Origin of the sequence: Acinetobacter lwoffii, assembly GCF_024129355.1 — a bacterium.
Taxonomy (GTDB): domain Bacteria; phylum Pseudomonadota; class Gammaproteobacteria; order Pseudomonadales; family Moraxellaceae; genus Acinetobacter; species Acinetobacter lwoffii_I.
Window position 1 is genome coordinate 1 of record NZ_JAMXXP010000014.1, and the last position, 57,671, is coordinate 57,671.

Annotated in this window: 54 protein-coding genes; 18 read left to right on the forward strand and 36 right to left on the reverse strand. The window is 45.0% G+C overall.

Features of this window, described 5'->3' with window-relative positions; translation table 11 throughout:
• From NI468_RS08625 to NI468_RS08645, 5 genes are all read right to left on the reverse strand, one after another.
• The coding region (locus tag NI468_RS08625; protein WP_072292276.1) for a GTP-binding protein at positions 1-90 on the reverse strand (90 nt) is incomplete at its 3' end.
• A 92-nt stretch (positions 91-182) separates the two neighbouring features.
• Positions 183-2,318 (reverse strand): elongation factor G, encoded by a 2,136-nt coding sequence (gene fusA / locus NI468_RS08630; RefSeq protein WP_180181093.1) that lies wholly within the window; start codon positions 2,316-2,318, stop codon positions 183-185.
• 128 nt (positions 2,319-2,446) lie between these two features.
• Entirely contained in the window at positions 2,447-2,917 is a 471-nt protein-coding gene (gene rpsG, locus NI468_RS08635; protein WP_004279240.1) for a 30S ribosomal protein S7, read from the reverse strand.
• A 180-nt stretch (positions 2,918-3,097) separates the two neighbouring features.
• A complete protein-coding gene (gene rpsL, locus NI468_RS08640; protein WP_002050319.1) occupies positions 3,098-3,472 on the reverse strand; it encodes a 30S ribosomal protein S12 in 375 nt (124 codons plus the stop codon).
• A 156-nt stretch (positions 3,473-3,628) separates the two neighbouring features.
• Positions 3,629-5,113, reverse strand: a complete 1,485-nt coding sequence (locus tag NI468_RS08645; RefSeq protein WP_253101382.1) for an EcsC family protein — start codon at positions 5,111-5,113, stop codon at positions 3,629-3,631.
• Positions 5,114-5,386: 273 nt separating this feature from the next.
• Here NI468_RS08645 and NI468_RS08650 point away from each other — a divergent pair, with 273 nt between their 5' ends.
• Both NI468_RS08650 and NI468_RS08655 read left to right on the forward strand, forming a co-directional pair.
• On the forward strand, positions 5,387-6,616 hold the full coding sequence (locus NI468_RS08650) for a beta-ketoacyl synthase N-terminal-like domain-containing protein (protein ID WP_004730606.1): 1,230 nt from the start codon (positions 5,387-5,389) through the stop codon (positions 6,614-6,616).
• A gap of 23 nt (positions 6,617-6,639) precedes the next feature.
• Entirely contained in the window at positions 6,640-7,092 is a 453-nt protein-coding gene (locus NI468_RS08655; RefSeq protein WP_004279237.1) for a CopD family protein, read from the forward strand.
• 56 nt (positions 7,093-7,148) lie between these two features.
• Here NI468_RS08655 and NI468_RS08660 read toward each other — a convergent pair whose 3' ends face one another.
• From NI468_RS08660 to NI468_RS08675, 4 genes are all read right to left on the reverse strand, one after another.
• A complete protein-coding gene (locus tag NI468_RS08660; RefSeq protein WP_004646106.1) occupies positions 7,149-8,576 on the reverse strand; it encodes an amino acid permease in 1,428 nt (475 codons plus the stop codon).
• A gap of 169 nt (positions 8,577-8,745) precedes the next feature.
• Positions 8,746-9,111: a RidA family protein gene (locus NI468_RS08665; RefSeq protein WP_216986585.1), complete on the reverse strand. Its 366-nt coding sequence runs from the start codon at positions 9,109-9,111 to the stop codon at positions 8,746-8,748.
• A gap of 48 nt (positions 9,112-9,159) precedes the next feature.
• Positions 9,160-10,272 (reverse strand): alanine racemase, encoded by a 1,113-nt coding sequence (gene alr / locus NI468_RS08670; protein ID WP_216986584.1) that lies wholly within the window; start codon positions 10,270-10,272, stop codon positions 9,160-9,162.
• 34 nt (positions 10,273-10,306) lie between these two features.
• Positions 10,307-11,566, reverse strand: a complete 1,260-nt coding sequence (locus tag NI468_RS08675) for a D-amino acid dehydrogenase (protein ID WP_004646103.1) — start codon at positions 11,564-11,566, stop codon at positions 10,307-10,309.
• Positions 11,567-11,707: 141 nt separating this feature from the next.
• Here NI468_RS08675 and NI468_RS08680 point away from each other — a divergent pair, with 141 nt between their 5' ends.
• A complete protein-coding gene (locus NI468_RS08680; RefSeq protein WP_004646102.1) occupies positions 11,708-12,175 on the forward strand; it encodes an Lrp/AsnC ligand binding domain-containing protein in 468 nt (155 codons plus the stop codon).
• Positions 12,176-12,262: 87 nt separating this feature from the next.
• Here the strand turns inward: NI468_RS08680 and lysM are convergent, their stop codons facing one another.
• The 6 genes from lysM to NI468_RS08710 all read right to left on the reverse strand — a co-directional run bounded on the left by lysM (position 12,263) and on the right by NI468_RS08710 (position 16,021).
• Positions 12,263-12,757 (reverse strand): peptidoglycan-binding protein LysM, encoded by a 495-nt coding sequence (gene lysM / locus NI468_RS08685; RefSeq protein WP_191112326.1) that lies wholly within the window; start codon positions 12,755-12,757, stop codon positions 12,263-12,265.
• Positions 12,758-12,942: 185 nt separating this feature from the next.
• Entirely contained in the window at positions 12,943-13,179 is a 237-nt protein-coding gene (gene acpP, locus NI468_RS08690) for an acyl carrier protein (protein WP_004646101.1), read from the reverse strand.
• Positions 13,180-13,262: 83 nt separating this feature from the next.
• Positions 13,263-13,997 carry a 3-oxoacyl-ACP reductase FabG gene (gene fabG / locus NI468_RS08695; RefSeq protein WP_004279229.1) on the reverse strand — a complete coding sequence of 245 codons (735 nt, stop codon included), beginning with the start codon at positions 13,995-13,997 and terminating at the stop codon, positions 13,263-13,265.
• Positions 13,994-14,980 (reverse strand): ACP S-malonyltransferase, encoded by a 987-nt coding sequence (gene fabD / locus NI468_RS08700; RefSeq protein WP_216986583.1) that lies wholly within the window; start codon positions 14,978-14,980, stop codon positions 13,994-13,996. Before fabD ends, fabG begins: the two co-directional genes overlap by 4 nt.
• A 223-nt stretch (positions 14,981-15,203) precedes the next feature.
• Positions 15,204-15,386, reverse strand: a complete 183-nt coding sequence (rpmF, locus tag NI468_RS08705; protein WP_004279227.1) for a 50S ribosomal protein L32 — start codon at positions 15,384-15,386, stop codon at positions 15,204-15,206.
• A gap of 77 nt (positions 15,387-15,463) precedes the next feature.
• A complete protein-coding gene (locus tag NI468_RS08710) occupies positions 15,464-16,021 on the reverse strand; it encodes a YceD family protein (RefSeq protein ID WP_004279226.1) in 558 nt (185 codons plus the stop codon).
• A gap of 97 nt (positions 16,022-16,118) precedes the next feature.
• Between NI468_RS08710 and NI468_RS08715 the strand changes: the two genes are divergently transcribed.
• From NI468_RS08715 to NI468_RS08725, 3 genes are all read left to right on the forward strand, one after another.
• On the forward strand, positions 16,119-16,781 hold the full coding sequence (locus NI468_RS08715) for an elongation factor P hydroxylase (protein ID WP_253101389.1): 663 nt from the start codon (positions 16,119-16,121) through the stop codon (positions 16,779-16,781).
• A gap of 87 nt (positions 16,782-16,868) precedes the next feature.
• Positions 16,869-17,486, forward strand: coding sequence for an L-threonylcarbamoyladenylate synthase (locus NI468_RS08720; RefSeq protein WP_004646095.1), 618 nt, complete (start codon positions 16,869-16,871; stop codon positions 17,484-17,486).
• Between the two features lie 45 nt (positions 17,487-17,531).
• Positions 17,532-17,816 carry a hypothetical protein gene (locus tag NI468_RS08725; RefSeq protein ID WP_004279223.1) on the forward strand — a complete coding sequence of 95 codons (285 nt, stop codon included), beginning with the start codon at positions 17,532-17,534 and terminating at the stop codon, positions 17,814-17,816.
• Positions 17,817-17,897: 81 nt separating this feature from the next.
• On the opposite strand, the gene NI468_RS08730 is transcribed toward NI468_RS08725, so the two are convergent.
• Positions 17,898-18,377, reverse strand: coding sequence for a hypothetical protein (locus NI468_RS08730; protein WP_004279222.1), 480 nt, complete (start codon positions 18,375-18,377; stop codon positions 17,898-17,900).
• A 504-nt stretch (positions 18,378-18,881) separates the two neighbouring features.
• On the opposite strand from NI468_RS08730, the gene NI468_RS08735 reads away from it, so the two are divergent.
• From NI468_RS08735 to rluB, 3 genes are read left to right on the forward strand one after another with little or no spacing between them, the layout of a single operon-like run.
• Complete coding sequence (locus tag NI468_RS08735) at positions 18,882-19,676, forward strand: segregation and condensation protein A (protein WP_004279221.1); 795 nt, start codon at positions 18,882-18,884, stop codon at positions 19,674-19,676.
• Complete coding sequence (scpB, locus tag NI468_RS08740) at positions 19,673-20,263, forward strand: SMC-Scp complex subunit ScpB (RefSeq protein WP_005104832.1); 591 nt, start codon at positions 19,673-19,675, stop codon at positions 20,261-20,263. The genes NI468_RS08735 and scpB overlap by 4 nt, the downstream gene beginning before the upstream one ends.
• Positions 20,264-20,304: 41 nt before the next feature.
• Positions 20,305-21,357 carry a 23S rRNA pseudouridine(2605) synthase RluB gene (gene rluB, locus NI468_RS08745; protein WP_005107723.1) on the forward strand — a complete coding sequence of 351 codons (1,053 nt, stop codon included), beginning with the start codon at positions 20,305-20,307 and terminating at the stop codon, positions 21,355-21,357.
• Positions 21,358-21,411: 54 nt separating this feature from the next.
• On the opposite strand, the gene NI468_RS08750 is transcribed toward rluB, so the two are convergent.
• The 6 genes from NI468_RS08750 to NI468_RS08775 are packed head-to-tail and all read right to left on the reverse strand — an operon-like array spanning position 21,412 to position 30,878.
• A complete protein-coding gene (locus tag NI468_RS08750; protein ID WP_138742768.1) occupies positions 21,412-23,148 on the reverse strand; it encodes an ABC transporter ATP-binding protein in 1,737 nt (578 codons plus the stop codon).
• 10 nt (positions 23,149-23,158) lie between these two features.
• Positions 23,159-24,310, reverse strand: a complete 1,152-nt coding sequence (locus NI468_RS08755) for an ABC transporter permease (protein WP_004646090.1) — start codon at positions 24,308-24,310, stop codon at positions 23,159-23,161.
• Positions 24,311-24,317: 7 nt separating this feature from the next.
• On the reverse strand, positions 24,318-25,256 hold the full coding sequence (locus tag NI468_RS08760) for an ABC transporter permease (RefSeq protein WP_004279216.1): 939 nt from the start codon (positions 25,254-25,256) through the stop codon (positions 24,318-24,320).
• 12 nt (positions 25,257-25,268) lie between these two features.
• Entirely contained in the window at positions 25,269-27,275 is a 2,007-nt protein-coding gene (locus NI468_RS08765) for a M3 family metallopeptidase (RefSeq protein ID WP_164542807.1), read from the reverse strand.
• 20 nt (positions 27,276-27,295) lie between these two features.
• On the reverse strand, positions 27,296-29,098 hold the full coding sequence (locus NI468_RS08770) for an ABC transporter substrate-binding protein (protein WP_253101386.1): 1,803 nt from the start codon (positions 29,096-29,098) through the stop codon (positions 27,296-27,298).
• A 22-nt stretch (positions 29,099-29,120) separates the two neighbouring features.
• Positions 29,121-30,878 (reverse strand): ABC transporter substrate-binding protein, encoded by a 1,758-nt coding sequence (locus tag NI468_RS08775; protein WP_253101392.1) that lies wholly within the window; start codon positions 30,876-30,878, stop codon positions 29,121-29,123.
• Between the two features lie 724 nt (positions 30,879-31,602).
• On the opposite strand from NI468_RS08775, the gene NI468_RS08780 reads away from it, so the two are divergent.
• From NI468_RS08780 to NI468_RS08800, 5 genes are all read left to right on the forward strand, one after another.
• The gene (locus NI468_RS08780; RefSeq protein ID WP_071851445.1) at positions 31,603-34,266 is read left to right on the forward strand and encodes a TonB-dependent receptor; all 2,664 of its coding nucleotides are present in this window, start codon (positions 31,603-31,605) and stop codon (positions 34,264-34,266) included.
• Between the two features lie 147 nt (positions 34,267-34,413).
• Positions 34,414-35,115: an energy transducer TonB gene (locus NI468_RS08785; protein WP_005107731.1), complete on the forward strand. Its 702-nt coding sequence runs from the start codon at positions 34,414-34,416 to the stop codon at positions 35,113-35,115.
• Positions 35,116-35,151: 36 nt separating this feature from the next.
• The gene (locus NI468_RS08790) at positions 35,152-36,036 is read left to right on the forward strand and encodes a MotA/TolQ/ExbB proton channel family protein (RefSeq protein WP_171260784.1); all 885 of its coding nucleotides are present in this window, start codon (positions 35,152-35,154) and stop codon (positions 36,034-36,036) included.
• A 16-nt stretch (positions 36,037-36,052) separates the two neighbouring features.
• Positions 36,053-36,478: an ExbD/TolR family protein gene (locus NI468_RS08795; RefSeq protein WP_004730650.1), complete on the forward strand. Its 426-nt coding sequence runs from the start codon at positions 36,053-36,055 to the stop codon at positions 36,476-36,478.
• 21 nt (positions 36,479-36,499) lie between these two features.
• Positions 36,500-36,916, forward strand: coding sequence for an ExbD/TolR family protein (locus NI468_RS08800; RefSeq protein ID WP_153566852.1), 417 nt, complete (start codon positions 36,500-36,502; stop codon positions 36,914-36,916).
• Between the two features lie 55 nt (positions 36,917-36,971).
• Here NI468_RS08800 and ftn read toward each other — a convergent pair whose 3' ends face one another.
• Complete coding sequence (gene ftn / locus NI468_RS08805; protein ID WP_004646080.1) at positions 36,972-37,436, reverse strand: heteropolymeric bacterioferritin subunit Ftn; 465 nt, start codon at positions 37,434-37,436, stop codon at positions 36,972-36,974.
• Between the two features lie 342 nt (positions 37,437-37,778).
• Between ftn and NI468_RS08810 the strand changes: the two genes are divergently transcribed.
• Positions 37,779-38,846: an SDR family oxidoreductase gene (locus NI468_RS08810; RefSeq protein WP_153566851.1), complete on the forward strand. Its 1,068-nt coding sequence runs from the start codon at positions 37,779-37,781 to the stop codon at positions 38,844-38,846.
• A 70-nt stretch (positions 38,847-38,916) separates the two neighbouring features.
• Here the strand turns inward: NI468_RS08810 and ligA are convergent, their stop codons facing one another.
• The 5 genes from ligA to NI468_RS08835 all read right to left on the reverse strand — a co-directional run bounded on the left by ligA (position 38,917) and on the right by NI468_RS08835 (position 47,196).
• Positions 38,917-40,956, reverse strand: coding sequence for an NAD-dependent DNA ligase LigA (gene ligA / locus NI468_RS08815; RefSeq protein ID WP_071851490.1), 2,040 nt, complete (start codon positions 40,954-40,956; stop codon positions 38,917-38,919).
• A 109-nt stretch (positions 40,957-41,065) separates the two neighbouring features.
• Entirely contained in the window at positions 41,066-42,031 is a 966-nt protein-coding gene (locus tag NI468_RS08820; RefSeq protein ID WP_071851439.1) for a cell division protein ZipA C-terminal FtsZ-binding domain-containing protein, read from the reverse strand.
• A 1-nt stretch (position 42,032) separates the two neighbouring features.
• Positions 42,033-45,485, reverse strand: coding sequence for a chromosome segregation protein SMC (gene smc / locus NI468_RS08825; RefSeq protein ID WP_216986620.1), 3,453 nt, complete (start codon positions 45,483-45,485; stop codon positions 42,033-42,035).
• An 11-nt stretch (positions 45,486-45,496) separates the two neighbouring features.
• Positions 45,497-46,192: a GntR family transcriptional regulator gene (locus NI468_RS08830; RefSeq protein ID WP_004730660.1), complete on the reverse strand. Its 696-nt coding sequence runs from the start codon at positions 46,190-46,192 to the stop codon at positions 45,497-45,499.
• A 200-nt stretch (positions 46,193-46,392) separates the two neighbouring features.
• A complete protein-coding gene (locus NI468_RS08835; protein WP_004730663.1) occupies positions 46,393-47,196 on the reverse strand; it encodes a sulfite exporter TauE/SafE family protein in 804 nt (267 codons plus the stop codon).
• Positions 47,197-47,223: 27 nt separating this feature from the next.
• Here NI468_RS08835 and NI468_RS08840 point away from each other — a divergent pair, with 27 nt between their 5' ends.
• Positions 47,224-47,979: a biotin--[acetyl-CoA-carboxylase] ligase gene (locus tag NI468_RS08840; RefSeq protein WP_004730665.1), complete on the forward strand. Its 756-nt coding sequence runs from the start codon at positions 47,224-47,226 to the stop codon at positions 47,977-47,979.
• A gap of 14 nt (positions 47,980-47,993) precedes the next feature.
• Positions 47,994-48,734 (forward strand): type III pantothenate kinase, encoded by a 741-nt coding sequence (locus NI468_RS08845; RefSeq protein ID WP_004730667.1) that lies wholly within the window; start codon positions 47,994-47,996, stop codon positions 48,732-48,734.
• On the opposite strand, the gene NI468_RS08850 is transcribed toward NI468_RS08845, so the two are convergent.
• From NI468_RS08850 to ffh, 3 genes are all read right to left on the reverse strand, one after another.
• A complete protein-coding gene (locus tag NI468_RS08850; protein ID WP_004730669.1) occupies positions 48,688-49,293 on the reverse strand; it encodes an RBBP9/YdeN family alpha/beta hydrolase in 606 nt (201 codons plus the stop codon). The genes NI468_RS08845 and NI468_RS08850 overlap by 47 nt on opposite strands.
• Before the next feature lie 144 nt (positions 49,294-49,437).
• A complete protein-coding gene (locus NI468_RS08855; protein WP_216986576.1) occupies positions 49,438-50,004 on the reverse strand; it encodes an RBBP9/YdeN family alpha/beta hydrolase in 567 nt (188 codons plus the stop codon).
• 151 nt (positions 50,005-50,155) lie between these two features.
• Positions 50,156-51,562: a signal recognition particle protein gene (gene ffh, locus NI468_RS08860; protein ID WP_216986575.1), complete on the reverse strand. Its 1,407-nt coding sequence runs from the start codon at positions 51,560-51,562 to the stop codon at positions 50,156-50,158.
• 138 nt (positions 51,563-51,700) lie between these two features.
• On the opposite strand from ffh, the gene NI468_RS08865 reads away from it, so the two are divergent.
• A complete protein-coding gene (locus NI468_RS08865; RefSeq protein WP_004730673.1) occupies positions 51,701-52,510 on the forward strand; it encodes a cytochrome C assembly family protein in 810 nt (269 codons plus the stop codon).
• A gap of 60 nt (positions 52,511-52,570) precedes the next feature.
• On the opposite strand, the gene NI468_RS08870 is transcribed toward NI468_RS08865, so the two are convergent.
• The 5 genes from NI468_RS08870 to pcaF all read right to left on the reverse strand — a co-directional run bounded on the left by NI468_RS08870 (position 52,571) and on the right by pcaF (position 57,670).
• On the reverse strand, positions 52,571-53,332 hold the full coding sequence (locus NI468_RS08870) for a class I SAM-dependent methyltransferase (RefSeq protein ID WP_004279194.1): 762 nt from the start codon (positions 53,330-53,332) through the stop codon (positions 52,571-52,573).
• A gap of 131 nt (positions 53,333-53,463) precedes the next feature.
• Complete coding sequence (locus NI468_RS08875) at positions 53,464-54,072, reverse strand: DapH/DapD/GlmU-related protein (protein WP_004730677.1); 609 nt, start codon at positions 54,070-54,072, stop codon at positions 53,464-53,466.
• Positions 54,073-54,103: 31 nt separating this feature from the next.
• On the reverse strand, positions 54,104-55,042 hold the full coding sequence (gene paaX, locus NI468_RS08880) for a phenylacetic acid degradation operon negative regulatory protein PaaX (RefSeq protein WP_004279192.1): 939 nt from the start codon (positions 55,040-55,042) through the stop codon (positions 54,104-54,106).
• 63 nt (positions 55,043-55,105) lie between these two features.
• Positions 55,106-56,398 (reverse strand): phenylacetate--CoA ligase PaaK, encoded by a 1,293-nt coding sequence (gene paaK, locus NI468_RS08885; RefSeq protein ID WP_004279191.1) that lies wholly within the window; start codon positions 56,396-56,398, stop codon positions 55,106-55,108.
• 60 nt (positions 56,399-56,458) lie between these two features.
• Positions 56,459-57,670, reverse strand: coding sequence for a 3-oxoadipyl-CoA thiolase (gene pcaF / locus NI468_RS08890; RefSeq protein ID WP_216986574.1), 1,212 nt, complete (start codon positions 57,668-57,670; stop codon positions 56,459-56,461).
• Position 57,671: the final 1 nt, after the last annotated feature.

Here is a 57,671-nt window from a genome sequence, read left to right on the forward strand (position 1 = left end):
AGCTGTTAAAGTTGTTTTACCATGGTCAACGTGACCAATTGTGCCCACGTTAACGTGTGGCTTATTACGTTCAAACTTAGCCTTAGCCATGAGATCTTCCTTTTTAAACTACTCATGCAGGATCACTGCATGAGCACTTGGGTTTAACTATGAATTAGTTTGGGCTTATAGTAATCGAAAGATTACTCGTCGTCACCTTTTTTACCGCCAGATTGGAACTTAGAAATGATGCCTTCAGCCACGTTACGTGGAGTTTCAGCATATTTAGCAAATTCCATAGAGTAAGTCGCACGACCTTGAGACATAGAACGCATATGAGTTGCGTAACCAAACATCTCAGCCAATGGAACTTCAGCACGAATGGCTTTAGTACCACCAGGAAGATCGTCCATACCCTGAACCATACCACGACGACGGTTTAAGTCACCCATGATATCGCCCATGTAGTCTTCTGGAGTTTCTACTTCAACTTTCATGATCGGTTCAAGAAGGATAGGATCCGCTTTCATGAAACCATCACGGAAGGCATAAGAACCCGCCATTTTGAACGACAATTCATCAGAGTCGACGTCATGGTAAGAACCATCAAACAATGTCGCTTTAATGCCAACTACTGGGTAGCCAGCCAAAACGCCATTCTTCATACGTTCTTGAATACCTTTGTCAACCGCGCCGAAGAATTCTTTAGGTACAACACCACCTACAACTTCTTCAACGAATTCGTAATCTTTTTCAGATTCAGGATCCATCGGTTCTAAACGTACGTATACGTGACCGAATTTACCTTTACCACCTGTTTGACGTACGAATTTACCTTCTTGCTCAACAGACTTTTTGATCGTTTCACGGTAAGAAACCATTGGCTTACCAATGTTCGCTTCAACACCGAATTCACGCTTCATACGGTCAACAATGATGTCAAGGTGAAGCTCACCCATACCAGCAATAATCGTTTGACCAGATTCTTCGTCTGTACGAACGCGGAATGATGGATCTTCTTTCGCCAAGCGACCTAAAGCAACTGACATTTTTTCTTGGTCAGCTTTAGTTTTAGGCTCAACTGCAAGTGCAATTACTGGCTCTGGGAATTCCATACGCTCTAGTGTAATTACGTGGTTTTCATCACATAATGTATCACCAGTAGTCGTGTCTTTAAGACCTACACATGCCGCGATGTCGCCCGCACGAATTTCTTCGATGTCATGACGGTCATTTGCGTGCATCTGTACGATACGGCCAACACGCTCACGCTTCATTTTTACTGGGTTATAACACGGGCTACCCGCTTTAAGAACACCAGAATAAACACGTACGAACGTTAAGTTACCAACGAATTTGTCGTTCATGATTTTGAACGCTAACGCAGCAAACGGTGCTTCGTCAGATGCTTCACGAGAACCTTCAGTCTCAGCTTTGTCATCAAGGATACCCTTGATCGCTTCAACGTCAGTCGGTGCTGGCAAGAATTCAATTACTGCGTCCAACATACGTTGAACACCTTTGTTCTTGAATGCAGAACCACAAAGCATTGGTTGGATTTCGTTCGCTAATGTACGCTTACGGATACCACCAACGATTTCTTCTTTAGTCAGCTCTTCGCCTTCTAGGTACTTGTCCATGAGTTCTTCTGATGCTTCTGCAGCAGCTTCAACCATGTTAGTACGCCATTCTTGAGCTAGCTCAAGCAATTCAGCAGGGATTTCGCCATATTCGAACTTCATACCTTGAGATGCTTCATCCCAGATAATCGCTTTCATTTCGATTAGGTCAACAACACCCTGGAAGTTTTCTTCTGCACCAATTGGAACAACGATTGGCACTGGATTACCGCCAAGACGTGTTTTAACTTGTTCAACTGCACGGAAGAAGTTCGCGCCAGTACGGTCCATTTTGTTAACGAACGCAATACGTGGAACTTTATATTTATTTGCTTGACGCCATACAGTTTCTGACTGCGGCTGAACACCACCTACAGCACAGTAAACCATGCACGCACCGTCAAGAACACGCATAGAACGCTCAACTTCGATCGTGAAGTCAACGTGTCCCGGGGTGTCAATTACGTTAATACGGTGTTGTTCGAACTGGTTGCCCATACCTTTCCAGAAGCATGTTACAGCTGCTGAGGTAATGGTAATACCGCGTTCTTGCTCTTGTTCCATCCAGTCCGTAGTTGCCGAACCTTCGTGAGTTTCACCAAGCTTATGGCTCTCACCTGTGTAGAACAAAATACGTTCAGAAGTGGTTGTCTTACCTGCGTCGATGTGCGCAGAAATACCAATGTTACGGTAACGAGAAATTGGGGTTTGACGTGCCATGATTTCTAGCATTCCTAAATTTTGTTGTTTAAAACAGGACGCTTTAAGCTGCATAGCAACTTAAAGCGCTTTGGTGACAAAACCATGACGGTCTTGTCACCCTCCTGAATAGGGCCTGTTTTATCTGCTTAGAAACGGTAGTGAGAGAAGGCTTTGTTGGCTTCAGCCATACGGTGCACATCTTCACGTTTCTTAACCGCAGCGCCTTTGCCTTCAGATGCATCAAGCAACTCGCCAGCAAGACGTAAAGCCATAGTTTTTTCAGAACGCTTAGCAGCAGCATCTACTAACCAACGCATCGCTAGAGCAGTACGACGGGATGGGCGTACTTCCATAGGAACTTGGTATGTAGCACCACCAACACGGCGTGCTTTTACTTCGACCATAGGACGAACTTTTTCAAGAGTAGTCTCGAAAAATTCAACTGGGTCTACTTTAGATTTTTCTTGAACGCGGTCTAAAGCACCGTAAACGATACTTTCAGCAATAGATTTTTTACCATCTTGCATTACGTGGTTCATGAATTTAGCGATTGTTTGGCTGCTGAACTTAGGATCCGGAAGGATTTCACGAGCAGCGACTACGCGACGTCTTGGCATTTTAAACTACCTATAAAGATGACACTTCAGGTTTATCCAGCATGAGTACAAAGTGTCATGTACTACTCGCTGGCCTTACTATACGTCGCTTGGAATTTTCACAAAATTAATGCAGAAATCAGACAAGCGAGACGATAAAGGATTGCGGTTCTACCTTCTTAAAATTTAATTCTTAATGAATTATTTCTTAGGACGTTTAGTACCGTATTTAGAACGAGACTGGTTACGATCTTTAACACCAGCACAGTCTAAAGAACCACGAACGGTATGGTAACGTACACCTGGTAAGTCTTTAACACGACCACCACGGATAAGAACAACACTGTGCTCTTGTAGGTTATGGCCTTCACCACCGATGTAGCTAGAAACTTCGAAACCTGAAGTTAAGCGAACACGGCAAACTTTACGCATTGCTGAGTTAGGTTTTTTAGGTGTAGTTGTGTAAACACGTGTACAAACACCACGGCGCTGTGGACAAGCCTTCAACGCAGGAACTTTAGATTTTTCAACTAAAGTCGTACGACCCTTGCGGATCAACTGATTTGTTGTTGCCATTTGGCAATTCTCCCGTTAATAAAAAGCCCCAAAAAACTACTACTTTTTGAGGGCATGCAATTGTAATTCAAGATGCAAAATTGGTCAACCTACTCAAGCCAAGCAAATACCGTTTCTCACGACATTTGCCTGCTTTTATTTACCTTCAAAATTCGCTTATTTTTTTGAATTTTTACTGACTTTTTTAGTCACATCTTGAGCTTCAGATTCAGTTTTCGAATTTTCTTGATCGTCTACGCCCTGCTGTGAAGTCTCTGTAGCAGCTTCTGCCTCGTCAGCAGCTTCTGGATGCAGTTCAGCTTCGATTTCCGGATCAAATGAAGTTTTGGTTAAAGCGGGTTGTTGCGACTGCTTATCTACCGCAGGTTCAACCAACTCATCGTTAAGCGCCTCCAGCCCTTCACTCACCTTTTCATCTTTCTTCACTTCTGCTTCTTCAGAGCTTAGATCATTCTGCTCTTTTTTGACCAGCTTGACTTGGGTAATCGTGTTATTGCCCTCAATCGCAATATCTTTATCCATGATCGGCTTATCTTTCGGAAGCTCAACTTCGTGAGAGGCACCATTTAGGAGTTTCGGAGTTGCCTGTTGTAACAAACTGACTGCTTTTTCATAGGCAGCATAAGGAGACAATTGCGAATCCTGATGCTGAACTAGGTATTGGCGTGCATGTGAGAATGCTTCTTGAGCTTTCTGATTTACATCCTCGACAAAACGGTGGCTATATACTGCACCAATACCTGCACTTGCCAGAGGCGTTAGTTTGGTTAATCGCTCCAGAATCGAAATTTTTGGCAGATGATTCATCCATTCCCATTTAGCCTCTCCCTCATGACGACTTAGCCATTGTTTGATAGCGCTGACATCATTATCAGAACCTAGCATGGCTTGTAGCTGGGAGATATCATGAGTTTTAAGGGTATTACTTAACGCTTTTAAACCCAATAACAAGGTTTGCTTTTCTGCAATCAGGCTCAGGTCGATCTGTCTAAAGATATGCTGGACGATTTCCTGATCATCTTCTTTGCTCAGGTCAAAACCATAAGAGCGACCGACTTGATAAATGGTACGCAACGCCATCAGTAAAGAAGCGGGAATATCAATCGCGGTGCCAAGCATCCCTGAAGCACCACTCACTGCACCCTGAACCGTCGCAATCCATTTGTTTTGTTCACCTAAAGCCTGTGAAATTCGCTTGGATCGGTCAACGTCCTGAGTCAATTCCTCTAAATCTTTCGCTCCAGCTTCATTCAGAATGGCATCAACCGAACTGGTTTGATTACTAAATTGATTCAGACGCTCATAAAAGTAGTTAGACACTTTTTCGGTTAAGTCTGGAGAAACAAAATGCGCGACATTATTCACGGTATTAAAGCGGCGCCCGAGAAGTTGACGAGAGACATTTGGAAGATGCTCGCGAAGCATTTGCTGAGGATTATCATATTTTTTAGCTGAAAAAGCGCTTTTCGTCTTCGCCGAACCGTCAATCACCTGATCGGAGCTGGAAGGCTTCAGCGCTTTAGTCACCGAATCCGGCGCAACATGATTCAACAAATCCAATCCGGTTGAACTGAACTTTTTCGCCACTCCAAAGGCATTCGAAATCAGACCATTAGATTGTTTATTATTAGCATTTACCATTTTTTACCTCAGCATTCATGTGCTTGTATTTGGTATAAATACTAGGTGTAGTCAGCGTTTATCTCAACTTTATTCTGTTTCATTTAGTAAAACCCCTACACGCCGACTCACAAACTCAACCGACTGTCACACGGCATAACATTTGCCATAAGATTTCAAAAGTCTTTCTGCTATCATGTTCCCCATCATGAAATAAGGCTAGGCGCTGGATTGGGCGATTTTAAAACCCAGATATCTGCCGCTGAGCATAGAGCAAACTATAAGGATCTGTAGATGAAACGTGTTGTCATCACTGGCATGGGTATCAACTCATGTATTGGTAATACATTAGAGGATGTAAACCATTCTTTACAAAACGGGATTTCAGGAACACGTTTTAATCCGACTTATGCTGAACTCAATTTCAAAAGTCATGTCAGTGCTGCAGCCGAGCAGGATTTCGATGGGATCGACCGCAAACTGAAACGCTTTATGGGTGTATGTGCGATGTATGCATATAACTCAGCTCTTGCTGCGGTTGAACATGCAGGTTTAAAGGTTGAAGACTTAGCTGGCAACCCACGTTATGGTATCGCGGGTGGTTCAGGTGGCGGTTCAACTGCTTCCGTTATTGAAATGAACGAATTATTGCAAACCAAAGGTGCGCGTAAAGTCGGTCCTTTCTTTGTACCACGTAATATGACCAACACCATTACGGCTAACGTTGGCGTTGCATTCAAATTACAAGGTGTAGCACATACCATTACTAGTGCATGTGCAACTTCTGCGGATGCGATTGGTTATGCCTACAACCTGATTCAACTCGGCAAACAAGATTTAATGCTGGCGGGTGGCGGTGAAGAAGATCACTGGTCACAAAGCTTGTTGTTTGATGCGATGGGCGCACTTTGCTCTAAATACAACGACAGCCCTGAAACAGCATCACGCCCTTATTCTGCAGACCGTGACGGTTTCGTGATTGCCGGTGGTGGTGGTTTTGTAATCCTTGAGTCTTTGGAACATGCGCAAGCGCGTGGTGCCAACATTCTTGCCGAAGTCGTAGGCTATGCAGCTAACTCGGATGGTGCCGACATGGTTGCACCATCTGGTGAAGGTGCAACGCGTTGTGTACTGATGGCTTTAGAAGAAGCAAAACAACACGGTGTCGATAAAATTGACTATGTAAATACACATGGTACTTCTACTCCAGCGGGTGACATCACAGAACTTAAAGCAATGGAACGTGCTTTCGGTGAAGGTCAGGTTCCGCCACTAAGCTCAACCAAGTCAATGACAGGTCACAGTCTGGGTGCTGCTGGTGTTCAGGAAGCGATTTATTCAGTTCTGATGATGCAAAATGACTTTATTGCGCCAAACATCAACGTGACCGAGCTGGATGAAGGCGCAAAACCGTTTGATATCGTGCTTGAAAAACGTGACGCAAAATTGAATACTGTGATGAGTAACAGTTTCGGTTTCGGCGGCGTAAATGCTTGTCTCATTTTCAAAAAATGGGAAGGCTAAGCTGCCCAGTTTAGGGTGACTTGATGGATGCTCCTTCTGATGCTTTCTTGTGGGTAAAAGCATTACATATTATTGCGGTGGTTTGCTGGTTCGCGGCTTTGTTCTACTTGCCACGGTTATATGTTTATCATGCCATGAGCGAAGATGCCGTCAGTCATCAACGCTTTGAAGTCATGGAACGCAAGCTGTACCGTGGCATCATGTGGCCGGCCATGTTGGCTACCTTGATTACGGCGCACTTTCTGGTGGATTGGGGTGATGCAACGCGTCACTATCATGAAGCCTTATGGTTTTACCTTAAAGTCGGCCTGGTCGGCTTATTGGTGATTTACCATCTGGTGTGTGGTTATTACCGCAAGAAGCTGATTGATAATGCACATTACAAGTCACACAAGTTTTGGCGTTATTTTAATGAGATGCCAACCCTGATCTTATTTGCAGTGGTGATTTTAGTCGTGGTTAAACCTACTTTCTAATTCACCTGCTAAATAAAAAATCCCCGATCAGTCGGGGATTTTTTATGTCTGAATATTTAAGGATTACCACGCTGACGCATACGCGGCTTATACAGCAAACGATAGGTCACTGCCAGAATAATTAACCATAAAGGACTGATCATAAGAGCCTTTAAGGTATCGGGTTCCAGACTTAAAATAATCAAGGCGAATAACAGGAATGCCAATACCACATAAGACATCCACACTCCACCCGGCATTTTAAAGGTCGAAGCCACATGTTTTTGCGGTTGCTGCTTACGGTAACGGATGTAGCACACCATGATGATGCTCCAGATACTAATAAACAGGATCACACACAGCGAACTTGCCAGAGTAAAAGCTTCCATGGTGTTTGGTACAAAATACTGAAATGCTGCCCCCAACATAATAAAAGCACAGGAGAAAAATAACCCTGTGGCTGGTACAGCTCTGCTAGATAACCGCGCCAAAGCTTGAGGTGCTTGTCCGTCACGTGCCAGACCAAACAACATACGGCTGGTCGAGAATACGCCACTGTTCATAGAGGACATCACTGACGACAACACCACCAGGTTCATGATAATGGCTGAAGTTGGAATACCGGCATACAGAAACAAACTCACAAAAGGACTTTGATCCGCAGGAATCAGATGCCACGGTGTGACCGACATGATCATCAGCAATGACAATACATAGAACAGAATGATCCGTGTAGGAATGGCGTTGACCGCTTTGGGTAAATTCTTTTCCGGATCTTTTGTTTCTGCCGCCATGGTGCCGAGCAGTTCCACCCCGACAAAGGCAAACATGGCAATCTGGAAGCCTGCCAGAAAACCGGTAAAGCCTTTGGGAAATAAACCACCATGTGCCCAGACATTACTAAAGCTGGCGACGGCGCCACTCGGTGCCTGAAAACCGCTAAACACCATATAACCACCGACAAAGATCAAACCGAGAATAGCTAAAATCTTGATCAGTGCAAACCAGAATTCAATCTCACCAAACAGTTTTACCGTGACTAGGTTAATCGCGAGAATAAACAGCACACAGCCAATACTAATCATCGCCTGCCCCATCGGGGTAAAGGCCATGCCTTCGGGCAGCCAGAAACTCAAATAGTTAATAATCGCCGCGAGATCGGCAATCCCTACCAGCACCCAACCCAGCCAGTACGACCAGCCAATATAATAGCCAGCACCCGGCCCGATCAGGTCATGGGCCATATCAATAAAAGATTTGTAATGCAGATTGGACAACAGCATTTCACCCAACGCACGCATCAGGAAGAAGAACATGCCACCAATGATCATATAAATGATCAAAATTGAAGGGCCTGCCAGGGAGATGGTTTTTCCCGATCCCATAAACAGGCCAGTACCGATACAGCCACCAATGGCGATTAACTGCAAATGTCGGTTAGAGAGTTTTCGTTGCAACTCATGCGGCGACGATTTTACGTCTTCTGTGCCCGGGGTGGTTTTCATTTTTACATCCTTTTTAATCTTTACAACAGCATCAAGCTGAATTTACAACGTTCAGTCCTCGAACGCTTATTATGACATTTTCATACTTTTTACTGCGCTGTTCAGTGAGATTTACTGCACTAAAACGACTTAAATCATTGCATGGGAGATTTCAACATTAAAAATTAAATTAAGCTTGAGCTGCAATGACTGCAATTTCAATCAGCCAGTCCGGATTAACCAAATCTGCCTGAATCGTGGCACGTGCCGGCGTGCCATGACCTTGTAACCATTCCACCCAAAGCTGATTCACAGTTTGAAAATCATCCAGATTTTTCACGAACAGTTGTGCAGAAAGCAGCTGGCTTTTATCAGTATTGGCCAATGCAAGCAATTCCTCAATTTTTGCAAAGACTTCCAGTGTTTGGCCGCGTACATCCATATCCGTGCTATTCGGCACCTGACCCGATAGATACACGGTTTGCTGATGAATCGTCACCGCACTCATGATTTGATTGCTGTTGAGTCGCTGAATGGCTGTATTTGCCTGTGTCATGCTGATATTCCTTGTTTGGGATATTTAAATAAAATTTAAATTAAAAATTTAAGCGTCAATCTGGAAATGAACCCGAGCGGTCACCGCACACATCAGCTCATAGCCGATGGTGCCTGAACTGGCCGCCACTTCATCAATCGGCAAAACCACACCTTGGGAAGATTGGCCCCAAAGTACCACTTCACTACCGACATTCGTCTGCGGCAGTGCAGTCAGATCTACGGCCAGCATATCCATACTGACCCGACCCAATGTGTGTGTTTTCATTGAATCGACCAGCACAGGCGTACCGGTCGCCGATAGACGTTGATAGCCATCGGCATAGCCACAGGCCACAATGCCGATCCGCATATCCTGTGTGGCAATAAATTTGGAACCATAGCCAATGCTCTGACCTGTCTGGATCGTTTGAATGGCGATAATTTCACTGCGTAAGCTCATGCTCGGTTGCAGATTCCAGTCTAGAATCGTGTGTGTTGGATAATCCGGTGAACTGCCATACAGCATGATGCCGCTACGTACGATATCGGAATGAAGGGTTTGATGATGCCGCAGAATGGCTGCACTGTTACTGAGCGAGATTTTACCTTCAAGCCCCTGAATGGACTGGCTAAAAATCAGGTTTTGATACTGAATCCCGTCCACGCCAAAACGCTGACCATCCGCATCGGAGAAATGGGTCATATGGGTAATGGAACGGACAGTGTTCAGCTGTTGCAGCTCCTGCCAGATATCTGCATATTGCTGCGGCTCGAAACCCAGACGGTTCATGCCGCTGTTCATTTTCAAATACACATCAAACTGTGCATCCGGCGCTATTTCGGCAAACTGTTTCAGCCATTGCACTTGATGTCGGGAATGAATGGCAAAGCTCATTTCATGCTTCACACATGCAAATAAATCCTCAAAAGCGAAAATACCTTCGAGCAACATTAGCGGCTTCTTGCATCCCAGCGCACGTAGCCGCGCGCCCTCTTCAATATCCAGAAAGGCAAAACCGTCTGCACCTTCAAGTCCAGCATAGACACGTTCAATCCCGTGCCCATAGGCATTGGCCTTGACCACGGCAAATACCTGACTATTGGGCATACATTGGCGCGCCACACTTAAATTATGCGCAAGCGCCTGTTGATGGATAATTGCAGTAATGGGACGTGGCATACATTCCTCCTTGAATATTCCGCCTCAGATAGTCTTAAGCCGCCTGGTGATAGCGCGCCAATGACAATCCTTCGGTACTAATTTCAGGATCACGTGCCAAAACCAGATCGCTGATTAATTTCCCTGAACCGCAGGCCATGGTCCAACCCAGCGTGCCATGTCCAGTATTCAGGAACAGGTTTTTAAAACGGGTTTTCCCAATAATTGGCGTACTGTCCGGGGTCATTGGACGCAGGCCTGTCCAGAAGCTGGCCTGATTCATGTCACCCCCCGGGAATAAATCACGGGTCACCATTTCCAACGTGCCACGACGGTCTTCATTCAGACCCAAGTTAAAACCGCTCAGTTCAGCCATTCCCCCTACGCGGATGCGCTGGTCGAAACGGGTAATCGCAATTTTATAGGTTTCATCCAGTACTGTAGATTGTGGTGCATAGGCCGGATCTAAAATCGGAATGGTCAGTGAATAACCTTTCACCGGATAGACCGGTAAATTCAGTTCAAGCGGTTTGAGGAAATCACGTGAATAACTACCAAAGGCCAGCACATATTTATCTGCCGTGAGCACCTGACCATTCACCAGAACACCTTTGATCTGGTCACCTTCTACAATCAGCTTTTCAACGTTTTGATTAAACTTAAACTCTACACCCATCCCTTTGGCATGCTCTGCCAAAGCATTGGTAAACAGATAGCAGTCACCCGTCTCATCATTGGGTAAATGCAGACCACCCACCAGTTTATCTTTAGCCTGTGCCAATGCCGGTTCTACACGCGCCAGTCCATCGCGGTCCAGCAGTTCAAACTCCACTCCGGTTTCTTTCAGAACCTCGATATCGCGCTGCACCGCATCCAGCTGCGCATCTTTACGGAAAATCTGCAAAGTGCCTTTCGAGCGGTTCTCATAAGAGATGCCAATATCGCGACGCAAATTACGCAAACAGTCACGGCTGTATTCAGCCACACGCACCATCCGTTCTTTATTGACTGCATAATGCTGGGCATTACAGTTTTTCAGCATTTGTGCCATCCACTGCAATTGCCACAAGCTGCCATCGACATTAATCGCCAACGGTGCATGATGCTGAAACATCCATTTGACTGCCTTAAATGGAATACCTGGTGCAGCCCAAGGGGTCGAATATCCTGGAGAAATCTGCCCGGCATTACCGAAGCTGGTTTCTTGCGCCGGACCTGCCTGACGATCCAACACAGTCACGGTTGCTCCCTGCTGCGCCAGATAGTAAGCGCTTGCCACACCAATCACACCACTACCTAAAACCAATACGCGCATTACCTTAACCCTCAAACATCTTTTCAGTTTATTTCACTAGTATATTTTTGCTTTAATAGTTAAATTCACTATATTCAGACTGTATATTCAGTGGAATAAATATTTTTTCGGGCAGAATTAAAAAAAAAGAGGGAAATATTGATGCGCAAATTAGACCGCATTGACCGCATGATTCTGGATATCCTGCAACGCGATGGCCGGATTGCCATTAGCGAACTTGCAGCACGCGTCAATCTATCGACCACGCCCTGTTCAGAACGGGTAAAACGGCTAGAGCGCGAAGGCATTATCATGGGCTATTACGCCCGTTTAAATCCGGAAATGCTGGAGCGCAACCTGCTGGTTTTTCTGGAAATCAAACTCTCCGCCAAATCAGGAGATGTCTTTGATCAGGTGGCTCGTAATCTGACTGAGATTCCAGAAGTCCTGGAATGCCATTTAATTTCCGGTGATTTTGATTATCTGGTCAAAGCACGTTTAAAAGAAATGAGTGCTTATCGCCGTTTACTGGGGGATTTACTGAAAAAACTGCCCGCTTCTGCATCTTCACATAGTTATGTAGTGATGGAAGAAGTCAAAGAAAGTTTATATCTGGACTTGGGTATTTAATGATTTTGAATTTCTAAAGCTACCAGCAAAAACAACAAAGCCCCAAACGGGGCTTTGAGATTGAACATTGATTGGACTTATTAAACCTTAAGCAGGAATACGGAGTACCTGTCCCGGGAAAATATCATCAGCATCTTTGAGCAATGGGCGATTGGCCTCAAAGATCTTATTGTACTGATTGGCATCACCATAAAATTCTTTCGAGATTTTTGACAAGCTATCCCCCGATTTTACCGTATAGAATTTGCTTTCCGGTTCAGGGCTGCTGACCGTAAGCTGATCATCCACTTTGGCCACATGATCAATATTCCCCACCGCCAGAATAATTTTTTCACGATCGGCCTGACTTTGCACCTGACCTCTGACCGTGGCCAGATCCGAGGCTGAATTATAACTGATGGATAAACCAGTGATCGGAAGGCCCAGACTTTTCACATGGCCGAGTAATTTATTTGCCACTTCCTGAGCAGAAGGCTCCGCAGGTTGTGCTGCAGCCGGCGTTGTCGTTGTAGGTGCAGCCTGTGGTTCCGCAGCAGCTGTATTCTTCTTACCGATACCTTTTACAAAATCAAAAAGACCCATAGCGGACTCCATTCTTGTTGTTAATGTCACATCACTCTTATTTTTATAATGAAAACTCTAGAGAGATAGTTAGTCATTGGTGACAGAAAGGTAATGAATTGTAAAACCTCCATTCATGTGAAAAGCAGACACAAAAAAACCACCTCTAGGGTGGTCTTTATGTTCAGCAAAGCTGAAATCGGCGATTAACCTAGTTTCTTAGAAACGTAGTCAATTGCAGATTGAACAGTTGTGATTTCGTTAGAATCTTCATCAGGAATCGTGATGTCGAAATCATTTTCGAAAGACATAACAAGTTCAACTAGATCTAGAGAATCTGCACCTAAGTCATCCATGAAAGATGCTTCGTTTTTAATCTCTTCGATTTTGATACCAAGTTGTTCTGCAACTGCTTGCTTAACACGTTGTTCGATATCGCTCACAGGAATTCTCCTCATTGCTTGTGGCGTTTTTAATGCCGTTAGTTTAATTGAATCTAAAAAATTTGGAAAGTTTATACTTGAGCTTAGCTCATGTATAAGCCCCCATTTACATGCATAACTGTACCAGTAATGTAACTGGCTTTATCCGAAGCCAAGAAACTTACGGCATTTGCGATATCCTGCGGATCACCTAAACGGTTTAATGCCACCTGCTCAGTCATCTTTTTACGAATTTCTTCGCTTAGCTGCTCAGTCATTTCAGTCGCAATAAAACCTGGTGCTACCGAGTTTACGGTAATCTGACGGCTACCCATTTCTTTGGCAAGGCTACGGCTAAATGCTTCAATACCTGCTTTGGCAGCAGAATAGTTGGCCTGACCCGGGTTGGCAAAGTGTGCCACCACAGAACTGATGTTGATGATGCGACCGAAACGCGCCTTGGTCATGCCTTTAAGTACGCGCTTAGACAAACGGTAAACTGCTTTCAGGTGAATATTTAAAATATCATCCCAGTCATCTTCAGACATACGCAGCAGCAAATTGTCTTTGGTAATACCGGCATTATTGACCAACGCAAGGACTGGACCATAGTTCTGTTCGATGTCCGTTACCAGCCCATCAATCGCTGCACCGTCACGTACATCTAGTACTCTTCCAGCACCATTTTCAGCAAACTGTGCAGATAATTTTTCCGCACCTGCTTCAGACGTTGCAGTACCTATGACAAAATAACCGTCTTGAATCAACTGTTGTGCGATCGCAGCACCAATACCACGACTTGCACCTGTTACCAGAGCAACTTTACGTTCCTGTGTCATGCACTTTTCCCTTCTGCCGCCAATACGGTGTTTAATGCATCTTCCAGACGAGATTGACTGTCCAGTGGAAGTGCTTTTTGAATATTCGGCAAGCGTTTCGCCAAGTTGGTCAATACATTACCCGGACCACATTCTACGATGTACTCAACACCTTCATCTTGAAGGAATTGTAAGGTTTTAGTCCATTGTACCGACTCATAAAGTTGCGCGGTCAACGCCTGACGCAATTCATCTACACTGGTTGCCGCTTGCGCGCCTACATTTTGTAATACAGGAATGCGTGGTAGCTCAATGGCGGTTTGTTCCAATGCCGGAGCAAACTGTTCAGCAGCAGGTTTCATTAATGAACAATGCGATGGAACCGATACTGGCAATGCAATGGCTTTTCCGCCGTTTTCTTTGGCCAATGCCATCACTGCTTCAACGCGATCTTTATTGCCTGCAACGACTACTTGCCCTTGCGCATTATAGTTCGCTGCTTCGACAGAGCCTTCGCCTGCTGCAGTTGCTTGTGCACACAGCTCAATCACTTTGGCATCGTCCAGACCCAAAATGGCAGCCATCGCGCCTACACCCTGAGGTACTGCAGTCTGCATGAGTTTGCCACGCAGGTTCACCAGCTTCACAGCATCACCCAGGCTTAAAGCACCCGATGCGACCAGTGCGCTATATTCACCCAGTGAATGGCCTGCCAGATATTTCGGTGCTACACCGCCAGATTCCAACCACACGCGCCATAAGGCAATACTTGCAGTCAGCAATACCGGCTGGGTAAATTCAGTTTGATCCAGACCTTCGCCAGTTTGCGCAATCTGCCACAGATCAAAACTGACGGCTTCAGATGCTTCTGCAAATGTCTCGCGAATACTCGCAAACTGTTCTGCAAGCTCAGCCAGCATACCGGCTTTTTGTGAGCCCTGACCCGGAAACACAAATGCAGTTTTTGTTGCGGGTGCTGCTTGTTCGAGTGGTGTAGCAGACATAATAAAATCCTTTCATTCAAGAGGTGTGCTTCTTCAATCCTAACAAGAAGACTGACCAATAAGACCACCTAAATCATTGTGGAGCGCAATTTAGCATGTAATTTTGCTGGCGGTAATTGCCAAATACAACAAAAAACCGATACCACTAAAAATCAAAGACAAAAAAAAGGGAGCTAAATGCTCCCATTTTTTCTACTAAGCTTGACGCTTAATACATCACCAATTATTCAGCAGATGCTTTAGCGAATAATTGACGACCACGGTAGATACCATCTTTAGATACGTGGTGACGACGATGAGTCTCGCCAGTAGCTTGGTCTACAGTTAATGCATTCTCGGTTAAAGCGTCATGTGAACGGCGCATGTCACGGCGAGAGCGACTTTTACGGTTTTGCTGAACGGCCATGATGGCTCCTTACAAAGATCGAAAAAATGGATCAGAACAAATTCGATTGTCTTATACACAATAGTATAACACAAAAATTAGTTAAGTTTACCCTTCAAAGCAGCCAAAACTTCAAACGGGTTGTCCCGTTTTTCTTCAGCCACTTCTTCTACGGCAGGTTGATGCTTATGTTCACAAAACTCATGTTTAGGCGACAACGGCATCAACAATAACAGTTCATCTTCTATCAGCGCGAGTAAATCAGCGGTCGCTGGTGCATCATAATCACCTTTGGTCGTTGCTTCACTTTCACCTAGGACGATGAAATCAGCATCCTCATCCAAGCGCTCTATCAGTGACTCATCATCCACAAGTGCCAAATGGAACGATGAAACCAGTTCAATTTCTACAGTTTCCAGACAACGCTGGCATTCCATAGGAACTTTTGTTTCAACGTGACCATCTAGCCATGCAATACGATGATAGGCATCCATTGATAGCTTACAGTCTATGTTAATCAATTGATCATCAATTGATCCAACAGCTTCACGAGCGATACGAACAAAGCGGGATAAAGGCAGTTGACCTGACCATTTAAAGCCCTGTTCAGCCCATTTAAACGGCTCAATCTGTGCCGGAAAGGTATTTGCTGACATAATTAAGGCGGCAATTCTACAAATTCATCAGTACTCTGTCAAAGATTAAGATACAATTTTGTACTTATTTCGACAGACCATTTGGGTAACTCAAGTCATGCATCTGTTGCAGCCGCAAACAGAAGTGAATGTTTCATCACTCGTTAGCACAATTCCAAGCCTTGATTCTGACAGTTCAACACAACAAGTGCAACTCTCGCTATGGGCGAATTTATCGTCAGAAGCGCAGCAGGTGGACTGGCTCATCTTACACTTTAATCACTGGTTTTCCCATTTAAATGTCACTTTAGTGCGCGGCGAATTTGAACCAGAATATTTCCCTGCCAGCGCAGACCGTCCTGCCCGCATCCAGTTTGCCCATGGTTTCTTTAATAGCGCTTTGCATGAAATCAGCCACTGGACCATTGCCGGAGACAAACGCCGCCTGCTGCCTGATCTGGGTTACTGGTATGCCCCGGATGGGCGGACCCGTGAACAGCAGGCTTTATTTGAACAGGTGGAAATCAAGCCACAGGCAATTGAGTGGATGTTTGCCCAGGCTTTTGGCCGTAAATTTCGGGTTTCTTTGGATAACCTGACTGGCGACGGCGGTGATGGTGCCAGCTTTAAAGATAATGTCTACGCTCAAGTACAGGCTTATTTTAATGGTACAGCCAAACTTCCATGTGATGCAGCGCGCTTTATCCAATGTATCTGTATCTGCATCAGAGGTGGCAAAAGTTTACAATCTGATGAATTTATACGTGAAATGCTTGATTAAATTACACAAATCTACCTTTTTTATGATTGCCAGATCTTGCCTGAGCGCCACATAATAAGCCATCAGCCCAAGCTTGGAGTAGTCTCTATGCTGCATTTACGCGTACACCCAGACAATCCGCAACCCCGCTTAATCAGTCAGGCAGTGGAACGTATCCGTGCGGGTGATGTGGTGGTCTATCCTACTGATGCGGCCTATGCGATTGGTTGCCAGATTGGGAACAAGAGTGCCATGGAGCGGATTGCGCAAATTCGTGGTCTGGGTCCAAAACACCAATATGCGATTCTGTGCTGTGATTTGTCCGATATTGCCACTTATGCCAAGGTGGACAATGCCATGTACCGTTTGCTAAAAAATAATACACCAGCCATCACGACCTTTATTTTACCTGCGACCAGCGAAGTCCCACGTCGATTGATGCATCCCAAGAAGAAAACCATTGGTCTGCGCATTCCGAATAATCCGGTGTGTCAAATGTTACTGAAAGAACTCGGTGAACCGTTGTTAACCTCTACCCTGATTTTACCGGGTCAGACTGACCCACTTGATGATCCTTATGATATTGAAATGCAGCTGGGCAAACGCATTGATGTTTTTGTAGATAGTGGTTTAGGCACGTTGAGCACGACCTCTATTGTAGATTTATCTGGTGATCATCCAGAAGTGATTCGTCGTGGTATGGGAGATGTCAGCGCCTTTGAATAAACGACGCTTGAGAAATTCCTACAAACATTCGGGGAGTCAAAATGAATGGATTTATTTTATCTCCTGCTAAATCAGCATGAATTTTCTGCACAGGATTTAATCTATGCAGAACTGCCTTGGACACTGCAATCCAAGGCAGTCATGGTCGAAGCACATTTTCCTTCCCATCCCACTGTAAATATTGATCATACTGAGTACCAATTTTTCCTGACGTTGGCTGTAGCGAGACAGTTGTTGCAGATCTATTCAAACCAAAATGTATGCCTGGCAGAGACTTGCCAACGTATCATTGAATTTGCGACCAAGGAATACAATCATTCCTCACCATGAAAATCTAAAAAAGCATAGGGTGAGAGGTTGCAGTTCTATTCTTTTCAATTCGACAGGTATGCAATGGTTGCCAAAACCAGTTTAGGAATCTGAACTACGTTCATAATGACGAACTGCAATGAAATTTGGGCATTGCGATAGCTTCTGTTCATGGTGCATGAGTTCCTCGCCCAGCTTATTTTTCAGATACACATGAAAAATGATCTGATCATCTTCCAGTACATTCAGCATCGCCGTACGTGCTTTGGGTTCCATGACTTTAAAGGAATTGATCGACTCACAAGACATGGCTTGCATATCCAGTTTAATCCGCTCATCCAGCTGGTCGCCCTCATAAGCCATATGCCGCATGTAAAAACGAATATTGGGATATTGGTCCAGCACACTAAAATCCATTTTCATGGCCTGCATGACAGGTCGGGCCTGTTCCGCAAAAGCTGAAAATCCACCTGATTTCAGTCCTGTGCGTGCTTCATCTTCAAGCTGCATAATCTGATATTTGGGATAAGCCCAAAATCCCCCGAATGCGATCATCCCAATAACAACCAGAATAAGTGGCATGCTTTCTTCACCTTTTTATTGATTTTTGTGATTCTTGACTATTTTTCGAGAGTATAGCGGTATTTTTGACCAAAAATTATAGGGAGATATTTTATTAATACTTATTAATTTTATGTTTTTTAATGGGAAATCCGTTTGAAAATCATTCGATATCTGCCAGCTAGCTTATTTACTATTTTGAGGAGAATCACTGTATTGATCGAGTTTTGAAGTGAATCAACTGGCATCATCTACCAGATAAGCTTAATTATGAGAGCCAATTTAGCATGAAAATCACCGCTGCATTTCCCGCCCGATTCTGCCATTTTCCTTTGTACTATTTTAAAATCGCAGATAAATTCCATTATTTTTTTTAAGTTTTTATGGCTTTGACGGCTTATTTAATTTATTTAAAGTTACTTTTCCAGTACAATGACAACGCTTAATCCTGTGCTTTTCTTTCGATCAGATACCGAAAATCAAGCCTTTGCATGCCTTTGAAAATTCGCGTGGCCTATAATTGTAATGACTCAAATTATCCATAACACTATGGAATCTGCTCCGCACATTCGGGTTCTGGATGAATGGCAGGATACAATTCCAGAGGATCTGTACATTCCTCCAGCGGCATTTGAAATCTTATTAGAACATTTTGAAGGCCCACTCGACTTTTTAATTTACCTGATTCAAAAAAACGGTTTTGATCTGTTACAGGTCGATATCGCGCCGATTGCAGCGCAGTATTTGTCTTATATGGACGCGATGAAATCCCTGAACATCGAGCTGACGGCCGACTATATGGTGATGGCGGCCTTACTGGCAGATCTGAAATCACGTTTGCTTTTGCCGAAACCGAAAAGCCTGACTGCGATTGAACAGGATCCAAAACAAGAACTGATTGACCGTTTAGAAAATTATTTAAGAATTAAACAGGCAGCAGAACGTCTGGGCCAGATGCCGATTCTGGAACGTGACACTTTCACCACCAACGTCAGTTTGGGCGAAATCCAGCAGCCGAATGAAGGCTATTCAAGCGATTTATTGCGTGATGCCTTGCTTTGTATATTTAACCGTCCTGAACCGGTGATTCATCAGGTGCAACAGGAACCGGTACTGCTGGAAGAACGTATTGCCTATATTGAAAGTTGTATTGAAACTGGCGCAATACTCAGCTTTAAGGACTTGTTAAAACCGAGCCAAGGCCGTATGGGTATGGTGGTAACCTTTATGGCGGTGCTGGAACTGACCCGACAACAAAAAATTCAGATTATTGCTACAGGTATTGAAGCCCCGCTCGCAATTCAAGGAGCCAGTCAATGACACTCGATCAAAATACGCTGTTATCTGCAGAAGATAATCTGCATGAAGTATTAATGCAGCTTGAAGCCATTATTTTTGCCAGCGACTCTGCGGTTTCATTGGCTCGTCTGAAAGAAGCTTTTCAAGATCGCTATAGCAAGCAGGAATTACGTCAGTATTTACAACAACTTTCCATGCTGATGCATGGCCGTTCAATCGAACTGATTGAAACAGCACAAGGTTATCGTTTTCAAGTGCGTGCAAAATATCGTAATATTATTGCACAGACCTGGCCTGAGCGACCGGCTCGCTTGTCGCCTTCATTACTAGAGACGCTTGCGGTGATTGCTTATCACCAGCCAGTGACCCGAGCGGATATTGAACAAATTCGTGGTGTCACGAATAACAGTCAAAACTTGCGTACGCTGTTTGACTGGAACTGGATTAAAGAGTCTGGATTTCGTGAACTCCCTGGAAGACCTGCGTTGTTAATGACAACGCCACAATTTTTAAATGCGTTTGGCCTGAATAGTTTGGGCCAATTGCCTCCCCTGCAGGATGCCAAGGAAGCTTTTATGGCCCTCGATGCGAATGCACCGAAGTCATAAATAGGTGAACTGTTGATAATTATTTCTAAGGTTATGCTGTCATGAGTGAAAAGTTACAAAAGGTGCTTGCACGCGTTGGTTTGGGTTCTCGCCGTTATATGGAAGAAGTCATTGCCGCGGGTCGTGTAAGTGTCAACGGGCAAATTGCCCAAGTGGGTGAACGAATCGAACCAGGTGATGAGCTTCGCATCGATGGTCGTAAAGTTGCCTTCCAGATTGAAGACGAAATCCGTCGTCGTGTCATTATCTATTACAAGCCTGAAGGCGAGATCTGCTCACGTAGCGATCCTGAAAACCGTCCGACCGTGTTTGAACAGCTGCCTGCTATTCCGGGCGATCGCTGGGTGATGGTCGGTCGTCTGGATATTAACTCCACCGGTCTACTCTTGTTCACAAATGATGGTGAACTTGCGAATCGCTTGATGCACCCATCGAATGAAATCGAACGTGAATATGCAGTTCGTGTCATGGGTGAAGTAACGCCACAAATTCGTAACAACATGCTTAAAGGCGTGGTGCTAGACGATGGTCCGGCAAAATTCGAATCTTTCTCTGAACTGGGCGGTGACGGGATCAACCGTTGGTTCCAGGTCGTGGTGAAAGAAGGTCGTAACCGTGAAGTACGTCGTATCTTTGAATCACAAGGCCTGAAAGTCAGCCGTCTACTGCGTACCCGTTATGGTACTGTGATTTTGCCACGCGAACTGCGTACCGGTCGCTGGATTGAACTGGATAAAAACGATATCGACAACCTGACCAAAGCTGTGGAATTGAAGCCACGTCAAGGTACAGGCTTGTTTGGTATGGCGAAACGCCGTAACGAGCGTATGCAAGACAAACCGATGGCTGCGCGCCGTGGCGGTTTCTTGCGTCAGCAACGTCGTGACAGTGATGAGCAACCACAAAATAATACTGGCCGTGAGCGTCGTGATGACAATGCTTATGGTCGTCGTGACAGAGCTGAAAACCAGAATGGCACTCAGTTTGTACGTCGTGAAAACCGTCCTGATCAAGGTTTCGGCCGCCGTGAAGAGCGTGATGAAAATGCGCCGCGCCGTCCATATGGCGTCAACAAAGGCTTTAAAAAGTTTTAATTAAGATAAATAAAAAAGTCAGGCACATTGCCTGACTTTTTTATGCCTTATGCATCAGGCACTTTGTGGAATCCCTTGCGGGATAGCACCGATTAAACGCTTGGTATATTCATGCTGTGGAGATTGATACAATTCATCTGAATTGGCGATTTCCACCAATTCACCATGATTCAGCACCATGATCTGATCTGAAATATATTTCACTACCGACAAATCATGTGAAATAAAGATATAGCTGAGTCCGAATTCATCCTGCAAATCTTGCAGTAAATTCAGCACCTGCGCCTGTACTGAGACATCCAGTGCCGAGACCGATTCATCGCAGATCAAAATCTCGGGTTTTAAGGTCAGGCAACGTGCAATCGCAATTCGCTGACGCTGACCACCTGAAAACTCATGCGGGTAACGATAAAAAGCCTGTGCAGGCAAGCTGACCCGCTCCAACAGATCCAAGGCCATTTGTTTGCGCTCTGCATCATCCTGACCAATTTTATGAATCTGCATCGGTTCCATCAGGATTTGTCCAACAGTAAAACGTGGATTCAGCGAAGCATAGGGATTCTGAAAAATGATCTGGATTTTACGTTGATACTGGGTAAATTCCTTTTCCGACATGTCCAAAATATCCCGCCCCTGAAACAGTGCCTTACCACCTGTAGCCTGTTGCAGACGCATCAGTAATAAACCGATGGTGGTTTTACCCGAACCGGACTCCCCGACCAGCCCCAAGGTTTTTCCTTTGGCCAGCTGGAAAGAAACTCCTTTTACTGCCTGAAATTCATCTTTGCCAAACAGTCCTTTACGACTATAAAAAGATTTCTTCAGATCCCGTACATCCAGAATAATTTCCTCTCCACCCTTTAGCCCACGTGAACGTTGCGGAAGCTGAGTATTCAGACGGATATCTTCTAGCCAGGTTGAGCCATCCTGTTTCATAAAATCGCTGATCATCGGCAAACGTAACGGACGTTGCGACAATTGTGGACGGCAGTGTAACAAGGCTTTGGTATACATGTCTTGAGGCCGGTCCAGCACCTCCCGAACCGGACCCTGTTCACGGATTTCCCCATGACGCATTACAATCACCTGATCAGCAATTTCACCAACCAATGCCAGATCATGGGTAATAAACAGCATCGACATCTGGCGACGTTGCCGCAGCGATTCCAGCAAGTCCAGAATCTGCTTTTGAATAGTCACATCCAGAGCTGTGGTCGGTTCATCTGCAATCAACAGTTTAGGTTCACAGGCAATGGCCATGGCAATCATGACCCGTTGTTGCTGTCCACCGGAAAGCTGCCCCGGATAGGCATCGATTTTAGTTTCTGGCGTAGGGATACCCACTTCTTTGAGCAGTTCCAGAGTACGTTGACGTGCCTGTTTTTTATTCATGCCCAAATGTAGTTGCAGGATTTCTGCAATCTGCATGCCTACCGTAAATACCGGATTTAGCGAAGACATCGGCTCCTGAAAAATCATGGCAATGTCTTTGCCGCACATCTGGCGCATTTCACGGGTTTTAAGCTTGAGCAGGTTTTTCCCTTCAAAGATGATCTGGCTATCTTCTGAAATACGTGCGCTTTCTGCCGGAAGCAGGCCCATAGTGGCGAGGGAAGTAACCGACTTGCCACTCCCCGATTCACCTACCAGTGCAACCGTGGTATTAGCCGGAATCTCGAAAGAAACCCCTTTTACGGTCTCAATATATTCTTTATTTTCACCTTTAAAACTGACTCGCAGATTTTCTACGCGAAGTAACGCAGGTGCTGTGCTTGGATTGATTTCAGACATCGTTGCGCTCCTATTTCAGTTTTGGATCTAATGCATCACGGAGTGCATCGGTAAACATCGAGAAAGCAGTCACCAATACCGCCATGGCGATTGAGGCTGCCGCCAGTTGCCACCATTTACCCAAAATCAGCTCGCTTTGCGCTTCATTTAGCATACTGCCCCATGACACTACCCCGATAGGCACACCGAAACCAAGAAAGCTCAAAATGACTTCAGACTTGATAAATGCCACCACCAAAATAGACATCTGTACTAGGGCAATATGGCTGACATTGGGAAAAATATGGACAAACATACGACGCATATTGCTCACGCCAATCGCCTTGGCAGCCAGCACATATTCACGTGCCGTATGTTTCATGTATTCGGCACGAACCAAACGGAAGACCCCGGTCCAGCCAGTCAGACCTAAAATCAGGATGATTGATAAAATACCTTTTTGTTGTAACACTGCGGCAATCGCCAAAACCAGCAACAGATAGGGAATCGAAGTAAAGATATTATAAAACCAGTTGAGAAGATCATCGACCCAGCCACCAAAGTAACCTGCTATTGCACCCAGTGCAGTTCCAATCAGTACAGCGACAAAGGCTGCAATCAGTCCAACCAGAATCGAGGTTTCAGCCCCCTTGATGGTTTTCTGTAAAACATCCTGTCCCCATTTATCGGCGCCGAAGACCAGACTTTGCTTGAGTTCCCCACTTTCATCCATCAGCTGGCCGCCGAGCTCCTGATTAATGGCCTTCATGTCTTCTGCCAGCGGATCGACCACTCCATAATAATCGATGCCTGCACCAGCACCCTGCTCAGCAGCAATTTCAGCATTCAATTCAGCAATGACATCTTTTAAAGGATCAACTGGATTGACTGGTAGAGGTACAGATTCTGCGCCCTGCTCTGTATCAGATACAGCCGGAACTGGCGCTGCACTGATAAAACTCGGCGGTGCATAGCTGACCGCCACTTCTTTATTCCAGTCTTTGGCAATCAGGCCGCTCATTGACAGTACCAGCAGCAGCAGATAAAACAGCACCACATACAGGGAAAACATGGCAATCCGGTCACGTTTCAAACGGCGCATGGCCAGTTGCCATAATCCTGTTGAAGCCGATTCAGGTGCTGCTTCAGCCGCTTGTTCTTTTTTAAATATCGCACTCAGCATAATTCACCTACTTCAACTGTACACGCGGATCGACCCATTTATAGATCAGATCGGCAATCAGGTTGAATATCATGGTCGCAGCAGCGACATAGACCGTAATGGCTTTAATCACAGGAAAATCGGAACGTTCTACCGCAATAATAACTTCACGGCCAATTCCCGGAATACCAAAAAAACGTTCGATCAGGAAAGCACCGATCAGCAGTGCCGGAAGTCCTGCCATCACATCGGTAATAATCGGAATCGAAGCATTGCGCAAGACATGCACGCCCATGATACGGTTTTCACCCAGGCCTTTGGCACGCGCAGTACGTACATAGTCCTGATTGACTTCATCCAGTACAAAACTACGATACAGGCGTAGTGTTGGTGCGATACTTACCACCAACATAATCAGCACAGGTAACAAGGCATATTTGAAAAGATTATCGGCAAAATTATCGCTCCAGCCCTGTACCGGGAACCAGCTCAGTTCATAGGCCAGGAAATATTGGAACACGATGATGTAAACCAGAATACTGATCGACATACCGATCGTACACAGCATCATGATCATGCGATCTGTCAAAGAACCACGAACCGAAGCCACACCCAAAGCCAAAATGATAGAAATAATAGTTTGCAGAATGGTCAGTGGAATCAGAATGGTCAGTGAGGGCCCCAAACGGGTGGTGATAATCTGTGCCACCGATTCTCCGGTACTCCAGCTCACCCCATAATCAAAGGTTAAAATCTGCTTGATAAAGATCCAGAGTTGTACGTAATACGGTTGATCCACACCCAGTTGCTGACGGATGTTTTCAATCTGTTCCGCATTGGCCATTTTACCGGCCAGAATATAGGCAGGGTCTCCGCCTACCCAGTTAAACAGCAGGAAAATCAGCAAAATCACCCCGAGCATGGTCGGGATCATTTGCCAAAGCCGTCGAATAATATATGCCAGCATCGCTTGCCTTCCTTAATTTTTTCCAGAGATTTCATTAAAGAAAGCTTTGCTGTCCGGATCACGACCCAAGAAGTCTTTCACCATTTGCTCGCCATGCTTTTGACCACCTTGAGCCAGGACCGTATTGCGATAATGCGCACCGACTTTCTTGTCCATCAGCTGATCGCCAAAGGAGGAAAGCATATCCAGGGCAATGACCTCAGACCACATATAGCTGTAGTAACCTGCCTGATAGCCGCCCATCAGATGCCCGAACTGTCCCGGGAACTGCTGACCGTTAACATAACCCAAGGCAGTTTTACCTTCCATATCCTGCCAGAGTTTTAAAGGCTCAATGTTTTTTGCATCTTTACCATGCAGGGCCATATCATATTGGGCATATAAAGCCTGACGGGCATAATGCAGGCCTCGGCCGTAATTCTTCACATTTTTTAAGCGCTCAGTCATGGCAGCATCCACACGAGGACATGCCGGCTCACAGTAATCCGCTACTTTTGACAAGGTTTCCAGACGGCGTGCCCACTCTTCATACATCTGTGACGGCGCTTCAACAAAGTCACGCTCTACCGAGGTACCAGACTGTTCTGTATAGCGGGTTTTCGATAGAATCCCGTGCAAGGCATGACCCATTTCATGCACAAAGGTTTCCAGTTCGTTGCTGTTCAAGCCCTTACGGTTAAAATTGGTCACCAGTACTGATACTGGACGACGCTGATTCAGGGTACTGCCGCCATAAGCTCCCCAGACAGCTGCATGCCCATATTTGCCTTCACGCGGGTATTTATCGACATATAATCCGCCCAGAAATTCGCCCGTAGCTTTGTCATGTACCGCATAATATTCCACTTCATCATGCCAGGCCTTGACTTTCACCGGCTTGAACTCAATGCCATAGAGTTCCGAAGAAATAGCGAATAACCATTTTTGCGATGCTTCTGTCGGGAAATAATCCCGTAATTTTTCCTGGTCTACCTTGTATTTGGCCTGACGCAGTTTTTCACTCCAGTAACCCTGATTCCAGCGTGTAATTTCTGCTTTCTCTAATGGAACTTTTAAAGTTTCAGCCTTGAACTGACGTAATTGTTCTACATCCTGCTTTTCTAGAGGTGCAACTTTGGCATAAACCTCATCCAGAAAACCGTTCACTGCTTCCGGAGTTTTGGCCATGCGGAATTCAAGCGCAGAATGGGCATAGCTTTCCTTGTCAAAAAGTTGTGCCATTTCATAACGCAGATCAATGGCATTTTTCATGAATTGCAGGTTTTGTTCGGTCCCGCGACGCGTGTAAGCAGTCTGGTAACGTTTGCGTGCTTCATCACTTTCTGCCAGCTCCATAAAAGGCTGGTATTCCGGATAATCAAAGCCAAGCAGATAATTGCCCTTTTCATTTTTCTTTAAATTTGCGATGTAACTTTCTGGCAGGCCTTTCATTTCAGCTGGAGTAAATTCAACTTTTTCAGGGTTATCCCGCACATTTTTGGAAAAATCCTGCCCCAGTTTGGTACTTTCTTCAATAATTTCTTTCAGTCGTTTCTGTTTTTCTGCACTGAGTTGTACCCCGGTGTTTTCAAACTGTTCCAGAATATCTTCTAAAAATTTCTGATCAATCGGATCGCTGGCTTTCAGTTTCTTGAACTGGGCATACAGTTTAGGATTCTGATACAGGGTGGTCTGGTATTTGCTGATTTTAAGTTCACAGTCATCGGCTGCCTGACGCAATGCAGGATCCGGATCGACATTACTATATAGTCCTACTGCAGCACCGAAATCCCGGGCTTTGGCATGCAACTCATCCCATTCAGCCAGATAAGGCCCTGCCTTGGCTTTATTTTTAATTTTCTTATTTTCAAATATCTGGATATCTTTTTGCATGGAAGCCAGACTGGCATCACATAAAGACGGAATTTCTGCAGCCTTGAACAATGGCAGCAGCTGTACTTGGGTATCTGCCGCTAAACCTTGATATCCCCCCATCATCATTAAACATAAGGTACTTAATTTTAAAGATTTTGATTTCATATTCATCTCCAGATTTTTTCTTACTTTTTCGTATTAATATCGATATACATCCATTCTGAAGACAGAATCGGATGGGACTTATGTCCAATAATTTGGGGTTGGGTCAAGACATTACGGTAGGTGCTATAGAGCATCAGGGTCGGCATGTTGACTTCCAGAATCCGGGTCATTTTGCGATAGAGCAGATCACGCTCCGGACCTGGCGGCATGCTCTGGGTTTGCTCGTAAAGACGGTCAAACTCAGGATGCTTGAAACAGGCATTGTTGGTGACATTGACATTCTTGCCATAGAACAACTGCATAAAGTTGTCAGCATCTGGATAATCGGCAATCCATGCAGAACTCTTGAACATGGTTTTACATTGCTTTTCCAGCTTGATGCCTTCAGCGAATGGCATGGCCTTACTGGTCAGCTGAATATGGATACTGTCCAGGGTCTTTTTCCAGAACTCACCCTGTTGCTGGCCCCGACTGGTATTCCCAGTAATCAGTTCAATCACCAGAGGTTTCCCTTCAGGCGTCTTGCGCCAGCCATCTGCACCGATCTTGTAGTTATAGCGGTCGAGCAACATATTGGCTGCTTTGACTGAATAGGGAATACTGCTTTTATAGGACGGTGAATAGCCTGCTACTCCTGGGGGAATAGGCATGTGCAGTTTTGCTCCATCTCCCTTAAGTAATACATTGATCATGTTTTCCACAGAAAATGCCATCGCCATGGCACGACGTAAGGCAATTTTTTCTGGCGCGAAACCACCCACGACCGGGTTTTGCATATTCCAGTAATGGTAACTAATGGAGGGCTCTAAAATACGTGACAGCTTCACCCCCTGCTGAGCCAGCTCAGGCTTTAATTTATCGCCATCGAGGGCCTGAACGACGATATCACCCTCAATTTCGAGCAAGTCCAGTTCATTTTTCTTAAATGCCAGCATCCGTGATTGCGCTTCTTCAATAACACGCACATCAATAGTGCCGATTTGAGGCATTTTTTTGCCCTGCATGGCTTTTACAATGGCCTGATCTTCTGCACCACTGGCTTTAAAGTCCCAGACAAAACCACGATAAGCTGGATTTGGTTTTAAGATAATCCGTGAGCCTGGTGTCCAACGGCTGAGCACGTAAGGGCCAGTTCCCACTGGCCTATTCATGACCCAACCCGCCTTATCTTTATATTTTTCAATCACTTCACGAGCCACTGCAGCGGCAGGCCCATGTGCCAGCAACATCGGAAAGTTCTGATCCGGATTATTCAGCTTTAATACCAAGGTATAGCGGTCTGGGGTCTGAATACCTTCAAACGGATTTTCATAGGCTTTGCCATTCTTTTTGGTTAGGGCCATCCATGCGTCCAGCCCTTTAATTCGGCCATCCAGCAACCAGCTGTTCGGTGAATGCAGCTTTGGGTCCAGTAGACGTTTCAAGCTATAAGCATAGTCATACGAAGTCAGTTCACGTTTTTTACCGCCAAAGACCGGATCATCGGCAAAGTAAATACCCTTTTTTATTTTGATGGTATAAGTCAGGCCATCTGCACTCACTTGAGGCAGACTGACTGCAGTCAATGGCACTAATTTTGCCGGCGAGGCCAGATAGTCATAGGTAAATAAGGTCTCAAAAATCGCCGAATTAATCTTGGCCGAATAACGGTCATGGATATAACCCGGATCAAAACCGGTTTCAGCTGCCAGAAATACTGTTTTTAAAACCTTATTCGGGTTGGCAGGATTGGCAGCCCATGTCGATGCACTCCCTGCCATCATCAAACCGGCTACTAACACCCCACTGGCCAGTTTTTTTAAAGTATTTTTATTCACATTCATACTGGTTCTTAATCTTCTCAAGTTATTTTTTAACAGGTTCAATATCCATATATTGCCAAACTGCTCTGGTCACCGGATGGGCCTTAAAGCCCTGTACATGCGGATGAATCAACCAGTTGCGTATACGGGTATTGTGCAGAATCCATGGATTATCGGCTTCCATCTGACGGTTCATCTGCTCATAATATGGCGTCCGCTGCTGCGGCGGCAGTTTCATCGCGGTCTGGTACAATGCGTCGTAGGCTTTTGAGGTATAGCAACTCAGGTTGCCTTGCTGCGCATTTGGCCCATACAGTAACTGGGCAAAGTTTTCCCCTTCCGGATAGTCCGCAATCCAGGCTCCCCCCCACATCATATGCTTGCATTGGGTGGCTTCTTTTAAATTGTCAGCAAAATTACTGACCTTGAACTCAATTCGCACCCCGATCGCATCCAGATTTTTTTTCCATAATTCTGCAGAAATCACCGAAGAGCTTGAGCTGGTTGAATTCATTTTTAGTATCAGAGGCTTGCCATCAGGCAAGCTACGGTAACCATTAGCGCCTTTCTTATAACCAAAGCGGTCAAGCAGTTTATTGGCCAGTAATGGGTTATAAGCAATACTGCTTTTATACGTCGGGTCATGTCCACCTACTCCCTCTGGCAAAATCATTTCAGCTTTATCGGCATGACCTTTGTACAACTGCTGGATAGCTTCTTTCTGGTTATAGGACAAGGCGAGAGCACGACGTAAGGCAATTTTTTCCAGTGAATTCCCACCAATCACCGGATCACGCATATTCATGATAGTGTAGGTAATTTCCGGTTCTTTATTCGGATAGTGCAGGATGCCTTTTTTCTTGTATTCACTTTTCAGCTGCTTATTTTCCAGTGCCTGTTCGGCGCCGCTCGCAGTCAGTTTGTCATAGTCCAGTTGTCCAGACTTTAAAGCCAGCCAGCGAGACTGTTCCTCTTCAATAATACTGATTTTGACCTTGCCAATTTGCGGCATCTGCTTGCCTTGCATGGCTTTGACAATACGTTGATCCCACTCGGAACCATCGCCCTTAAAGTTCCAGACAAAACCACGATAATTCGGGTTAGCGGTCAGTTCAATACGGCTACGCGGCACATATTTGTGTAACTGATAAGCCCCTGTTCCAACCGGATGCTGACCTGCCCGATGACCATAATGTTCGATCACCTCCCGTGCGGTACCACTAAAAGCCACATAGGCCAGAATATATGGAAAATTCAGATCGGAACGGGTCAGGGTAATTTGTAAGGTATATTTATCTAGTGCTTTTAAACCGGGAATAGCTGCATCGTAGTTGAACTTGCCAGTTTTTTTAGCCTGCTGGATGACCTGATCTGCCCCAAGGATTTTCCCCTCAATAAAAGAAAAAGAAGGAGAATGATTTTTGGGATCCATGATCCTTTGCATGGAGTAGATATAATCACGCGCCACCAGTTCACGCTTTTTGCCCTGAAATGCCGGATCATCACTGAAATAAATTCCTGGCTTGACTTTAAAGGTATAAACTTTGCCATCCTGCTCAACCTTGGGTAAAGATTCAGCTGTATTTGGAGCCAAGATTGCAGGCCGCGCCAGATAGTCATAACGCAATAAAGGCTCAAAAATAGCTTCAGCAACGCTACCACTATAAAAATTATAGGTTTTGACCATATCAAAACCATCATCAGGTGCTTCGAAAGCCAAGTTTAAAACTTTATCCGGATGTGCAGATGATTTTGCCCAGGAGGTTTGCCCCGTAGTCATGGCCAAGGCCAAAATTGTCATACTGAAAAATGATGATTTCAAATTTGTACCTATTCTTGATCTTGAAGTTTTAATTGCTATAGGAAGTCTTTAACACATCATCCCATATTTGCTTCAATGGATGGGTCAAAGCTGGACAGATGGAATAAACTGAACAAAGCGAATTTCATGCCATCCTCAAAAAATAACGTTTTTTTCCTGTTATTAACTCAAAAAAGCTTATTTTTATTAATCATTTAAAACATTATCAATAACATAATATTTTCCATGAATCATTAATTTAATGTTTATTCTTAAAATCTAGCTTCAAGCCTAGTCTGCACAAAAATAAACCAGACCTGTTTCATATTATTGCATCCTCCCACTGTTTCAACCCAAGAAAATACACACATAAGCAAATGAAATATATAATTATTATCTTATTAAATTATTGTATATTTTATGTAAAAATTATGCACCATGATTAAACTTTATTCAATTTCTCTTTCAGTTTTAGATTCCTTTCTTATTCATTAAATATTTATTTATTGCTTTGACAGGGGTCTCACTTCCTTCTTTCTTCAGATTCGATACACAGACTTCTTAATTTTTCTTCAGTATCGCTCGATAAATTCAAACCTCATTCAATTAAATCAATATTTTTCAATAATTTAAAAATATAAAAATATAAAATTTTATAAGTTGGCATCCGCCTTGCTTAGATCAACCCAGCACTACTTCACATAACAAAAGGGTGAAATTTACGATGAAAAAAAATAAATTGGTCGGATCTATGGGGGCTCCAACCGTCAGCAAAAGACTACTCAAGTTAAGCGCACTCAGCTTAAGTATGATGTGCTTGTCTTTGGCACATGCAGCCGATGAACCAGAAAACTCTGCCGCTCAACCTACCAAGGTTCAAAAAGTGACAGTGACAGGTTCATCTATTAAAGGAGTAGCTGCACAAAGCGCCTCACCAATCACGATTATTAAAGGTGAAGATCTGGTGAATCAGGGGGTAACCACTGTAGAAGAAGCATTGATGAAAGTCAGTGCCAACCAAGCAAGTTATGTCACAGCACAAAATGTCGGTGCCAGTAATACCAGTGGTTCAACAGCAAATTTACGTGGTCTTGGTTCGGATAAAACTTTAGTTTTAATTAATGGTCGCCGTGTTGCAAGCAGTGCATTTGGTACCGATTCAACCAACTTAAACAACATCCCTCTCGCATTGGTAGAGCGCATTGAAGTCTTACGTGACGGCGCATCTGCAGTCTATGGTGCAGATGCAGTGGGTGGTGTAATCAACTTTATTACGAAAAAGCAATATGAAGGCGTGGGCATTACTTTAGGTGGTCAAATTCCTGAAGAAAAAGGCGGCGAAAAAATTGACGTTTCGCTTTTTGGGGGATATGGCGATCTAGATGAACAAGGTTTTAATGTCTACGGTGTGATCGATTACCGAAAACAAGATACGATTTGGGCAAAAGACCGTAAAGTCAGCCGCCGTGGTGGGGTACTTCCTGAATTAGGAATTGATGGCAGTTCAGCAAATGCTTTCCCTGCAAACTTCTACGATCCTATCACAGGTATTTTGGGTAACCCTTATGGGGATAATTGTTTAAATACCAAAGATACTGTTGCTGAAGATGGTTTCTGTTATTTAAATACCCAAACTGTTATTGGTATTGTGCCTGAACAAGAGAATCTTTCTGCGTTAGGTCGCGCAACTTTCAAATTGTCAGATAACTTTAATGCGATTGGTGAGTATATCTATGCACGTGATGAAGTAACCACTTCAATTGCGCCTGATGTTTATAGTCGTAGTGTGACCTTGCCTTATGCCAGTCAATATTACCCTGGCAAAGGTATTACTCCAGCAGTTGATGGCTTGGCGACTAACACATTACAACTGTATCTACGTTCACAAGGCGGTAACCGTGTTTCTAAGTCAATTAACGAATCGAACCGTATCTTTGCAGGGATTGAAGGTGAAGCATACGGTTGGGATATGAATGGTGGTGTTACTTATGCAAAAAGTGATGCGACTGACAGTTTCGTAAGTGGTTATTTAAACCGCAGTAGAGTTCAGGCTGCACTTGATAATGGAACTTTAAACCCATTTGGCCCACAAGCAGCAGCCAATGCCGGCTTATGGAACACTTTTGATGTCAAAGGCGATACCAATCAGGCATCTTTAGAATCCACTACAATTGACTTTACCGTGAGTCGTCCAATCTACACACTGCCTGCAGGTGATGTCGGTTTTGCACTCGGTGGCAGTTTCTCCAAACAAGACTGGGAAGCAACTGTAAATTCTGAAATTGTTGCTCAAGTTCCAGGCAGTGGTATTGATCCAAATAAACCAAAAAGCTCAGGCGATCGTGACATTAGTGCAGTATTTACTGAACTCCAAGTACCTTTATTGACCAACCTGGAATTACAGTTAGCTGCTCGTTATGATGACTATAGCGATTTTGGTGACACCTTTAATCCTAAAGTGGCTTTACGTTGGGAACCAGCTAAAGAACTCATGTTCCGTACTTCTTACAGTACTGGTTTCCGTGCACCAAGCTTATATGAGGTCAATGCTCCTTCGGTCAGAACTTGGACTGGTGCAAGATATAATGACCCGATTCTTTGCCCGGGTGGTACACCAACTGAAACCAGATACCAAACTGAATGTAATACCCAGTTTATCCGTACACAAGGCGGCAATTCTGAACTAGGTCCAGAAGAGTCAACATCTTACATGGCTGGTTTTGTCTTTGAACCGATCAAAAACTTAGTTTTCACTGCCGATTACTACAATATCGAAATTGAAAACTTAGTGGGAACGATTGGTGAAGCATCAATTTTTGGTGATCCAGAAAAGTATGCTCAATACTTTGTTCGTAATGCAGAAGGTCGTATCGATCATATCTCAACTAACTTGATTAACTCCGGTGGCTTGAAAACCCAAGGTATTGATTTGAGTTTGAACTATCTTTCTCCAATGACGGCAACTGGCCGCTTCGGTTTTGGTATTGACGGTACTTATGTGATCAAAATGGATTACCAAAGTGAACCAGGCGGCGAGTGGGAAGGTTATGTCGGTGTTTATGATGACCCAGCAGTGGTTCGCTGGAAACATACTGCAAACGTGAACTGGTCTTATGAAAACTGGAGAATGGTGTTTGAACAACAGTTCGTTCGTGGTTATGAAGACTATTCAGAAGAACGCGATGTTGCTGACTACACCGTATACAACATTTCTGGCACTTACAAAGGATTTAAAAATCTGGAGCTAACTGCCGGTATTAAAAATATGTTCGATGCAGAACCACCTGCCTCTGACGTAATGGATAACTTCCAATACGGTTATGACCCACGTTATAGCGATCCAACAGGCCGCGCTTACTTCTTACGTGGTACCTATAAATTCTTTTAATTAATTACTTCGCAAACACTGCTGCCAAGCGGTGTTTGCGGTTTTCCCCGTTTAATTTTAGCCAAACAAAAAATAATGCTGCCTGTAATCAAAAAAAATTCTCATCAGTGCACTATTTCCTGTTTGTCTTAAATTCTAGGAGTCATGATGGGCACAAAGTTTGAAGACTTAGAAAAAAACTCCGCCAAAAAACTGACTGGTATTGGGGTCGTTGTTTTTTTGCATATCCTGGTTGGCCTGGTACTCATGGCTGGTATGGCAAAAGACATTATTAAACCGACGGAACAGCCGGTTGAGCTAATGATTATTCAAGATATTAAGCCGCCTGAACCTGAGCCACCAAAAGAAACACCACCTGAACCACCAAAAATCGTGGAAAAAGTGGCACAAGTGCCTGAGGTGAAACCGGTTGAAAAAGTCGTTCCTGTACAGAAAACACTTCCAACGCCAACCCAACCGACAACTGTTGCAGTGCCTACTCCCGTTGCAGCGAATCCTTCACCAAGTCCGATAGCAGCACCGGCTCCAGTAGTCGCAGCCGCTCCAGCACCAGCCCCTCCACCCGCTGGTGTCACTCGTGGTGTTTCACAAGGTGAAGCAGGTTGTAAACGCCCAGACTATCCACGTGATGCACTAATGAATGAAGAACAAGGTGAAGTCTTGATCTCTGTATATGTAAATACCACCGGCAAGGTCCAGGATGCCAAAGTGAAAAAGTCGAGCGGTAGTCGTGCGCTGGATCGTGCAGCATCCAAGGCCTTCAGTTTATGTACTTTCAAGCCAGCAATGAAAAATGGCGAGCCGCAAGAATCTTGGTATGACATTCCCTATGAATTTGTCCTTGACTAACAGATACAACAGATAAAGAAAAAAATCAGGAGATCTATGATGAAAAAATCACTAAAACCTTTAAAAAACATGACTGCTGCCGGTGTAATTGCCATGAGCACTTTATTGCCCCTGCAAGCAGTTTTTGCCGAACCGTCTGCTACGCCAACCAGTACCGTAACGGATACAGCGGCAACACCAGCGACAGCGGCTGAACCGACGCCTCCAGCACCTGCTGCGGCTGAAGAACCTGCTCACAATCCTTATGGTCTGGAAGCCATGTGGAAAGAAGGTGACATGGTATCTAAAGTCACCCTGTTCATTCTGGTCATTATGTCGATCGGTACCTGGTACATCATGATCAGCAAATGTTTACAGCAAAGTAAGATCCGTAAGCAAGCCAAGGAAGCTGAACACCAATTCTGGGAATCATCTTCTCTAGATAATGCAACCGAGAATCTGGACGAAGCCAGCGTCTACCGTTTTATTGCGGAAAAAGGGATTAAATCAACTAAAAATCATGGCGGTACACTACTTGAGCGTATTGATTTCAATACCTGGGTCACCATCTCAATTTCCCGTGCGATCGATAAAATCCAGAACCATCTGAGTGGTGGCCTGGCCTTCCTTGCGACAGTCGGTTCTACCGCACCTTTCGTTGGACTTTTTGGAACCGTTTGGGGAATCTACCACGCGCTTACCGCGATTGGTGTTTCTGGTCAGGCTTCGATTGATAAAGTAGCAGGTCCAGTGGGTGAAGCACTGATCATGACAGCGATCGGTCTGGCAGTCGCAGTTCCTGCGGTACTCGGCTACAACTGGTTGACTCGCCGTAATAAAGCGGTCATGGAAGAAGTACGTACCTTTGGTTCTGATTTACACGCAGTATTACTCAGCGGTGAAATTACAACCAATAATCCTGTTAATCGTGACGTGAAGTAAGAGTGAGGTATCAGCCATGGGAATGATGGTCAATTCAAACGACAGCGATGATGAGGTAATTGGAACCATTAATACCACACCTTTGGTTGATATTATGCTGGTTCTGCTCATTATCTTCCTGATTACTGTACCGGTTGCCATTCATACCGTACCAGTCGATCTGCCAGAAGAACGTAATGTCCCGTATGAAACCAAGCCAGAAAATGTTCAGCTGGCCGTCAATAAAACCGGCGATATTTTCTGGAATGAGTCTTATATCCCGGATAAGACGGTTTTACTGAGCCGATTACAGGCAGAAGCTCAAAAGCGACCTCAGCCTGAAGTGCATATCCGTGGTGATCAGATAACGCCTTATGAAGCAATTGATCAGGTGATTAGTACCACCCAACAGGCCGGTATCGGCAAAATTGCTTTTGTCACCACTCCGCCCGCTACACCTTAAGCACAAAGAGGGATTAAGTTTATGGGTATGAATGTTGGTTCAAATCAAGATGATGATGTGATGTTAGATGTCAACATGACGCCACTGATTGATGTCATGCTGGTCTTGCTGATTATGTTTATTATCACGATTCCATTACCAAATAACTCGATTAATATTGACCTGCCAAATGGCACGCCTCCTGTAACCGATGAAAAACCGCCGGAGCTGGTGGAATTACGTCTGGATGCACAAGGTAAGATTTTCTGGAATGATCAACCAGTAGAAAATACCCAGGCTCTGGAAAATTTATTCAAGACAGTAGCGCAAAAAGCGGATCAGGATCAGATTAAAATCAAAGCAGATCGTGCGACAGAATATAAGCATATCGCCATGGTCATGGCGGCGGCTCAACGACTGGAAGTCAAAAAAATTGGCATTATGAGTAACAACAACTAAGCATTTTCAAGATATAAAAAACCCAGCATGTGCTGGGTTTTTTATTCATCCGGTTTTACATCTGTGACTGAATATAATTTTGCAGACCAATCAGTTCGATTAAACGCAATTGTTTTTCTAACCAGTAAGTATGGTCTTCTTCGGTATCCGACATTTGCTGGCGTAACATATCACGGCTGATATAGTCACCTTTTTCTTCGCATAACTTGATGCCCTGCGCCAGTTTTTCCCGCACGTGGTATTCAAGTTTTAGATCGGCTTTCAGGCAGCTCACCACATCGTCGCCAATCTCAACGTCATCGCGCTGCATGTTTGGCGTTCCTTCCAGGAACAGAACACGACGGATAATTGCATCCGCATGCTGGGACTCTTCCTGCATTTCGTGATCGATACGTTCAAAGATTTTGGTCAATCCCCAATCTTCATACATACGAGAGTGAATCAAGTATTGGTCACGAGCAGCCAGTTCGCCACCGATCAACATATTTAAATAATCTACGACTTCTGGATTTCCGCGCATTTGAATAACTCCCTACCTGTATTTTGCTATTATGGCGAAAAGCAATTGAATTTGCAAAGCTTAACCATGGTTAAATATTTGATTTTTATATAATTAAAATGAGAAGTACTTGCATTTACACTTCGTTCTTAATGAAATCCCATTTATAAAACAACACTTTGCATTTTCATTACGCTTGCCAATAACCTAAAACCGGCAAATAAACACATGCGTTAAAATTTGTAAATCTTAATTTTGACCAGACAGATTCATTCTTTTTGTATAAACATCACTGCATTGGCGTACTTCATGCTTAAATTTCGCTTATCATTCACACAAATTTAAAACAACAACGGTTCCGATATGACACATCCACAAACAACAGCGCCTGTTCTGGTTACCGGTGCATCGGGTTATATTGCCAGCTGGGTCATCCAGAAATTACTCACGCAAGGCTATACTGTACATGCCACGGTACGTGACCTAAATAAAAGTAAAAGCTTTGCCCATTTAGAAAAAATTGCCGACAGCACACCGGGAACTCTCAAGTTATTTCAGGCCAATTTATTAAGCCCGGGTTCTTTTGATCAGGCGATGCAAGGTTGTGAAATTGTCTTTCATATGGCCTCACCTTTTGTGGTCACCAACTATAAAGATGCAGTCAAAGATATTATCGAACCTGCGGTATTAGGCACTGAAAATGTACTGAATAGTGTCAATCAGACTGAAGCAGTGAAACGCGTGATCGTGACATCGAGTATCGCATCCACCTATGGCGATGCCATTGATATTCTACAAACTAAAAATAACAGTTTTGATGAATCACACTGGAATACCACCAGTTCGGCCACACATCAGCCTTATCCTTATTCCAAAGTCATGGCAGAGCGCAAAGCCTGGGAAATGGCTGAAGCACAGGATCGCTGGGATCTGGTCTGTATCAATCCGGCACTGGTTTTTGGTCAATCCTTAACGCCAAATACCCAATCCGGTAGTGTAGAAGTCCTGCAACAGTTTGCCAACGGCATGACTTTGCTTGGTGTCCCGCCGATGTGGAATGGCGTCGTCGATGTTCAGGATGTCGCTGAAGCGCATATCCGTGCGGCGTTTAATCCGCAAGCGCATGGCCGTTATATCATTTGTAGTGAAAGCTTGAGCCTGCTGGAAATGGGCCAAATTCTACGGGCATATTTTGGCAATAAGTTTCCGTTCCCGCGCAATCAATTGCCGAAGGCAGCTTTCAAAATGTTCGGACCTGTAGCAGGTTTTAGCCGCAAATTTGTAGAGCTAAATATGGGTTATCCAATTTTCTTTAATGCCCAGAAAAGTAAAAATGAGCTCGGCATTGAGTATCGTCCGGTGAAAGAAAGTCTGGTTGAACATTTCCAGCAGCTACTCGATGATGGTGTTGTGAAAAAATATATTCCTTAATCTTTTTATGCAAAAAGCCACCCGAAGGTGGCTTTTTTAACTCTTATTCTTTCATGAAATGTGCAGAGATTTAGGCTTCAAGCTGACCATAGTCTTGCATCAAGCCAATAAACTGTTGTTCATTGATCACTGGAATACCAAGTTTTTCTGCTTTATCCAGTTTTGAGCCAGCTTTTTCACCCGCAACCACACATTTGGTTTTGCTGGATACACTGCCACTGACTCGTGCACCTAAGGCTTGCAATAACTGGGTTGCATCATCTCGTCCCATACTGCTTAAAGTCCCGGTGACCACCCAGCTTTCGCCGTTTAACGGCTGACGAGTCGGTGCGATCGGTGCATCCCAGTGAATACCGGCAGCCAGTAAACGATCCAGAACTTCCAGATTATGCGGTGCCTGAAAGAAATCCAGAATCCATTCCGCAGTGATATCACCTACATCCGGAGTTTTCTTTAAAGCCTCCAGATCGGCCTGACGCAAGGCATCCAGCGTCTGGAAAGTATTGGCCAGCATCCGCGCCGTAGTTTCACCCACCCCACGAATACCGAGTGCATAGATAAAAGCAGCCAGTGTGGTCTTTTTACTGTTTTCAATGGCATCCAAAAGATTCTGAACCGATTTGGCGCCCATCTTTTCAATACCGAGCAAAGTCTCACGATGTTCATGCAGATGGTAAATATCTGAGACATCTTTTAAAAGATTTAGATGTAGCAGTGACTCTACCCAGCGATCACCCAGCCCTTCGATATCCATGGCCTTACGCGACACAAAGTGACGAATGGTTTCGATCCGCTGCGCAGCACAATAGAGTTCGCCAGAGCAACGGGCCAATGCTTCACCTTCCGGCATCACCACGGGTGAATCACAGACTGGACATTGCTCAGGCAAATGCACTTCAACTGCATCAACCGGGCGAAATTCCGGCCAGACTTTTTCAACTTTAGGAATCACATCGCCACTACGATAAACACTAACTGTATCGCCAATACGCACATCCAGACGGTGAATTTCGCCAATATTATGCAGCGTCACATTGGAAACTGTTACTCCACCGACAGCAACTGGATTTAAACGCGCAACCGGCGTCAATGTTCCAGTACGACCGACTTGCCAATTAATATTTTCTACCGTAGTCAGTGCTGCAACTGCCGGAAATTTATAGGCGGTGGCCCAACGCGGTTCACGGCTCAGGAAACCAAGCTGTTGTTGCTGTTTCAGGTCATTGACCTTGATTACCATGCCATCGATTTCGACACTGAGACTGGCACGCTCATCAATGATCTGTTCGTAGACCTTTTGCACGTCCTGAATACTGTCACAGATAAAGTGACGCTCGCCAACCGCAAAACCGAACTGATGTAACCATTCCAGACTGGCGGACATAGTGGTTTGTCCATGATGCGGCACGCACTGAGCAATCCCATAAGCATAAAAAGCCAATGGCCGCGAGGCAGCAATATTCGGGTCCAGCTGACGCAAACTTCCTGCCGCAGCATTACGCGGATTAGCAAAGGTCTTTTCACCTTTGGCGGCATTGGCTGCATTCAGTTTTTCAAAACCGGATTTTGGCATCAACACTTCGCCGCGTACTTCTAACAAATCGGGAATAATGCCATTCACCGGAGATAAAAGTTTCGGCAGGTTACGAATGGTTCTGACATTCTGGGTGATGTCTTCACCGGTTTCCCCATCGCCGCGCGTCACCCCACGCGTCAGTACGCCATGCTCATACCAGAGTGAAATCGCCAGACCATCAAATTTTAGTTCAACATCATATTCAATTTTTTGATTCGGCAAACGTTCTTCAATACGACGGGCAAAAGCCAGCAGATCTTCCTGATTAAAGACATTGCCTAATGACAGCATCGGCACGGCGTGTGTTACAGTCACAAATTTTGAAAGCGCCTGTCCACCCACTTTATCGGTTGGGCTATCGGACTGGATCAGGTCAGGATATTGTTGTTCTAAGGCTTTGAGCTGATGAAAGAGCTGATCATATTCACTGTCTTCAATGCTCGGTTGATCCATCACATAATAAGCATGGTTATGCTTGGCAAGCAGTTGAATCAGTTGACGCATTTGCGCAATGACAGTGGCATCTTGGGTCATAATTTCACCATAAAAAAGGGCGGAAAATCCGCCCTGTAGAATATTCAGCTTTTGGCTATTATAAAAATTGCAGTCTACAGATTCAACTTGGAGATTGAACAAAGCAGGCTTAAACTTCCGTACCTTGTCCAGCACGATAATCAATAGCCTGATGGCGCCAGAATTCACGTAATTGTGGAGTAAATTCCTGCTGGTTCTGATCATAGACCAGACCATCGACTTCACGGGCAATCAAACGTGAAATACTGTCCATGGTATCAAACGCATTTTGTACATCGCTATGCGGTAAAGCCAGGAAGAATGCCAGACCTTTCACTTCCTGAGTTGATAGGGTTTCCAGATCAAAGCCTTCCATTCCAGTATCGGTCATTTGCAATACCGAGAACAGCAGTTTTGAACCGTCTTCACTATAACGGTGGAAACAGGCCAATTCGCCATAACGCAGGCCATATTTTAGTAAAACTTTCAGGGTTTTATCACCTGAAAGTACACGGCCTTGCGGATAGATATGCAAAGAAATAATGGTTTCAGCATTGGACAAAGCACTTTCTTCATCCACTATTTTTTGCTCATGCAGATGTGCATCCAGAATACTACTTTCATCATTAAATTCAGAAATTTCTGCTTTTTCGATGTTGCTGTTCAGGCTGAATTCAGGCATTTCTTCCTTGGTTTCAATCTGGCTATTCTTCTGTTCCGCTTCTACCTGTTGAACATCTGCTGCCGTGACTACCGACTTTTCCACTACTTCAGCTTCTGTTGACGGGGCAGCTACAGGAGTTTCGACTGCTTTTGGCTCAACCGGAGTTGATTCAGCCTTGCGAAAGGCGGAAGGCTTTTCAGGAGCCGGTTCATCTATACCCAAGCTTGGCTCGATACGATCAGATTCGACATCCTGTTGTGCCAACTGAGAACGTACATGCCTTGGAATGATCGGGGTCTGGCTATCCGGGTCGATATGCAGGTTGGCATCCAGTGAAGGTACAGCCTCCACAGGTTTTTTGAACAGCATTCTTATACCAAACAGCATAATCACAATTGCGATAACAATCCCGATAATGGTGGTGATTTCCATATTATACCTCCGCAGCTAGGCCGTATTCTTTTGCCTGTTCCAAATTAACTGTCACTAATTTTGATGTTCCCGGTTCAGGCATGGTTACACCTAAAAGATCAGTCGCCATCATCATTGCAAGTTTGTTATGGGTAATATAAATAAATTGCACGTGTTCAGAAAGCTCTTTGACTAAATTACAAAAGCGTCCCACATTAGCATCATCCAGGGGTGCATCGACTTCATCCAATACGCAAAATGGTGCCGGATTTAAGCGAAAAATCGCGAATACCAATGCTAATGCAGTTAAGGCCTTTTCTCCACCAGAGAGTAAGGCCAATGAGCTGTTTCGTTTACCCGGTGGTCGGGCCATCAGTTTTACCCCCGACTGCCAGCCATCTTCAAGGCTTAAACTCGCCTCACCACCTTCAAACACTTTCGGGAACAGGTTTTGTAGCTCAGCATTGACCTGATCAAACGTGTGCATAAACAGTTTACGGGTTTCCTGATCAATACTTTTCATCGCAGCCTGTAGCTGTTCAACCGTATTTTCCAGATCCTGCATCTGGTGACTCAGTTCCTCATAACGTTTTGACAGTTCTTCATATTCTTCAGAAGCCGCCAGATTGACTGCACCGAGTTTATCAAACTGAGCCTGAGCTTTTTCCAGTTTCGCCTGATGTGCTTTAACATCAATATCCAGCCCGGAAATTACTTCACTATTCAATTCTTTCAGTTGTTCAGAATAATGCTGCAAATCAGATTTGGCTGCCTGCCAAGCCAGACGTTTTTCTTCCAGTGTAGTGCGAAGTTTTTCATCCTGCTGCTGGAAGCTGTGACGCTGTTCGGTCAAGTGCTGCTGTTTGCTCTGCACCTGATTTAATTCAATCTGCCAGTCGGCCCAAGTCTTTTGCAGTTTTTCAGTGATCTGCGCCTGTTCATTGAACTGGCTCTGTAAAGCAGGTAATTCCAGCTGTACCGGATCGACAAACTTTTTGGCCTGCTCGATTTGTGCAGTAATTTGTTGAGACTGTTCTTTTAGGAATACCTGATCTTTTTCCAGCAATTCGATCTGCTGCTGGCTTTGCACATTTTGCCGGCGCAGCACTTCCAGTTCCTGCTGCGCTTGCTGACTGAGCTGCTGTGAGTCATCCAACTGAGCGCTCAATTCTTCAAGCTGGAATTGCAGGGTTTTATAATTTGGTAGCGCCTGTTCCAGCTTGATATTCAAGGCATGCAGGTCAATTTCCAGATCATCTTTCTGCATGGCATCTTCTTCAAGCTGCTCATCCAGTTGTTGTAACTGATGCTGTAATTGCTGCTTTTGCAAGGCGAAAGCATGAGCGCTACTTTGTACTTTGGCAATGTGAATATCGAGTTGCTGCAGCTGCTTTTGGGTATGCTTGTGCTGCTCACTGATACTCTGAATCTGGTTTTGCAAAGCTTTAACCTGATCGGCGAATTCAGGTAACTGCTGCTCCAGCTGCATAAACTTAGGTTCAAGTTCCGCAAGCTGCTGCTCGATTTCATCCAGACGGATTCGATGACTCAATGCACCTTGTCCGGCCTGACTGGCTTCATCATAGTCCAGCGCAATGACCCAGTCTGACCCAACCTGATAGCCATCCAAACTCAGTAATGTCTGGCCTTGTAATAGGTCAGTTTGAAGCGGTAATGCTTGTGCTAATGTATCTACGACTCCAACTTGCTGCCACAGTGAATAATGCGGAGATTCAATCCAGTCGGCCAGACACATCGTATTGGCAATCTGAATTTTATCCTGAACAGCCTGTTGTTTTAACTGACGTGCACGATCTTCAAGGAAGTGCTCGCCCTCTGCCAGAATCTGGGCAGACAGCCACTTGGCCAGAAACTTTTCGATCAGGCTGGCATGTCCTTTGCCTGCATCATTGAGCTTAAGCACATGCATCAACTGGACCGCATCACTCTTAGCATTTGGGTTGGCTTTGGTCAGTAATTGGCTCAGGTTTTTCTTTTCTGAATGCAGGACCTGAATTTCAGATTTGAGCTGCATCAGCTGTTGTTGACGACTCGCCTGCTCTTCCTGAATCTGCTCGAATTGAGTTCTTAAATCTGTTAATTGAATTTCATAGCCAACGATTTGCTGTTCAGCCTGGGCTTTGTCTGCCTGATACTGCACCAGCTCATCTTGCTGCGCCTGTTGCTGGATCTGTGCATTTTGCTGTTGGAGCGTCTGTTTCTGCTGTTCAATCCGTTCAATATTCTTTGCCAGTTGCTCGCTTTGAGCCAGCATTTGTAATTTACGCTGTTGCTGCTGTTCGACCTGAGTTTTAATCTGTGCGAATTGCGCTGCTACTGAACTCTGCTGGGATTTGAGCTCACTCAGATTCTGACTATGCGTCTGAGTCTGGCCATCTTGCTGTTGCAATTGTGCCTGTTGATCTTCAAATTGCTGCTGCAAGGTTTCGAGTTGCAGTTCAATCAACTGCAAACGCTCTTTAGTCTGGGCTTTTTGCTGTTCCAGTTTGACCAGACTGGTGGAATTCTGCTCCAGCAAAGACTGCTTTTGTTGCAGGGTCATTTCCAGTTCAGCCAGTTTTTTCTCAGCCTGTTGCCATTCGCTTTGCAAAGGGGTGGATTGCTGAATCAGACGCTGGAACAGTTCACTGGTGCTGCCCAAATCATGTTCAACGGTGGTCAGTTTGGAACGTACCAGCTTAAAGTTTTCCCCGAGCGTATTCATCTCAAGGGTATATTCTTGCTGTAAGCGCTGGCTTTGCTCACATTGAAAAGACAGAATTTCGATCTTGATGGTACGGATCTGCCCTTCCAGTTCTTTATATTGAATCGCACTTTCCGACTGACGTTTCAGGGTTTTTAGCTGAGATTTCAGTTCGGAGGCGATATCTTCCAGACGCGACAGGTTTTGTGTGGTGTGATCCAGATGCAGCATGGTTTCACGGCGACGCGCCTGATAGCGCGACACTCCGGCCGCTTCTTCAATATAGACCCGCATTTCATCGGGCTTGGCATCGACCAGACGGTTGATCATGCCCTGCTCGATAATCGCATAGGAACGCGGACCAAGACCGGTACCCAGGAAAATATCGGTAATATCACGACGACGGCATTTGCTGCCATTCAGGAAATATTCGGACTTGCCATCGCGGTTGACCTGACGGCGTACCGCCAGTTCGTTATAGGCATTATAAGCACCGCCCAGCTTGCCATAGGTATTGTCAAAGCGCAGTTCTACACTGGCCATGCCCACCGGTTTACGCTTGGCAGTTCCGGTAAAGATGACATCCTGCATGCTGCCACCACGCAACTGACGCGCACTGGACTCGCCCATGACCCAGCGTATGGCATCAATGACGTTGGATTTACCACAACCATTCGGTCCCACGACCGCAGTACGATTATCTTTAAAATGTAAAGTGGTACTGTCGGCAAAAGATTTAAAGCCTGAAAGTTTTAAACTGCTTAAACGCATAATGTCCTGATTTAACGTCGTGAGCGTCTGGCCCACGCGAGTTCAATTTGTTTCATCCGTGTCAGAGATTCCAACACAAGGTTGCGCAAGTGTCGACAAAAATCTTCCATAAATAAAGTGGCCTGATGGCTTTTTCGTATCAAAATTGCTTCAGTGACCAGTTTAAATAAGTCAAAAGATTCCTGTAACTCGCGTCTGGAAATATTCAGGGTCAGAAAATAGCTCCGACGCAAAGAAGGCAGCAGTTCCTGATAGTAGCGCATCAGATAAGGATTCCCGACCATCTCATGCTGCTGGGCCATGCCCTGAAAGATCAGATCATAAAACTTTTCAGTGTGTCCTTGGCGGGTTTCTGCTTCCAATTGCTCTAATAATAGCTGAATGCGCTCAGCTTCATGCACCCGCCAGGTTTCCGCCATACGATGCACCATCTGCCCGAGCAATAACGAGGTCATGTCAAATAAGGCACGCACCTGCAAGGCGGACATTTCCGAGACAATCGCTCCCCGGCGCGGGAAAATTTCAATCAGCTGGGTGCGTTCCAGCAAAAGCAGGGCTTCACGAACCGAACCCCGACTGACATCAAGCTCCGAGGCAATCCTGAGCTCCTGTATACGTTCGCCTTCGACCAGTTCACCGCGGATAATCTGTTCGCTAATGTGCTTGGCAATCTGCTCAGACAAACTCTGCGCTTGTTCTAATGGCATACCGTTCCTGTCTTTATTTTTATGGATACTGGTTTAGCCCTTTATTTGGACTATGTGGCTATTAAACGGGTTTTTATCCATAAATACTTTGACATTGTCAGACAATCTTATGTCTATATAGCCAACTTAGGCTCATAAAAAAGGAGAATAGTCATCTATTCTCCTAATACGGTACATCAGTCCAACCTAAAAGGTTTAAATCAGGCCATAAAACCTTGATAAATAAAATACAGGCCGACGGTAGTCAGTAGTGCAGCAAAACATTTTTTTAATACGGCCGGTGAAAGCAGATGTGCCACTTTTGCCCCCAGCTTGGCCGTGAAAAAACTCATCATGCTGATACCAATAAAGGCATAAATATGAATATAGCCAATGGTATTTGGCACGGTGACCTGCGCCTGTTTACCGAACCAGATAAACCCCAACGCACCTGCGACTGCAATCGGTAATCCACAAGCCGCAGAGGTCGCTACTGCCTTTTGCATCACGATCCCACAGCGATTCAGAAATGGAACGGTCAGACTTCCCCCACCAATCCCAAAGATCGCTGATGCCACACCGATTCCACCACCTGCAGCAATTTGTACCGGGGTTGAAGGCAATTTTTGATTCGGATCGATCTGAATATGTGCTCCCCTGAACATTCTAAATGCCACCCAGACCGCAAAGAAACCGATCAACAACTGCAAACCCTGACCAGATAAATAATCGGCAATCCCCGCACCCAGGAAAGAGCCAATGACCAGACCTGGCGCCAGATTACGAAATACGGGCCATAGTACAGCCCCTCGTTGATGATGTGCCATCACCGAACTGATAGAAGTCACAATAATTGTTGCCAGGGAAGTACCCACCGCCATATGCATAATCACGCTGGGATCGTACTGGAGCTGGGTAAAAACAATGTACAGGATCGGCACAATAATCAAACCACCACCGACCCCAAACAGGCCTGCGGTGAATCCGGCAATTGCACCAATCAATAAATATATGATTAACTCCATAACGATATTTACCACGTTTAGATTCAAATGGATGTAGAAACTCGTGAACTGCAACAACGATTAAGCGATGCAGGCCAACTCCCGGAAGTATTACTCATCAAACCGATTACCAGATCGACCAATGATGATGTGCGCGAATTGGCAACGAAGGGGGTACAGCAGGTTCTAGTGTGCAGTCATGTGCAGACCCAAGGCCGTGGACAGCGTCAACGTCAGTGGATATCACCTGAAGGGAACATCTATTTAAGCACATTGCTGCATACACAAAAACCCATCGATGGTCGTCTGGCGCTGGAAATTGCGTTAAATATCCTGCAAATGCCCAGTCTGCAAGGGCTAAAATTACAAGTAAAATGGCCGAATGACCTGTATAGCCTGCACGGAAAATGGGGTGGTATTCTGGTCGAGCCGATTTCATCCACACAGGTGGTGGTCGGTGTCGGTTTAAATATCGATCCTCTGCCCACTGAACTTCCAGATCAGCAGGTTAGCTCCTTGAACGAGTTGGGATTATCGCATACCTCAAGAGTCGAACTGATTGCCCAGTTATATCTGGCGATTCAGCAAGCCGGGCAATGGTTTAATTATGGCAGTCAGAATCTGGCGGCGCGTTTTAATCGATCGGCTGCATTTATGCAACAAACGGTTGAATTTACCGATGTGCAAGGGCAATATTCCGGTACTTTTCTCGGGATTCAGGACGATGGTGCGGTCAAGATTTTGACCGATCAGGGAATCCAGACCTTTTATCAGGGACAGCTCCGCCTTAAAAATGGTAGATGAACAGGCATACAGCAATGAAAAAATTATGGTTGGATATCGGCAATACCCGGCTTAAATACTGGATTACCGAGCATGATCAGATTATTGAACAGGCAGCGGAATTACATTTACAGTCTCCTGCTGATTTGTTACTTGGCCTGATCCAGCATTTCAAAGCGCTGGGCTTGCATCAGGTAGGTCTATCCTCTGTGCAAGATAAAATCAATAATGAGCGCATTCTCAGCATTTTAGAAAGCCTGCATATTCCAGTGATTTTTGCTCAAGTACAGGCAGAATATGCAGGTCTGATCTGTGGTTATGATGAACCTTCTCAGCTGGGGATTGACCGCTGGTTACAGGTACTTGCTGTTGCGACTCAAGCGCATGAAAATTACTGTGTAATTAGTTGTGGTACGGCACTGACCATTGATTTGGCGCAAGGACAACAACATTTGGGTGGTTTTATTCTGCCGAATCTGTACTTGCAACGTGATTCCCTAATTCAGAATACCAAAGGCATTAAAATTCCGGATGCCGCTTTTTCTGAACTCAATCCTGGACGCAATACCATCGATGCTGTCCATCATGGCATCCTACTTGGTCTGCTGAGCACGATTGAGAAAGTACTACATGATTTTCCAGCACAGCTGGTTTTAACTGGTGGAGATGCCCCGCTATTTGCGCAGCATCTCGCTCAGTACCAGCCCCGGATTGAACCTGATCTCTTGCTTAAAGGCCTGCAGCATTTTGCAGCTCATTTGCCAGACACTGTTTGATAATATCCAGCAATTGGGGGAATTCGGCAAAACCATCAGCCTTGTTAAAATGTCCAGCTTTTTTGATCTCAAAAATTTGTGCATTCAGGCTATGTGCTAAACGCAAGGAAATCGGTGCAGGCACATAGGGATCATTACTGGAGATCAGCATCACCGCACGTTTATAGCTATAGGGTAAGTTTTTCAAATCGAGCCGGACGGCCTGCAGTATTTTATTCAGTTCTGACCAGGCCACCAAGGGCGTATCAAAGGCCGAGACCAGAATAATGCCGCCGATCTTGCGTTGCTGCTGAATATAATGTTCCTGTAAAAAGTTTAAAACACTGACGCAACTCAGGCCATGTGCAACTAAAAAGGTATGTTCATCCATCTGCGGAATGTGCAGTTTCAGATTCTGCTGCCACTCTTCTAAATCAGGCTGAAAAGGGTTGGCCAGCATAATCCGCTTGGACTCAAAACCGGCATTTTTAAGCTGGCGACTCAGCCAAGGATACCAGTGATCATTGGAGGTCGCCTGATAATCCGGCACGATATAGACTTTCTTTATTATATTTTTCATAGTGATTTACTTATTATCATTGAACGCAAATTGCGTCGACAAAAAATAAGTTTTAACCAGTCTGGAGATGGAATTCAAGTCTCTTTTTGAACGCCATCTCATGTTAAATTTTAAAATTTAGCGAATACAATAACATGCCTAAATTTAACATTTAATCAGATACGGCTCGATCACTTTCCAGAGCTCCGGCAGATCAGTACAACCTTGAGAATCAATAAAATGCCCATGATGCTTGGCATTCACCACAATTGCATCCAGACTGTCTGCCTGTTGCAGACTAAATTCAGGCGCAACCCGATCATCGCCTTCAGAGTAGATCACCACACGCTCTGCAATCTGCTGTTTCAGCAAATCGAAATCGATATTAGAGGCATCAATAAAAGGGTTCACTTCATCCAGACGACCCAGCCGGCCATTAAATCCTGCGATCAGTACCAGTTGCTGAATCTTCTGCTGTTTTAATTCTCTGGATAAGTAATGCAATGCGGCCACAGTCCCCAAACTATGTGCGATAAAGATACTGTCCTCGTCAATTGCATCAATCTGTTCACGCATTTGCTGATCCCAGGTGTCCAGTGTCGGTGTAGTTGATGGATCCAGCCGGAGGACTTTTAAACTGACATTTTCCTGTTGGGCTTTTTCCTGAATCCATGGGTACCAGTTTTCTTCCGGGCTTGCAGTATAACCATGTACGACAATTACTTGGTTCATTTGAAATTTCTCTTTATTTTGTGCTCATGCTCCTGAGTCTGCCTGATCGGATTTTTATTTTGGGTAAGTAAATGTTGTTTTGTTTAAACCGGTTTGACTATTTATTCGCAATAAAAAAAGGCGCATATTGCGCCTTTTTTTAAAATAAAACTTATTTCTTGTCGTTGCCGCCGAACAATGGACCCATACCACCGCCGCCACCAAACTGTTTCTGCAAACCGCCAAATGACTTCATCATTTTTGCCATACCGGATGGATTGGCAAATTTTTTCATCATCTTGGCCATTTGGGCATGTTGCTTGATCAGCTTGTTGACTTCTGCCACTTCCATACCACAACCTGCTGCGATACGTTTTTTACGGCTTGGGTTCATCAAGTCTGGATTACGGCGCTCTTTCAGGGTCATCGACTGGATAATCGCTTCCATTTTCTTGACCTGCTTTTCAGGATTGGCTTGCGCCAACGCATCTTGCAGACCGGCATTGCTCATGCCAGGAAGTTTGTCCAGGAAGCCCATCATGCCGCCCATCTTGTTCATCTGCTCAAACTGCATCAGCATGTCTTCAAAGTTGAAGCTGCCGCCTTTTTGCAGTTTTTTCGCCATTTTTTCGGCTTTTTCTTTGTCGACCTTGCGTTCAAGTTCTTCGACCAAAGAAAGTACATCACCCATACCGAGAATACGCTGTGCAACACGCTCAGGATGGAATGGCTCCAAGGCATCGAGTTTCTCACCCATACCCAAGAATTTGATTGGCTTGCCGGTAATCGCGCGTACTGAAAGCGCTGCACCACCGCGCGCATCACCATCAGTTTTGGTCAGGATCACACCAGTTAAAGGCAAGGCATCATTAAATGCTTTGGCGGTGTTTGCCGCATCCTGACCGGTCATGGCATCGACCACGAACAGGGTTTCAGTCGGGTTAATCGCTGCATGCAGCTCTTTGATTTCACCCATCATGTCATCATCGATATGCAAACGACCTGCCGTATCGACAATCAGCACATCGGCAAACTGGATTTTTGCCTGTTCAATCGCGCGATTCACAATCGTAATCGGTTTTTCGTCTGCGCTAGATTCCAGGAAAATCGCACCGACTTCACCCGCGACAGTCTGTAGCTGTTTGATCGCAGCCGGACGATACACATCGGCAGAGACCATCGCGACTTTTTTCTTTTGACGTTCTTGTAAGAAGCGTGCAAGTTTCGCTGCAGTTGTTGTTTTACCTGCACCCTGCAGGCCTGCCAGCAGGACAACCACAGGTGGTTTTGCAGTGAGGTCGAGGCTTTCATTGGCCTCGCCCATCATTTTGGTCAATTCGTCATGAACGATTTTGACAAAAGCCTGCCCAGGAGATAACTGAGTCATCACTTCCTGGCCTAATGCTTCTTCCTTAACTTTCGCGATGAATTCACGAGTTACAGGTAACGCAACATCGGCCTCAAGAAGCGCCATACGCACTTCACGTAACGTATCTTTAATATTGTCTTCGGTTAGCTGCCCTGAGCCAGTAACATTTCTTAAACTCTGCGTGAGTCGTTCTGTTAAGGTATCAAACATTGCAAAATCCGCTTAAAATAGCCATGAGCAAAAAATTGTTTCTTAAAATAGAAAATTTATGCATAGAATGCTATAGGATACTGTAGTTCGCAGCGAATTTATATAAATGAATATTCATCACCCTTAAAAAGGTTTGACATGGTTAGCCTCCCCTTGGTTTATACGATCTTAGCATTAGTCGCTTACACCGCTTCCTTCTGGTATCTGTTCATTCATTTAATGTCTAAACGTGCTCCTAATCAATGGTTTGTCTCGCTAACCGCACTGCTTGGACTGGGCTTGCATGCGCTGGTTTTATATGGCGATATGCATACCCCGCTGGGCATCAATTATGATGTCTTTGCCCTGTTTTCCTTTACCTCTGGTCTGATGCTGTTACTCAGCATTATTTACAGTACTTATCGTCCAATTATTGCCCTGAACCTGATCGGGATTCCGGTGGCTGCGACCGGATTAATTCTTGGCTTTGCGTTTACTCAGCCTGCAAAAATCATCACACAAAACTCTTTGGGTCTGGATATTCATATTATCCTGTCTTTGTCTGCTTATGCGGTATTGCTCATGGCGACTATTCAGGCCGTAATTTTACGCTTTCAGGATCGTGAGCTGAAAAAGAAGCAAAAACGCCGCGTTTGGGTCAGTTTGCTACCCTCTTATCAAGACATGGAATCATTGCTGTTTGATATGCTGATGACCGGTTTTGTTTTACTTACCCTCGCTTTGGGCTTTGGCTTTTTTACTATCGACAATTTCTTTGCTCAGCATCTGGCACATAAAACGGCGTTCAGTATCATTTCCTGGCTTGTTTACGGTTCACTATTAATTGGACACTGGAAGTTTGGCTGGCGTGGCCAAAAAGCTGTGCGCTTTACCCTACTCGGTTTTGGCTTGCTGGCACTGGGTTTTATTGGTTCTAAATTTGTGCTGGAAATGATTCTAGGGCGATAATTCTGAGCCGTGAATATTCAATTCATTGTTCAATAAACAGATTCTAGCTCTAATATTTTTTTAAACGATTATACGCCCCGCACGCACTGATAATGGCCAGCGAATGACTCTGGGCAATTCTGGATCTTCCCATTCTGGCAATAAGGCATCTGCCAGTACATTTAATGGATTATGTCCGAGTGCTTGAGTTGCTGCTTTCACGGCTGACCAAGTACTCATATAACCAATTAACTGATAAAAATTCCATTCAACCTGCAATACCGGTGGCTGAGTCGCAATTTCCTGAAATGGAAATGGTAAATTTTTATATCCTTCATCTACATGGCGACGTTCAGGTGGCCAGTACGGTGCAAGCGTGACTTCATAAAAATGCTTAAAATAATGATTCAGATGGGGCTCATCCACACTGAATACGCCATAGCTAATTAAAGCCAGAATGGCATTGGGTTTAGCAATCCGGCGAACTTCTGCGTAAAATTTTTCCAGATCGAGCCAATGCGCTGCTTGAGCCACCGAAATCAGATCAACACTCTGGTCAGCACACGGAATCTTTTCAGCGAGTGCCTGACCATACTGAATTTTTGGATGCGGTTTGGCTTGGGCAAGCTGTTCAGCACTCGCATCAATAGCAAGCACCTGATCAAAGTAATTCGCCAAAACTTCTGAAAGCTGTCCAGAACCACAGCCGACATCTACAGCCAATTTAGTACCTGGTGACAGCTCTGCCAATAGCTTTCCCAATGCATCCGGATAATGCGGACGAAACAAAGCATAGTCCTGTGACTGCTGGGAGAAATGATCTTTAAATTCCCTATTTTCCATATATATGCTTTCCAGACCAGTTTTATTTCAGTCTAAATAGACGGTCAGGGAATGCAGTTGGAATTTGGTTTCAGTTACTTCCTGTTTTTAAAATGCAGAATTCATCTATTTAATAGAATCATGTTCTTAACTTAGTCATTCAAGCTATTCTGCTTGATCTGATAATCTGCCTTAAACGCTTTGTAACTGAGCCGGTCTTTGGAGACTTCTGTTAAAGGACTGACCTCCTGCATTGAGGAAAGACAGCGCTCTGTCAGCTGAATATATTCTTGTGTCCCTTTGCTTTTCCAAGCAATTTCTTTGGTGTCCAGGGGACGGATGACCCGTGCTGGACTACCGAGTACCAATGAATTTTCCGGAATTTGGGCCTTGGCTTTAACCGTACTATTAGCACCAACAATGGTATTTTCACCAATCTCGGCTTCATCAAGAATCACGCTGTTCATGCCGACCAGTACATTTTTACGAATGATACAGCCATGTAAAATCGCGCCGTGTCCGATATGGCCATACTCTTCGACCAGCGTGACGCTACCGGGAAAGCCATGGATGGTACAGGAATCTTGAACATTGGCATTTTTCTGGATGTGAATCCCGCCGAAGTCGGCTCTTAAAGTAGCGAAAGGCCCGATATATACGCCCTCTTCAATCACTACATCCCCGATCAGAACGGCTTGCGGATGCACATAAGCGTGAGGGCTGACCACAGGAATCACCCCATCAATGGCATAACACGGCATTATTTTATTCCTTTAAAAATGCAGAATTAGATTAGCTAACGGCTTCCAGTCGCAAACCGCCAAAACGTTTATAAAATTGTGGATGTACCGGCGGCATCGAACCTTCCGAAGTTCGGGCGATCTCCATAAAGAACTCATCCCCTGCCGCAACCACCGTTTGATATAAATTACTGCTCAGATTACGGGCATTCAGGGAAAGCCAGTTGGATGGCAATAATTCAAAAGGCAGATTCGGATCTTTTAATAAAATCCGGCGGAATTGATGAATCAGCAAAATACGCAACTGAAAGGCCTGAACCGGATCCAGCTCATCTTCCTGTTCCACCAGATGAAAGAATTCCCGGAAATCCGCAATAAATTTTTCATAGCGCTGATGCAGTTCCTGCACCGGCCAGTTGGTGGCAACCATGCGTTTCACGGTTGGATAGGATTCCTGCCAGAGCTGCAAGGTTTCGGCCTTAAACACCACGACTTGGTCGGTCATTTTCAGGTTCAGCAGCAGGTTTTGCAGTTTCTGGTGATCACAGCCCGGATAGGCCATGACATTAGTGGCGATATTGGCAAAGCCCAGCCATTCCAGTTCTTTTTTCAGAACCAGTTTATTTTCCAGTTCCACTGAACTGAGCAGCACCAGATCCCACTTCTGATCCCATTCGGTATGCTGAAAACTGTAAATTTTTTGATCCGCCATAATAAAACGCTGGCGGCTGCTTTCGGTTACGCGATAATAACTGGTGCGACCAATTTTCTCAGACATCAGCCAGCCATTTTGGACCAGACGAAATACGGCAGTCCGTACCGATCGTTCATTAAATCCGAAGACATCCATGAGCTGAATTAGACTGGCCAGACTGATAATGCCACCCCGGTGAAAAATACAGTCACCAAAGATGGTCATGATTAATGAGGTTCCGCTGAGTGCTTCAGTTTGAATAAAGTCATCAATTATTTGTTTTAATTTCGGATTCATTGCGTTTAACTTTACCTTATAGAAACTGGATGATAGACCATTTGGCTATCATCCAATAGTACTTCATGCAGACTTGCGGATATCAAACACGCGCTGTGCCTTGCCTTCAGAGCGTGGCAGACTCCCTTCAGGCAACACTTCGACACTTACGGTGATTCCGACCATGGTTTTAATCTGGCTTTTCAGCTGAGTTGCCAACTGGTGCGCCATAATGTCACTGCTATCTTTACGCATTTCGGTACGGATATGCAATGTATCCAGATGTCCCTGTTTGCAAATCTGGATCTGATAGTTCGGAATCAGTTGCTGGATCTGTAAAATCTGCTCTTCAATCTGTGATGGGAAGACATTGACCCCACGAATAATCATCATGTCATCACTACGGCCGACAATCTTGTCCATACGGCGCATGGTGCGTGCCGTGCCTGGCAATAAACGGGTCAGGTCACGGGTACGGTAACGGATTACCGGCATGCCTTCTTTAGTAATGGTGGTAAAGACCAGTTCACCCAGTTCGCCATCTGGCAGCACTTCGCCAGTTTCCGGATGGATAATTTCAGGATAGAAATGATCTTCCCAGATGGTTGGGCCATCTTTAGATTCCAGACATTCCATCGCCACGCCCGGTCCCATGACTTCTGACAGACCATAAATATCTAGGGCATCAATGCCCAGACGCTCTTCAATTTCCTTGCGCATTTCATTGGTCCATGGCTCTGCACCAAAGACGCCGGTTTTAATCGAACAGTTTTTGGCTGTGCCAAATTTCTTCTCAAGCGCTTCAATAATGTTCAGGCAGTAAGATGGCGTGACCATCAGTGCTGTCGGTTTAAAGTCATGAATCAGTTGCGCCTGTTTATCGGTTTGTCCGCCAGACATTGGAATCACGGTTGCACCCAAGCGTTCAACGCCATAATGCGCGCCTAAACCACCGGTAAACAGACCATAACCGTAAGACACCTGGATGATATCTTTGCTGCTCAAGCCGGCTGCACGCAGGGAACGCGCCACCACGTCTGACCAGACATTAATATCATTTTGGGTATAACCCACTACGGTCGGCTGACCGGTGGTGCCAGAAGATGCGTGCACACGTACAATCTGTTCCTGTGGAACAGCGAACATACCAAACGGATAGTTATCGCGTAAATCCTGTTTGGTGGTAAACGGGAATTTCGCCAGGTCTTCCAGTGAGTTAAAATCGTCTGGATGCACGCCAGCATCATCGAATTTCTTTTTATAAACCGGACTGTTCTGATAAGCATGTTGCAACGTCTTTTTCATACGCTGTAGCTGAACACTGCGTAACTCATCAACTGATACTTTTTCAATTTTTTCCATTGCATTGTTATTCATATTCTTACTCCTGACGCAGTCTTCCTGACCACGGTTTAATTCATTGATTGAATGATGTGTTTAATCCATATTTTCTAAAACCAGTGCAACACCTTGACCAACACCCACACACATGGTGCAGAGTGCATATTTACCATTACGACGTTTTAATTCTTTCATGGCGGTAATCACCAAACGGGTGCCACTCATACCCAGCGGATGACCCAAGGCGATGGCACCGCCATTCGGGTTGATTCTGGAATCATCGTCTTGCAAGCCGAGTTCACGGATCACAGCCAGCGATTGCGCTGCAAATGCTTCATTCAGCTCGATCACATCCATCTGCTCCAGACTCAGGCCAGTTTGTTTCAAGACTTTATGTACTGCTGACACCGGCCCAATGCCCATATATTTGGCTTCCACACCGGCACTGGCCATTCCAATCACTTTAGCTTTCGGGCGCAAACCATACTGCTCAGCAAACTGCTGATTGCCGAGTAATACGCAAGCCGCCCCGTCATTAACACCCGAAGCATTGCCAGCGGTGACTGAGCCGCCTTCTTTACGAAATGGGGTTTTTAAGGCGGCCAGATTATCCAGCGTCGTCTCTGCGCGCGGATGCTCATCTTGGGAAATGGTCAGAGTGCTTTTCTTCGGACCTTTAACCTCGACTGGCAGAATTTCTTCGGCAAAAATACCCTTCTGCTGGGCTACTGCGGTTTTCTGTTGGCTGTGATAGGCAAACAGGTCCTGGTCTGCACGGCTAATCTGATACTTTTCAGCGACGTTTTCGGCCGTTTCCGGCATGCTGTCAACGCCAAACTGTGCTTTAAATTTTGGGTTGATAAAACGCCAGCCAATGGTGGTGTCATAAATTTCAAGGGTACGGCTAAAGGCAGTCGTAGGTTTGGATTGCACGAAAGGCGCTCGGCTCATGGATTCTACGCCACCCGCCAAAACAAATTGTGCTTCACCCGATTTGATGGCACGGGCTCCCAGTCCAATGGCATCCAGACCTGAAGCACATAAGCGGTTCACGGTGAGCGCTGGAACAGATTCAGGCAACCCTGCGAGTAAAGCAGCCATACGCGCCACGTTGCGGTTATCTTCACCGGCCTGATTGGCACAGCCCAAGATCACTTCATCCAGTTCTGCCCATGGCAAGGCAGGATGCTGATCTTTCAGATATTGAATCGGTAGCGCTGCCAGATCATCAGCACGAATGCTGCTCAGTCCACCGGCATAGCGTCCGATCGAGGTGCGAATTCCATCAAAAATATAAACCTGTTCCATG

Excerpts from the sequence above, each read along its gene's own strand:
- fusA (WP_180181093.1), bottom strand. The coding sequence starts at position 2,318 with ATGGCACGTCAAACCCCAATTTCTCGTTACCGTAACATTGGTATTTCT.
- rpsG (WP_004279240.1), bottom strand. The coding sequence starts at position 2,917 with ATGCCAAGACGTCGCGTAGTCGCTGCTCGTGAAATCCTTCCGGATCCT.
- rpsL (WP_002050319.1), bottom strand. The coding sequence starts at position 3,472 with ATGGCAACAACAAATCAGTTGATCCGCAAGGGTCGTACGACTTTAGTT.
- NI468_RS08645 (WP_253101382.1), bottom strand. The coding sequence starts at position 5,113 with ATGGTAAATGCTAATAATAAACAATCTAATGGTCTGATTTCGAATGCC.
- NI468_RS08650 (WP_004730606.1), top strand. The coding sequence starts at position 5,387 with ATGAAACGTGTTGTCATCACTGGCATGGGTATCAACTCATGTATTGGT.
- NI468_RS08655 (WP_004279237.1), top strand. The coding sequence starts at position 6,640 with ATGGATGCTCCTTCTGATGCTTTCTTGTGGGTAAAAGCATTACATATT.
- NI468_RS08660 (WP_004646106.1), bottom strand. The coding sequence starts at position 8,576 with ATGAAAACCACCCCGGGCACAGAAGACGTAAAATCGTCGCCGCATGAG.
- NI468_RS08665 (WP_216986585.1), bottom strand. The coding sequence starts at position 9,111 with ATGACACAGGCAAATACAGCCATTCAGCGACTCAACAGCAATCAAATC.
- alr (WP_216986584.1), bottom strand. The coding sequence starts at position 10,272 with ATGCCACGTCCCATTACTGCAATTATCCATCAACAGGCGCTTGCGCAT.
- NI468_RS08675 (WP_004646103.1), bottom strand. The coding sequence starts at position 11,566 with ATGCGCGTATTGGTTTTAGGTAGTGGTGTGATTGGTGTGGCAAGCGCT.
- NI468_RS08680 (WP_004646102.1), top strand. The coding sequence starts at position 11,708 with ATGCGCAAATTAGACCGCATTGACCGCATGATTCTGGATATCCTGCAA.
- lysM (WP_191112326.1), bottom strand. The coding sequence starts at position 12,757 with ATGGGTCTTTTTGATTTTGTAAAAGGTATCGGTAAGAAGAATACAGCT.
- fabG (WP_004279229.1), bottom strand. The coding sequence starts at position 13,997 with ATGACACAGGAACGTAAAGTTGCTCTGGTAACAGGTGCAAGTCGTGGT.
- fabD (WP_216986583.1), bottom strand. The coding sequence starts at position 14,980 with ATGTCTGCTACACCACTCGAACAAGCAGCACCCGCAACAAAAACTGCA.
- rpmF (WP_004279227.1), bottom strand. The coding sequence starts at position 15,386 with ATGGCCGTTCAGCAAAACCGTAAAAGTCGCTCTCGCCGTGACATGCGC.
- NI468_RS08710 (WP_004279226.1), bottom strand. The coding sequence starts at position 16,021 with ATGTCAGCAAATACCTTTCCGGCACAGATTGAGCCGTTTAAATGGGCT.
- NI468_RS08715 (WP_253101389.1), top strand. The coding sequence starts at position 16,119 with ATGCATCTGTTGCAGCCGCAAACAGAAGTGAATGTTTCATCACTCGTT.
- NI468_RS08720 (WP_004646095.1), top strand. The coding sequence starts at position 16,869 with ATGCTGCATTTACGCGTACACCCAGACAATCCGCAACCCCGCTTAATC.
- NI468_RS08725 (WP_004279223.1), top strand. The coding sequence starts at position 17,532 with ATGGATTTATTTTATCTCCTGCTAAATCAGCATGAATTTTCTGCACAG.
- NI468_RS08730 (WP_004279222.1), bottom strand. The coding sequence starts at position 18,377 with ATGCCACTTATTCTGGTTGTTATTGGGATGATCGCATTCGGGGGATTT.
- NI468_RS08735 (WP_004279221.1), top strand. The coding sequence starts at position 18,882 with ATGACTCAAATTATCCATAACACTATGGAATCTGCTCCGCACATTCGG.
- scpB (WP_005104832.1), top strand. The coding sequence starts at position 19,673 with ATGACACTCGATCAAAATACGCTGTTATCTGCAGAAGATAATCTGCAT.
- rluB (WP_005107723.1), top strand. The coding sequence starts at position 20,305 with ATGAGTGAAAAGTTACAAAAGGTGCTTGCACGCGTTGGTTTGGGTTCT.
- NI468_RS08750 (WP_138742768.1), bottom strand. The coding sequence starts at position 23,148 with ATGTCTGAAATCAATCCAAGCACAGCACCTGCGTTACTTCGCGTAGAA.
- NI468_RS08755 (WP_004646090.1), bottom strand. The coding sequence starts at position 24,310 with ATGCTGAGTGCGATATTTAAAAAAGAACAAGCGGCTGAAGCAGCACCT.
- NI468_RS08760 (WP_004279216.1), bottom strand. The coding sequence starts at position 25,256 with ATGCTGGCATATATTATTCGACGGCTTTGGCAAATGATCCCGACCATG.
- NI468_RS08765 (WP_164542807.1), bottom strand. The coding sequence starts at position 27,275 with ATGAAATCAAAATCTTTAAAATTAAGTACCTTATGTTTAATGATGATG.
- NI468_RS08770 (WP_253101386.1), bottom strand. The coding sequence starts at position 29,098 with ATGAATGTGAATAAAAATACTTTAAAAAAACTGGCCAGTGGGGTGTTA.
- NI468_RS08775 (WP_253101392.1), bottom strand. The coding sequence starts at position 30,878 with ATGACAATTTTGGCCTTGGCCATGACTACGGGGCAAACCTCCTGGGCA.
- NI468_RS08780 (WP_071851445.1), top strand. The coding sequence starts at position 31,603 with ATGAAAAAAAATAAATTGGTCGGATCTATGGGGGCTCCAACCGTCAGC.
- NI468_RS08785 (WP_005107731.1), top strand. The coding sequence starts at position 34,414 with ATGGGCACAAAGTTTGAAGACTTAGAAAAAAACTCCGCCAAAAAACTG.
- NI468_RS08790 (WP_171260784.1), top strand. The coding sequence starts at position 35,152 with ATGATGAAAAAATCACTAAAACCTTTAAAAAACATGACTGCTGCCGGT.
- NI468_RS08795 (WP_004730650.1), top strand. The coding sequence starts at position 36,053 with ATGGGAATGATGGTCAATTCAAACGACAGCGATGATGAGGTAATTGGA.
- NI468_RS08800 (WP_153566852.1), top strand. The coding sequence starts at position 36,500 with ATGGGTATGAATGTTGGTTCAAATCAAGATGATGATGTGATGTTAGAT.
- ftn (WP_004646080.1), bottom strand. The coding sequence starts at position 37,436 with ATGCGCGGAAATCCAGAAGTCGTAGATTATTTAAATATGTTGATCGGT.
- NI468_RS08810 (WP_153566851.1), top strand. The coding sequence starts at position 37,779 with ATGACACATCCACAAACAACAGCGCCTGTTCTGGTTACCGGTGCATCG.
- ligA (WP_071851490.1), bottom strand. The coding sequence starts at position 40,956 with ATGACCCAAGATGCCACTGTCATTGCGCAAATGCGTCAACTGATTCAA.
- NI468_RS08820 (WP_071851439.1), bottom strand. The coding sequence starts at position 42,031 with ATGGAAATCACCACCATTATCGGGATTGTTATCGCAATTGTGATTATG.
- smc (WP_216986620.1), bottom strand. The coding sequence starts at position 45,485 with ATGCGTTTAAGCAGTTTAAAACTTTCAGGCTTTAAATCTTTTGCCGAC.
- NI468_RS08830 (WP_004730660.1), bottom strand. The coding sequence starts at position 46,192 with ATGCCATTAGAACAAGCGCAGAGTTTGTCTGAGCAGATTGCCAAGCAC.
- NI468_RS08835 (WP_004730663.1), bottom strand. The coding sequence starts at position 47,196 with ATGGAGTTAATCATATATTTATTGATTGGTGCAATTGCCGGATTCACC.
- NI468_RS08840 (WP_004730665.1), top strand. The coding sequence starts at position 47,224 with ATGGATGTAGAAACTCGTGAACTGCAACAACGATTAAGCGATGCAGGC.
- NI468_RS08845 (WP_004730667.1), top strand. The coding sequence starts at position 47,994 with ATGAAAAAATTATGGTTGGATATCGGCAATACCCGGCTTAAATACTGG.
- NI468_RS08850 (WP_004730669.1), bottom strand. The coding sequence starts at position 49,293 with ATGAAAAATATAATAAAGAAAGTCTATATCGTGCCGGATTATCAGGCG.
- NI468_RS08855 (WP_216986576.1), bottom strand. The coding sequence starts at position 50,004 with ATGAACCAAGTAATTGTCGTACATGGTTATACTGCAAGCCCGGAAGAA.
- ffh (WP_216986575.1), bottom strand. The coding sequence starts at position 51,562 with ATGTTTGATACCTTAACAGAACGACTCACGCAGAGTTTAAGAAATGTT.
- NI468_RS08865 (WP_004730673.1), top strand. The coding sequence starts at position 51,701 with ATGGTTAGCCTCCCCTTGGTTTATACGATCTTAGCATTAGTCGCTTAC.
- NI468_RS08870 (WP_004279194.1), bottom strand. The coding sequence starts at position 53,332 with ATGGAAAATAGGGAATTTAAAGATCATTTCTCCCAGCAGTCACAGGAC.
- NI468_RS08875 (WP_004730677.1), bottom strand. The coding sequence starts at position 54,072 with ATGCCGTGTTATGCCATTGATGGGGTGATTCCTGTGGTCAGCCCTCAC.
- paaX (WP_004279192.1), bottom strand. The coding sequence starts at position 55,042 with ATGAATCCGAAATTAAAACAAATAATTGATGACTTTATTCAAACTGAA.
- paaK (WP_004279191.1), bottom strand. The coding sequence starts at position 56,398 with ATGAATAACAATGCAATGGAAAAAATTGAAAAAGTATCAGTTGATGAG.
- pcaF (WP_216986574.1), bottom strand. The coding sequence starts at position 57,670 with ATGGAACAGGTTTATATTTTTGATGGAATTCGCACCTCGATCGGACGC.